Below are 55,720 nucleotides of genomic sequence, written 5' to 3' on the forward strand. Positions count from 1 at the left end.
GCGCTGGACGAGGAGGAAGAGAACCACGATGGGGACGGCCATCATGGTGGAACCGGCCATCATCGGGGCGTACTCGGTGCCGTGCTGGGTGGTGAAGTTGGACAGCCACACGGTCGCGGTCTGGTGGTTCTGGCTCATCAGCATCAGGGCGTAGAGATACTCGTTCCACGCCTGGATGAAACCGTAGACCGAGGTCGCCACCATGCCGGGGGCGAGCAGTGGGAAGACCACCCGGATGAACGCGCCGGTGCGGGTGCAGCCGTCGACCATGGCCGCCTCCTCCAGCTCCTTGGGGACGTTGACGATGAATCCGCGCAGCGTCCACACCGTGAAGGGGAGGATGAAGGTCAGGTACGTGATGATCAGGCCCGAGAGCTTGTCGTACTGACCGAGGTCGTTGAGCAGTAGGAAGACCGGGATGATCATGGCGACCAGCGGCACCATCTGGACCGCGAGGATGCCGACGATGACGATCTTGCGGCCGCGGAAGGCGAACCGGGAGATGGCGAGCGCGGCGAGCAGGCCGACCGCGATGCCGATCAGGACCACGACCAGGGAGACGGTCAGCGACCGCCCGATCGAGCCCCAGAAGTCGCCGATCTGGAGCGCCCGCTTGAAGTTGTCGAGCGTGAAGTGGGTCGGGAACAGGTGCGGATCGGGGTCGATCGCGTCCTTGGCCGGCTTGAACGCGGTGTTCAGCATCCAGTAGACCGGGAAGCCCGCGGTGACGAAGACGAGCAGGCCGAGCAGGTTCCAGCCGAGCTTGGTCTTCTTGCGGGCGGGCTTGTGGCGGGTGGCGGCGGTCGCCGCGGCCGTCGAGGCAGCCATCGTTACTCCACCTCTCCGATCTTCAGCATCTGACGCATGTAGACCGCGATCACGCCGAGCAGCAGGATCACGGTGAGCAGGGCGATCGCGGAGCCCTGGGAGTAGTCGTTGACCACGAAGGCCCTGTCGTACGAGTACGTGGTGAGCAGTTGGAACTCGGCCTCGGGGTGGCCGCCGCGCATCACGAAGACCTGCGGGAAGACGCCCATGTCCCAGATGACCGAGAGGGTCGCGAGCATCACGATGATGGGCTTGAGGATCGGCAGGGTGACGTGCCGGAACACGCCCCAGGAGCCGGCGCCGTCGAGCCGGGCGGCCTCTTCGAGTTCCTTGGGGACCTGGGTGAGGCCGGCGCTGAGGGTGATGACGACGAACGGCACCGCGCCCCAGACCACGAGCAGCATGATGACGGCGAGTCCCTGGGTGCCGTCGGCGAACCAGTTGTGACCGTGCAGGTCGACCCCGGGCAGCTGGCTGAGCAGCCAGTTCAGGACGCCGAAGTCGGTGTCGAACATCCACTTGAAGACGGTGATCGCCACGACGATGGGCATGCCCCAACTCGCCACCAGGGCAATGTTGATGAGCGTCTTGACCCAGCCGGACACCCGCTGGAGCAGCAGGGCGATCAGCATGCCGATGACCATGGTCAGGACGACCGCGGTGGCGGCGAAGAGGATGGTGCGCACGACGACGCGCCAGAACTCGGCGTCACCGAGGACGTTGGTGAAGTTGTCGAGGCCGACCGACTCGGCGGGCTTGAAGCCCCACAGCTGCGGCTGCCCGAACTTCTGGAAGGACAGGCTGATGAGGCGTACCAGCGGATAGCCGAGGACGAGCGCGAGGACGAGCAGGCAGGGGGCGAGGAGTGCCCAGGGCACCGCCGCTCCCCCGCCCGTGCCGCGCTTCTTGCCCGGCTTGCCGGGTCGACCGGATCCAGCACCCGGTAGTGGGTCGCGCCGCGCCGGCGGCACCTTGGCGGTGGTTGTCTCTGCGGCACTCATCGCGCGCTCCTGGTGATCCCTCTCTGGAACTGGCCGGGCAGGGCCCCGTCGTCGCGACGGGGCCCTGCCCAAAAGGTCACTTGCTGTTGATGACCTTGTCGATCGCGGCGTCCGCGTCCTTCGCGGCGGCCTCGACCGTCTGCTTGCCGGTGCCGATGTTCTGCAGCATGGTCTGCAGGACCTGGGCCTTCTCGATCTGGCCCCAGCCCGGCGCCATCGGGACGAACCAGCTGGACTCGGCCGCGGTGGCCGCGACGGCCGCCTTCGGGTCCGACTTCAGCGGTGCGAGGTCGGTCTTGTTGTTGGGCAGGTTGCCCTTGGCGATCAGGCCCTTCTGGCCCTGGGTGCCGGTGAGCGCGTTGATCCACTCGGCCGCGAGGCCCTGCGCCTTGGACTTGACCGGGACGGCGAGGTCGGAGCCGCCGAGGAAGACCGGCATGGCCTTGCCGGACGGGCCCGGCATCACAAAGCTCTCGATCTTGTCAGCGAGCTTGCCGACCTTGTCGTTCTCGGGCAGGGCCGCGTTGGCACCTTCCCAGGCGGGGCTGAAGACCAGGCCGGACTTGCCCTGGCCGTAGACGATCGGACGGTCGGACTCGTCCTTCGTCTTGTCGCCCTTCATGTACTTGTCGACGACGTTCTTGAACTCGGTGAGGCCCTTGACGGACTCCGGCGAGGACAGGTTGGCCTTGAAGTTGCCGCCGTCCTCCTTGGCGATGGAGCCGCCGGCGTCGTACACGAAGGACATGGCCGCGTACCAGTCGCGGGTGGGCTGGTACCAGGCGCTGAACTTGTCGCCCTGCTTGGCCTGGATCTTGTCCAGGTCGGCGGTCAGCTCGGGGTACGTCTTCGGGGTGGCGCTGATGCCCGCGTCGGCGGCGATGTCCTTGCGCCAGATCGCATTGCGGCCACCGGCGTAGTAGGGGACGCCGTAGGTCTTGCCGTCGTACGTGACGGAGGCCTTGAGGCCGTCCAGCCAGGCGGCGGAGTTGTCGAACTTCGAGGGGTCGACCTCGGCGAACGCGCCCTTGAGCGAGTAGGAGAGCATCTCGGAGTTGCCCATCTCGACCACGTCCGGCGCCTTGTCGGTGGCGAGGACGGCGTCCAGCTTGGCGTTCTTGTCCGGCCAGCCGTAGTACTCGTGATTGATCTTCAGACCCGGGTGCTTGGCGACGATGGCGTCGTCGGCCGCCTTCACCAGCTCGGGCCAGTTCTTCTGCGCGTCGACCGTCAGCCAGACGGTGAGCTCCTTGGCGTCGCTGCCCCCGGCGGCGCCGTTGTTCTTGCTGTCACTGCCGCCGCAGGCCGCGGCGCCGATCATGATGCCCGCGACGCCGATCGCCGCGATGAGCTTGCGCTTCACGCCACTCTCCTCAGGGATGACTGAAACCCCCCGCCCACCGCGATGCCACATACGACGAGTACTGCCCGTGGGGCTGGGTTCTGGTCTTTAATGGTTTAGACCAGTACCGGGAGCTTGGCCTAGACCTTTAGGGGTGTCAAGGGTCGATAAGAACGCCGAGACCGTCCGTTATCGGACCGACACCTCACCGTCCACGACTCCCCGCAACTCCAGCCCCACGGGCCCGATTCGCCCACCTGGCGCTGCCCCCGGAACGTCACCTTGGGCTTTAATGGTTTAGACCAACTTGCATACTCCCCCGCACGTCCGCCGCGCGGCGGTGTATAAGAAGGGCTGTCGATCGCGTTACCGGACCGACACCCTGACGGAGGGCGACGACCCGTGACCGGTCCGTGCCACCATGTGAGCCGCGACAGACGGAGGAGCCGGTGACGGCAGCAGCGCACCACTCGGGAAGGCAGGCCATGGCCACCGACGGGAGCGGCAGCGAGACGGAGGCGGGCGTCGGCGTCCGTACCGCCCGCGTGCCCAAGTACTACCGCCTCAAGCGCCACTTGCTGGAGATGACGGAAACCCTTCCGCCCGGCACCCCGGTGCCCCCCGAGCGCACCCTCGCCGCCGAGTTCGACACCTCCCGCACCACGGTCCGCCAGGCCCTTCAGGAGCTGGTCGTCGAGGGCCGTCTGGAGCGCATCCAGGGCAAGGGCACCTTCGTCGCCAAGCCGAAGGTCTCCCAGCCGCTGCAACTCTCCTCGTACACCGAGGACATGAGGGCCCAGGGCCTGGAGCCGACCTCGCAGCTCCTGGACATCGGCTACGTCACCGCCGACGACACCCTGGCCGGACTGCTCGACATCGCGGCGGGCGGCCGGGTGCTGCGCATCGAGCGGCTGCGCCTGGCGAGCGGCGAGCCGATGGCGATCGAGACCACCCACCTCTCCGCCAAGCGCTTCCCCGCACTGCGCCGCTCCCTGGTCAAGTACACCTCGCTCTACACCGCACTCGCCGAGGTGTACGGAGTGCACCTCGCGGAGGCCGAGGAGACCATCGAGACCTCGCTCGCCACCCCGCGCGAGGCCGGACTGCTCGGCACCGACGTGGGCCTGCCGATGCTGATGCTGTCCCGCCACTCCCTCGACGGCGACGGCGAACCGGTGGAGTGGGTGCGGTCGGTGTACCGGGGCGACCGGTACAAGTTCGTGGCGAGACTCAAGCGCCCGGCCGACTGAGGCCGCTCCTCACCTTTCACACCGCCACCTTTCGCACCTCAGGCATCCACGCCATCGTCCGCTATCCGGACGGGGGTTCCCTTGGCTGGCACTGTCCCCTAGATTTCCTGCGCATTACCGGAGTGATCCAACGCACAGGTGATCGTGAGGGGACGGAGCACCCAATGCCGGAATCGACGGAAGTGAAGAGACCGGTGATCACGCCCTTGCGCGTGGTCATCGCGCTCTGCCTGATCGCGCCCTTCGTGGCGATGCTGTGGGTGAGTTCGTACGCCAAGACCGATCCGACGCTCGGCGGCATCCCGTTCTTCTACTGGTACCAGATGCTCTGGGTGCTGATATCCACCGCGCTCACGATGATCGCGTACAAGCTCTGGCAGCACGACCAGCGCTCGCGCACCTCTGACGACAAGAAGGGGGGTGCGTCCGCGTGAAGCACGGCGTGAACGGCGTCGCCCTCGGCGTCTTCATCTTCTTCTTCCTGGCCGTCACCGTGATCGGCTTCCTGGCCGCCCGCTGGCGCAAGGCCGAGAACGAGCAGAGCCTCGACGAATGGGGCCTGGGCGGGCGGTCGTTCGGCACCTGGGTCACCTGGTTCCTGCTCGGCGGCGACCTCTATACGGCGTACACCTTCGTAGCGGTTCCCGCGGCCGTGTACGCGGCGGGCGCGGCCGGCTTCTTCGCGGTGCCCTACACGATCCTGGTCTACCCGCTGATCTTCACCTTCCTGCCGCGCCTGTGGTCGGTCTCGCACAAGCACGGCTACGTCACCACCTCGGACTTCGTGCGCGGCCGGTTCGGCTCGAAGGGCCTGTCGCTCGCGGTCGCGGTCACCGGCATCCTCGCCACCATGCCGTACATCGCGCTCCAACTGGTCGGCATCCAGGCCGTGTTGGACGTCATGGGGGTGGGCGGCGGGTCGTCCAACTGGTTCGTCAAGGACCTGCCGCTGCTCATCGCCTTCGCGGTGCTCGCGGCGTACACCTACTCCTCCGGGCTGCGCGCCCCCGCGCTGATCGCGTTCGTCAAAGACGGGCTGATCTACCTGGTCATCGCGGTGGCGATCATCTACATCCCGATCAAGCTGGGCGGCTTCGACGCCATCTTCAGCGCGGCGCAGCACAAGTTCGCGGGCCCGCCCGGCGGGAAGCCGACGGGGGCGCTCGCGCCCGGCGAGGCGAGCCAGTGGACGTACGCCACCCTCGCGCTCGGCTCGGCGCTCGCGCTCTTCATGTATCCGCACTCGATCACCGCGACGCTGTCCTCGCGCAGCCGCAACGTGATCCGCCGCAACACCACGATCCTGCCGCTGTACTCACTGATGCTGGGCCTGCTCGCGCTGCTCGGCTTCATGGCGATCGCGGCGGGCGTCAACGTCAAGAACGGCCAGCTGGCGATCCCGCAGCTGTTCGCGGACATGTTCCCGGACTGGTTCGCGGGCGTGGCCTTCGCGGCGATCGGCATCGGCGCGCTGGTCCCGGCGGCGATCATGTCCATCGCGGCGGCGAACCTGTTCACCCGCAACATCTACAAGGACTTCATCCGGCCCGACGCGACGGCCGCGCAGGAGACCCGGGTCTCCAAGCTGGTCTCGCTCCTGGTGAAGGTCGGCGCGCTGGTCTTCGTCCTGACCATGGACAAGACCGTGGCCATCAACTTCCAGCTGCTCGGCGGCATCTGGATCCTGCAGACCTTCCCGGCCCTGGTCGGCGGCCTGTTCACGCGCTGGTTCCACCGCTGGGCGCTGCTCGCGGGCTGGGCGGTCGGCATGGCGTACGGCACGCTCGCGGCGTACGGCGTCGCCTCGCCCACCCAGAAGCACTTCGGCGGCTCCTCAAAGGAGATCCCGGGCATCGGCGAGATCGGCTACATCGGCCTGACGGCCTTCGTCCTGAACGTCGTGGTCACCGTGGTCCTGACCGTCGTCCTGCGCGCGGTGAAGGCCCCGGACGGCGTGGACGAGACGTCCCCGTCGGACTACACGGCCGACGCGGGCGACCCGGGAGTGAGCACGGACCTGCCGCCCGCAACGGCGGGCGCGGCCCACTGAGTTCCCGTTGTACGACGAAGGGCCGCGGCACCTGGGCAGGTGCCGCGGCCCTTCGCTGTGGGTCGGTCAGCGCACCCAGTCCTTGAGCTGCTCGGTCTGGAGGGTAATGCCGACGGGCTCGGGCAGCTCGATGTCCCTGCCGAAGGGCAGCGTGCGCACCGCCGCGTACCGGCGGCCTTCGGGCTCGCTGTAGACGGAGATCTCACACTTGGCGCGGTCGATGAGCAGGTATACGGGGATGCCTGTCTCCGCGTAGGCGCGGGGCTTCTCGACGTGGTCCCGCCGGTGGGTATCGGAGTCCCACGAGGTCACCTCGACGACCATGAGGATCGGCTCGGGTTCGACCCAGTCACCCTGCCCGACAAAGGCATCCGGATGAGCCAGCACCGCATCGGGGATGGCCCGCCCAGTCCGGTATTCCTCCGCCTTGATCCCCTGCCCCGGGTGCAGGAAGAGGTCGTCAGGCCGGGCCTGCATGCAGATCTTGAGCAGCCACTGAATGATCCGGTTGTGGTCGCCGTCCGGCATGGCCTTGCTCCTGATTACCCCGTCGATGAATTCGAGCCGCGTTCCCTCCCTCTCGCGGGCCGCTATGCGCGCCAGAGCTTCGAATTCGTCGGGCAGCATGTGGGGCCGGTCGGACATCACGGTCATGCCTCGCTCGCCTTCCTCGACGGTACTGTCTCCGACGATAGCGGAGAGGTACGTCACAGGGATGCCGCATCGCGGCCGACACAACATGTGGGGGGTGCCGCACTCGGCGCCCCCCACATGTATGCTCGTCCTCGCTGTCGCCGCAGGGGAATCCGGTGGAAATCCGGAACTGTCCCGCAACGGTGTACTTGGTGCGGTTTGTCGCACCCTGTGAGTCCGAGGACCTGCCGACGGCGCATCCGGCTCGACCGAACCGGGTGCCGAGACGTCCGGGCCTCGCGGTTGGGCCGGTGGACGACGTGCTCAGGGCTGCCCCGACGCGCGCCTCCGCCTCCCCCGAAGGCCCCGTGCCGAGCGAGGGAGTGCCCCCACGTGACCATCGCCCCAGCGGATCCCGCTTCAGTGATCACCGAAGAACTGGCGGATGCGCCCGGGACCGCGCTGCTGCGGACCCTGACCGACCTCACCGCCGACCTCGCGGACACCGACCCCGGCCGGGTCGCCGCCGCCGCGCTCCGGGGCCGCAACGCCCGCTCGGACGAGGCGGAACTGCGGAGCCTGGCCACCGAGGCGGCCGCGGGGCTCATCTCCGAGGACCCGGCGTACTCCCGTCTCGCCGCCCGGCTCCTGACGATCACCATCGCCGAAGAGGCCGCCGGCCAGGGCGCGTTGTCGTTCGCCGCCTCGGTCGAGGTCGGCCACCGCGAGGGCCTGATCGCCGACCGCACCGCCGACTTCGTACGCACCCACACCACCCGCCTGGACGCCCTGGTCGAGGCCGCGCTCGCCGACGGCGCCGACGACCGCTTCGGCTACTTCGGCCTGCGCACCCTCTACTCCCGCTACCTGCTCCGCCACCCGATCACCCGCAAGGTCATCGAGACCCCCCAGCACTTCATGCTGCGCGTGGCGTCCGGCCTCGCCGAGGACGATTCGGTGCGCGCCCTGGACGAAGTGGCGTCCCTGTACGGCCTGATGAGCCGCCTGGACTACCTCCCGTCCTCCCCCACGCTCTTCAACTCCGGCACCCGCCACCCCCAGATGTCGTCCTGCTACCTGCTCGACTCCCCGCTGGACGAGCTGGACTCCATCTACGACCGCTACCACCAGGTCGCCCGCCTCTCCAAGCACGCCGGCGGCATCGGGCTCTCGTACTCCCGCATCCGCAGCCGCGGTTCGCTGATCCGGGGCACCAACGGGCACTCCAACGGCATCGTCCCGTTCCTCAAGACGCTGGACGCCTCGGTCGCGGCGGTCAACCAGGGCGGCCGGCGCAAGGGCGCGGCGGCGGTGTACCTGGAGACCTGGCACTCCGACATCGAGGAGTTCCTGGAGCTGCGCGACAACACCGGTGAGGACCAGCGGCGTACGCACAACCTGAACCTCGCGCACTGGATCCCCGACGAGTTCATGCGCCGCGTCGACGCGGACGGCCAGTGGTCGCTGTTCTCGCCCGCCGACGTGCCCGAGCTCGTCGACCTGTGGGGCGAGGAGTTCGACGCCGCCTACCGCAAGGCCGAGGCGGCCGGGCTCGCCCAGAAGACCATGCCCGCACGCGACCTGTACGGCCGCATGATGCGTACCCTCGCGCAGACCGGCAACGGCTGGATGACGTTCAAGGACGCCTCCAACCGCACCGCCAACCAGACGGCGGAGCCCGGCCACACGGTCCACTCCTCCAACCTGTGCACCGAGATCCTTGAGGTGACCGACGACGGCGAGACGGCCGTCTGCAACCTCGGCTCGGTCAACCTGGGTGCGTTCGTCGTCGGTGACGGCATCGACTGGGAGCGCCTGGACGAGACCGTCCGTACCGCCGTCACCTTCCTCGACCGCGTCGTGGACATCAACTTCTACCCGACCGAGCAGGCGGGCCGCTCCAACGCCAAGTGGCGCCCGGTGGGCCTGGGCGCGATGGGCCTCCAGGACGTCTTCTTCAAGCTGCGCCTGCCCTTCGACTCCCCCGAGGCGAAGGCGCTCTCCACCAAGCTCTCCGAGCGGATCATGCTGACCGCCTACGAGGCGTCCACCGACCTCGCCGAGCGGTCGGGCCCGCTGCCCGCCTGGGACAAGACCCGCACCGCGCGCGGGGTGCTGCACCCCGACCACTACGACGTCGAGCTGAACTGGCCGGAGCGCTGGGCGGCCCTGCGCGAGCGCATCGCCGCGGTCGGCATGCGCAACTCGCTGCTCCTCGCGATCGCGCCGACCGCGACCATCGCGTCCATCGCGGGCGTGTACGAGTGCATCGAGCCGCAGGTCTCCAACCTCTTCAAGCGCGAGACGCTGAGCGGTGAATTCCTCCAGGTGAACGGCTACTTGGTCGATGACCTCAAGAAGCTCGGCGTGTGGGACGCCCAGTCCCGCGAGGCGCTGCGCGAGGCCAGCGGCTCGGTGCAGGACTTCGGCTGGATCCCGGCCGACGTCCGCGCGCTGTACCGCACGGCGTGGGAGATCCCGCAGCGCGGCCTGATCGACATGGCCGCCGCGCGGACCCCGTTCCTGGACCAGTCCCAGTCGCTGAACCTGTTCCTGGAGACGCCCACCATCGGCAAGCTGTCGTCGATGTACGCGTACGCCTGGAAGCAGGGCCTGAAGACGACGTACTACCTGCGCTCCCGCCCGGCGACCCGCATCGCCCGCGCGGCCCAGGCCACCACCCCCATCCTCCCCCTGCCTTCGGCGGGGGCACCCCCAGTACAGCAGGCCGCCCCCGACGCGGACGCGATCGCCTGCTCCCTCGAAAACCCCGAGTCCTGCGAGGCGTGCCAGTAAATGACCACCGAGAACAAGAACCTCCTGGACCCGGGCTTCGAGCTCACCCTGCGCCCCATGCGTTACCCGGACTTCTACGAGCGCTACCGGGACGCGATCAAGAACACCTGGACCGTCGAGGAGGTCGACCTCCACTCCGACGTCGCCGACCTCGCGAAGCTCACGCCGGGTGAGCAGCACATGATCGGGCGCCTGGTGGCCTTCTTCGCCACCGGGGACTCGATCGTCTCGAACAACCTGGTGCTGACCCTCTACAAGCACATCAACTCCCCCGAAGCGCGGCTCTACTTGAGCCGTCAGCTCTTCGAGGAGGCCGTGCACGTCCAGTTCTATCTGACGCTGCTCGACACCTATCTGCCCGACCCGGAGGACCGCGCTGCCGCGTTCGACGCGGTCGAGGAGATCCCCTCGATCCGCGAGAAGGCGCAGTTCTGCTTCAAGTGGATCAACGAGGTCGAGAAGCTGGAACGCCTGGAGACCCAGGCCGACCGCCGCCGGTTCCTGCTCAACCTGATCTGCTTCGCGGCCTGCATCGAGGGCCTGTTCTTCTACGGCGCCTTCGCGTACGTGTACTGGTTCCGCAGCCGGGGCCTGCTGCACGGTCTGGCCACCGGCACCAACTGGGTGTTCCGCGACGAGACGATGCACATGAACTTCGCCTTCGAGGTCGTGGACACCGTCCGCAAGGAGGAGCCGGAGCTCTTCGACGATCTGCTGCAGGAGCAGGTCACCGACATGATCAAGGAAGCGGTGGAGGCGGAGCTCCAGTTCGGCCGCGACCTGTGCGGTGACGGCCTGCCCGGCATGAACACCGAGTCGATGCGCGAGTACCTGGAGTGCGTCGCCGACCAGCGCCTGACGCGCCTGGGCTTCGCGCCGGTGTACGGCTCGCAGAACCCGTTCTCGTTCATGGAGCTCCAGGGCGTCCAGGAGCTGACGAACTTCTTCGAGCGCCGCCCGTCCGCCTACCAGGTGGCGGTCGAGGGCTCGGTGGGCTTCGACGAGGACTTCTAGTCCGGTCGAAAACGGCCGAGGCCCCGCTCCCACGGGGGGAGCGGGGCCTCAAGTCGGCTACGGCGTACGTCAGTTGTTCGGGACCGTCTCGTAGCGGGCGGTGCCCTCGGCCATCTGCTTCAGGGCGTCCTTGCGGTCGCGCTTGGAGAGGCGGTCGATGTACAGGTAGCCGTACAGGTGGTCCGTCTCGTGCTGGAGGCAGCGCGCGAAGTAGCCGGTGCCGCGCACCTTGACCGGGTTGCCCTCGGCGTCCTGGCCGCTGACTTCCGCGTAGTCGGGGCGGGCCAGTTCCGCGTAGGCGGTCGGCACCGACAGGCAGCCCTCGTTGGACTCGTCCAGGATCCGCAGCTCGGCCGGGAGCTCTTCGAGGACCGGGTTGCAGACGACGCCGACGTGCCGCACCCCTTCGTCGTCCATGCAGTCGTAGACGAAGACCTTGAGGTCCACACCGATCTGGTTGGCGGCCAGGCCCACGCCCTCCGCCGCCTTCTGGCTGGCGAACATGTCGTCGATGAGCTCGGCCAGCTCGCCGTCGAACTCGGTGACGTCCTTGCACTCCTTGTGGAGCACCGGGTTGCCGACGACCGTGATCGGGCGGGCGGTGCCGCGCTCGCGGAAGGCCAGCTCGCGCGCCTCGCAGTCCTCCGTGTCCACGACGAACCCGTCGTTCTCGACCTGCTGGTCCGTCTCCTGCTGCGACATGTCCGCCGTACGCCTTCCTGAGAAACGCTGAAACCTCAGCTTCGATCCCGTACAGCCTAATCCGTCGCCGGGCGCGGCCTCAGCAGACTTCCTCCAGATCCCGCCACTCGCGGGAGTCCGGGTTGTCGGCGACCCAGCCGTCGAGCAGGCCACGGACCAGTCCGGCGGGGGCCGCGATGCCGCATTCGCGTTCGGGCACCCACAGGTCGCCGGACGTGCGGTGGCCGAGCGGGCCGGGGTGGCCGGGCTCGCTGTGGTCGTGCGGGTCGAGGTGCTCGCCGTCGCCCTCGTCGCTGGGCATCCGGGACTCGGAGCAGGCGCGGCACAGCAGGCGCACGGAGGAGGACCAGTCCTCGGCGGCGAAGCCCGCGTCGGCGGCGAGCCGCTCCAGGGCGTCCCGGTCGGCCTCGGTGGCCGCTTCGAGCAGCACCACCCAGGTGGGCACGGGCGAGGGGGCCCACAGCTCGATCTCGTCGAACACGGGGAAGGACGGGCCCGCCGCGGTCGTGCGTTCGCCATGCGGTACGCCGTCGTGCAGCACGACCTCGCCCCAGCGGCGGCCGGAGGACGGCAGCGGGATGGAGAGGACCTCCATGCGGGCCGGGTCGAGCCGGCGGCCCCAGACCACCTCGGCCTCGCCCTCCGGCGAGAGGCGCACGGCGGCACTGCCGAGCTCCATGCCGACCGGCTCACCGCTGCCGGTGGCCTCGCCCGGCACCTTCAGTCCGTACGCCTGCCAGGAGCGGCGGGCCAGCGGCCAGTCCTGGAGGGCGGTGGCCGCGATGCCGACGTTCCACCAGTCGGGGGCGCCGGTCTCCCTGTCGAGCAGGGCCACGGCGCGCAGCCCGGCGGCCCGCGCCTGCTCCCAGTCGTGCCGGAACTTGTGCAGGAGTGCCAGGTTGAACCAGGACTCGGACAACCAGGGCTCCAGGTCCGCCGCGCGCGTGAGTAGCGCCCCGGCGTCCTCGTACCTGCCGTCACCGATCAGCGTGAACGCACGGTCTGTGGCCTGCCGCCACGAGGCGGAGGGCCGGTGCCGTCCCTTGCCGAAGATCCTCACGATTCCCGCCTGCCCAGACCGGCCCCGACTAGCGGGTCGGTCTTACGGTCGCCCAGTTTTCTGGGTTCTTTCGCATCCAACCATGCCCAGCCGGAAGGCCGCTCATTACTCCTGGGTTACCCAGGTGGCACCGCGGTCAGACTGCCTCGGGCGAGGATGCGTGCCAGGGATTCCACGACCTGTGGGTGGTAGTCGCGGCCGGTGCCGAGCCGCAGCTGTTCGAGTGCGTTCAGTGAGCTGCCGGGGGCTGTGGAGCCCCCCGCGAGATCGTCGTACGCGTTGACCGCGCGGACGATCCGGGCGGGCAGCGGCTGCTCCCGCCAGGGGTCGGCCTGCCGCTCGACGATGACCGCGACGCCCGCGGGCACCCCGGTCTGTCGTACCACGGCTCCACCGAGGAGCGCGATCCGGCGCTGCTCGGTGGCGGGCAGCGCGGCGGTCGCTCCGGCGGGCACCGGGTCGAGCAGGGACAGCTGCCCGATGTCGTGCATGAGGGCCGCGTACTCCAGGACGGTCAGCTCCGGCGCGGACAGACCCAGCTCGCGTCCGACGGCCCGGCTGAGGGCTGCGACCCGGCGGGCGTGGCCGGGCTGGGTGTATCCGGCGATCTCGGTGGCGCGGGCCAGTGAGGTGATGGTCTGGCGGTACGTGGTGCGCACGGCGGCGTACCGCCGGAAGGCCAGCTGGGTGAGGAGCAGCGGCACACAGAACACCGGCAGCGCCCACAGCCCGGCGGCGGCGACCGCGAGGGCGATCACGGCTCCGGTGGCGCACACGGCGGAGCCGATCCCGAGCAGCCCGCGCAGCTCGTCGCGGAGCAGCGGCCCGAACCGGTACGGGGTGCGGGCGTGCAGCAGCAGCGCGGCCACCACGGCGTCGCACAGCGCGGTCAGCACGAGCAGCAGCAGGAGCACGAGCGCGAAGTACGGTCCGTGCCCGCACCAGTCGTCCAGCAGCCCGGAGTTGTAGAGCGGCTGGAAACAGACGGCGGCGAAGGCGACGGTCAGCACCCGCCGGGCCACCTGGTCCATGCTCGGCCCGCGCCCGACGGCCACCTGCGGTACGGAGCCGACGAGGGCCGCGGCCACCACCACGGCGACCACCTGGAGCACCCCGTGGTGGGTGGCGTGCCCGGCGTTCTCCCCGAGCAGCGCGTAGGCCAGCGCCCCCGCCGAGGCGAGCGGCGCGGGCTCCCGCTCCCCGTCCCCGGCCCCCCACCGCGCCAGCTCCCCCACGACGATGAGCCCCCCGAAGGCCATCGCGACCCCGGGCTCGACCAGCCCGCCCGAGAACGTCGCCCCGAGCGCCCAGAGGGTGAGGGTTCCGGCCACGGAATACAGGACAGCAACCAAAATCAAGCCCCTCATGGGGGTCCCTCCCTAGCCCTTAAGGCCTTGGGGGAGATTGAGGAGCGGGGGTCCGGGGGCGCTGTGCCCATCAGCGGCTCCGCCGCGGGCCCCGGTTCGGGAAGGGGCGGGGTGGGGAAGAAGCCCGCCGCAGGCGTTGGCGGCACGTTTCCTCCCGCCTCGTCCGCGGTGACCTCGACATGCCACCCGTACCGGGACAGCGCCCGCACCAGGGCATGCACCATCGCCGGATCGAACTGCGCCCCCGCGCACCGCTCCAGCTCGGCGACGGCCGCCGCGACGGGCCGGGCCCGCCGGTAGGACCGCGTCGACGTCATCGCGTCGAACGCGTCGGCCACCGCCACCACCCGCGCCGCCTCGGGGATCTGGCTGCCGGCCAGGCCGTAGGGATAGCCGCTCCCGTCCAGCCGCTCGTGGTGGTGCAGGATCGCCGCGCGCGCCTCGCCGAGGAAGCCGATGCCGCGCACCATCTCGTGCCCGTACTCGGGGTGCAGTTCGATGACCGCCCGCTCCTCGGGGGTGAGCGGCCCGTCCTTCCTGAGCACCCGGGTGGGCACCCCGAGCTTGCCCACGTCGTGCAGGATCCCGGCGAACCGGATGACCTCCAACCGCCCTTCCGCCATGCCGAGTTCGCGCGCGATCAGCTCCGAGGCCCGGCCGACCCGTTCGCTGTGGCCGCGGGTGTACCTGTCCTTGATGTCGACGGCCTGGACGAGGGCGCGGATGGTGGCCTGGTGGGCGGCGTGCTCGCGGTGGTACTGGGCGAAGACCCAGCAGGAGATGTACATGGGCAGCAGCACGAACAGCGCGGCGGGCGGCCCGAACCGGCTGCGCCAGAGCACGGCCATCATCAGCCCCGCGAGGCCGTGCACGCAGTGCGGGGCGAGTGAGCGCAGCAGCAGTCCGCGCCAGGCGGCGCGGACGGGCAGCCGTTCGGCGGTGGCCAGGATCAGTCCGTCGAGCGCGGTGAGGACCAGGCAGAACACCAGCGCGGCGGCCCCGGCGGGCAGCAGGACGTACGGGAAGTCGGGGACCGTCGCCGGGCCGCGCCCGCCGAGCGCGGCCCGCCCGCCGAGCAGCACATGGGCGCCGGCCGCCGCCGAGACCGCGATCGCGAGCTGGGCGGCCCGCCAGGCCCGGCGCACCGCGCGCGGCCGCTCCGCCACGTACGAGATGAGCGCGCCCGGCACCGCGACGAGCGCGGCGGCGGCCGGCGGGAGCAGGAAGGCGGCGGCGAGCAGCACCGGGAAGAAGGAGCCGGAGGCGATCGGCACGGCCACGCGGCCGGCAAGGACTGGGCAGCGGGCGGGCCATTCGCACAGCGCGTACAGGCCCGCGAGGAGCGCGACGGCCGCCCAGGGGGTGGGGCCGTGGAGTGCGGGCAGGGCGCAGCCGAGGGCGGTCGCAGCGACGGCCGTCAGGGCGGCGCGCGCCGCCACCGGAAGGCGCACAGGACCCACTGGTCCGGCCATCGCATCCCCTTCCCCTACAGGCTCCGGAGAATAAGCCCGCACGGGACGGCGGTCAGGCGCATGGTCGTATTGAGGTGTTTCGGGCCACCGGGATTAGCACCATCGGGTGAGCTCGGCAGATACCCGAGAGCGGCCACGGCAGTATGCCGTGGCCGCTCTCAACTTCCTTGCTGCCGCGCCCTGTTCACTCCCGGTCGAGGGTCGGCACCTCGCCGGTGACGACGTCGTGTTCGGGGACGGCCTGGCCGGACCGGATGAGATCGATCCGCCCCATCACCTTCGAGCGCAGGTCGCTCGGCACGTCGTCCGAGCCGCAGCAGCGCTTCACCAGCTTCTTCACGGCCTGTTCGAGCCCGTACTTCTCCAGGCAGGGCGAGCACTCCTCGAAGTGCACCTCGAACTTGTTGCAGTCGCTGTCGGGCATCTCGTGGTCGAGGAACTCGTAGAGATGGTCCAGGACCTCAGAGCAGTCCGTCTCGTGCGGCTCTCCGCAGCTCATGAGCCCGAGCCTTTCGCTTCGTCCGACTCGCCGGCACCGGCCGGGACGAGCCCGCGGTCCCGGGCGTAGTCCTCCAGCATTCCGCGCAGTTGGCGGCGGCCCCGGTGCAGCCGGGACATCACTGTACCGATGGGTGTACCCATGATGTCCGCGATCTCCTTGTACGCAAAGCCCTCTACGTCCGCGAGATACACGGCGATGCGGAACTCTTCCGGGATGGCCTGAAGGGCCGACTTCACGTCCGAGTCGGGCAGGTGGTCGAGCGCCTGCGACTCGGCGGAGCGCAGCCCCGTCGACATGTGCGACTCGGCGCGCGCGAGCTGCCAGTCCTCGATCTCCTCGGCGGCGCTGCGCTGGGGCTCGCGCTGCTTCTTGCGGTAGGAGTTGATGAAGGTGTTGGTGAGGATCCGATAGAGCCAAGCCTTCAGGTTCGTGCCCTCGCGGAACTGGTGGAAGGACCCGTACGCCTTGGCGTACGTCTCCTGCACCAGATCTTCCGCATCGGCCGGATTGCGCGTCATGCGCAGCGCGGCCGAGTACATCTGGTCGAGGTAGCCGAGGGCATCCCGCTCGAAGCGCGCGTTGCGCTCGGCGGTGGTCTCTTCCACGTGGCCGTCGTCGGTCCCTGTGACCGGACCCACCTCCTCGAACGGTACGGCGGGACCGAAAGCGGACCCGCTCGAATCGGAGGATAGACGACGACCCGGTCCGCCCGCCGCTCGAATAGGAGCGGTTCCGGCCGCGGAAAGCACCGTCCACTCCAGGTCAGCGGCGGCCTTGCGGCTGGGGCAGATGGTCGATCCCATGCGACGGACTCCCTCTCCACATCTGGTCTGCGTATCCCTACGTCGGCCATAACAGTGGCCCCGCGGACAACATTCCCGGCGTCAGACGGGCAGCGCGCCGAGCCATCCGCCGACCGCCGCGGTGATCACCGCGAGCGCCTCCTCCTGAGTGAGGGAGGCCCGCTTGGGGACGGCGAACCCGTGGTCTCCGAAGGGAACTTCCACCAGTTCGTACGCCCCTTCGGGGAAGGCGTCCGGCGCGGGGAACTCGGCGGGCTTCCCGAAGGGGTCGTTGCCGCCCTGCACGACGAGGGTGGGCACGCCGGCGCCGATCAGTTCCGCCGCCCGCGACTTCTCCGGCCTGCCCGGCGGGTGCAGCGGGAAGCTCAGCGCGAGGACTCCGGCCGCGCCGAGCTCCGCCGCCGTGCGGCAGGCCACCCGCGCCCCGGCGCTGCGGCCGCCCGCGACGACGGGCAGCCCCCGCTTCGCCACGGCCGGCCACAGGTCGCGCCATCCCGTGTCCAGAGTCCTGGGCGCCGGCGCCACCTTCTTGCCCGCCACCCGCCAGGGCTGCTCCACCAGGGCAACGCTCACCCCGAGCGGCGGCAGGGCCGCGGCCAGCGCCCGGAGGTCGCGGGCCTCGATGCCGCCGCCCGCGCCATGGCTCACGGCGAGCACCACGCGGGCCTTCTTCGCGGGGTGCCAGGTGATGCGCGCGTCCCCGGCGCCGGTCTGGATGATCTCGCTGTCGGTCACGGGGCCATCCTGCCGTGCGGCCCGGTACCGGAGACGTACGACATGGGCGGTCAGGCCCCGACCAGACCTCCCGTGACGTGGGCGGTCACGCCCCGGCCGACCCACCCGCGACTTGGGCGGTCACGCCCCGACCCAGCCCTCCCGGCGCTCAGAACAGCGTGCCCTCCTCCGGGCCCTCCAGTTCCTTCAGGAGCTCGGGGCCGTTGTTGCGCACGTTGCTGACCGCCGTCGACACCGGATAGGCCCGCATCAGCCCGCCCGGCGGCGGCGCCAGCAGACCGCGCAGTTCCGCCACGTCCGTACGGGCCGGGTCGAGCCAGGACGACCAGCGGTCCGGGGTGAGCATCAGCGGCATCCTCGGGTGGATGTCGGCCAGCGAGGCGGGGCCCTCGGCGGGGGCCACGCCCAGCGGGCCCGTCTCGGCCTCGGTGGTGACGACCGAGCAGGTCACCCACCAGGCCGAGGGGTGGTCGTCCGGCAGCGTGCGGTCGCGCCAGAACTCGTACACACCGGCCATCGCGAAGACCGAGCCGTCCGCCGGGGTCACGAAGTACGGCTGCTTGCGCGGCCGCTTCTTCCGCCCCTCGACCTCCAGCTCGCGCTCCCCGGCGCCGGTGACCCACTCGTAGTAGCCGTCCGCCGGGATGATGCAGCGGCGGGCCGCGAACGCCTTCTTGAACGACGGCTTCTCGTGGATGGTCTCCGAGCGCGCGTTGATCATCCGCGCCGCGCCCTCGGGCGACTTCGCCCAGGACGGCACGAGCCCCCACTTCAGCTTGCGCAGCTGACGAACCGGGCGACGGTCCTGAGCGTCCTTGAGAGGGCGCTCCAGAACCGCGTAGACCTCTTTGGTCGGGGCCACGTTCCAGTCGGGGACCAGGGTCTCCGCCGGCTCCCACTTCTCGACTTCAAAGATTCCTGCGAGATCCTCGGGCCTACGACTCGCTGCATACCTACCGCACATAGGTGCCACACTGCCACGGCGCCGATACCCCATGAGGAGCCGTCCCAGAAATGTCCGCGATGCAAGACTTCCAGCTCTTCGGCACCCAGAGCGCGCCCGGCCAGTGGCTGGTCGTCGTCACGGGCATAGCCGCGCTCGCCGTTGTCGTCCCGCACGGCCTGTGGCGGGTCTCCCGCAACGCCGTCACCATCGCCCACGAGGGCGGCCACGGTCTGGTGGCGCTGCTCACCGGGCGCCGCCTCGACGGCATCCGGCTGCACTCCGACACCAGCGGCCTCACCGTGAGCCGGGGCAAGCCGCACGGCCTCGGGATGATCCTCACGGCCGCCGCCGGCTACACCGCGCCCCCGCTGCTCGGCCTCGGCGGGGCCGCGCTGCTCGCCGCCCACCACGTCACGCTGCTGCTGTGGCTGGCCACCGCGCTGCTCCTCGCCATGCTGGTGATGATCCGCAACGCGTACGGGGTACTCACCGTCGTGCTGACCGGCGCCGCCTTCCTGCTCATATCCTGGCTGACCGGCCCCGACGTCCAGTCGGCGTTCGCGTACACGGCCGTGTGGTTCCTGCTGCTCGGCGGCGTACGCCCGGGCTTCGAGCTCCAGCGCAAGCGCCGGCGGCACAACGACGGCGACTCGGACGCGGACCAGCTCGCCCGGCTCACCCACGTACCACCGGCGCTCTGGCTCTTCCTCTTCCACGCTGTTTCTGTCTGTTCGCTGATCGGTGGTGGCCGCTGGCTGCTCGGTCTCTAGTCGACGGCCCCACTAAAGTGAGGACCATGACCGAAACGCCCGTGCACCCCGCCCTCTGGCCCGCCCCTCTCGCGAGCGGAACCGTCGACGCGACGGTCCCCGTGCCCGGATCGAAATCGGTCACCAATCGCGCACTCGTCCTGGCCGCGCTCGCCGCCGAGCCCGGCTGGCTGCGCCGCCCGCTGCGCTCCCGCGACACCCTGCTGATGGCGGAGGCCCTGCGCACCCTGGGCGTCGGCATCGAGGAGGGGGTGGGTCCGGACGGCTCGGGCGAGGCCTGGCGGGTGATCCCGGCCGGTCTGCACGGCCCGGCCACGGTCGACGTCGGCAATGCCGGTACGGTCATGCGCTTCCTGCCCCCGGTCGCGGCCCTGGCCGACGGCCCGATCCGCTTCGACGGCGACCCGCGTTCCTACGAGCGCCCGCTCGGCGGCGTGATCAACGGGCTGCGCGCGCTGGGTGCCCGGATCGACGACGACAACCGCGGCGCGCTCCCGATGACCGTGCACGGCGCGGGCGCCCTCGAAGGCGGCCGGGTCGAGATCGACGCCTCGTCCTCCTCCCAGTTCGTCTCCGCGCTGCTGCTCTCCGCGCCGCGCTTCAACCAGGGTGTGGAGGTGCGCCACATCGGGGCCACCCTGCCCTCGATGCCGCACATCCGGATGACGGTCGACATGCTGCGCTGCGTGGGCGCCCAGGTGGACGAGCCGGAGACCGGCGGCGAGCCGAACATGTGGCGGGTCTCCCCCTCCGCGCTGCTCGGCCGCGACCTGACCGTCGAGCCGGACCTCTCCAACGCCCAGCCGTTCCTCGCCGCAGCCCTCGTCACGGGCGGCACCGTGGTCGTCCCCGACTGGCCGATCCGCACCACCCAGCCCGGCGACCAACTGCGCGAGATCTTCACGGAGATGGGCGGCAGCTGCCAACTGACCGACCGCGGGCTCGTGTTCACCGGCTCCGGCAAGATCCACGGCATCGACGTGGACCTGAGCGAGGTCGGCGAGCTGACCCCCGGCATCGCGGCCGTCGCGGCGCTCGCCGACTCCCCGTCCACGCTGCGCGGCGTCGCGCACCTGCGGCTGCACGAGACGGACCGGCTTGCCGCGCTCACCAAGGAGATCAACGAGCTCGGCGGCGACGTCACGGAGACCGCGGACGGTCTGCACATCAAGCCGCGCCCGCTGCACGGCGGGGTCTTCCACACCTACGACGACCACCGGATGGCCACCGCCGGCGCGATCATCGGCCTCACCGTCAAGGGCGTACAGATCGAGAACGTGGCGACGACCGCCAAGACGCTGCCCGACTTCCCGGACATGTGGAGTTCGATGCTGGCAGGGTCCGGAAGCTGAGCGGGGCTTTACGATCATGCGCCGCTACGGCAAGAACCCGGACGAGGACGACATCCGCGTCCGCCCCAACCCCAAGGGCAACCGCCCCCGCACCAGCATCCGCCCCAAGCACGAGGACGCCGCCGAGGGCATGGTCCTCACCGTCGACCGGGGCCGCCTGACGTGTCTGGTCGGGGACCGCACCATCCACGCCATGAAGGCCCGCGAGCTGGGCCGCAAGGCCGCGGTGGTGGGCGACCGGGTCGACATCGTCGGTGATCTGTCCGGCAAGAAGGACACGCTCGCGCGGATCGTACGGATCGGCAAGCGCAGCTCGGTCCTGCGGCGCACGGCCGACGACGACGATCCCTACGAGCGCGTGGTGGTCGCCAACGCCGACCAGCTCGCCATCGTCACCGCGCTCGCCGACCCCGAGCCGCGCCCCCGCCTCATCGACCGCTGCCTGGTGGCGGCGTACGACGGCGGTCTTGAGCCGCTGCTCGTGCTGACCAAGTCGGACCTCGCCCCGGCGGACCAACTCCTCGAAATGTACGGCGCGTTGGGCGTCCCGCACGTCGTCACCTCGCGCGAGGAGCTGTACGAGGGCAACGCGGCGGACCGGGTGCGCGAGCAACTGCACGGCCGGGTCACCGCGTTCGTCGGCCACTCGGGCGTCGGCAAGACGACGCTGGTCAACGCGCTCGTCCCGGAGGCCCAGCGGCGCATCACCGGGCATGTCAACGCGGTGACCGGACGCGGCCGCCACACCACCACCTCCGCGCTCGCGCTGCCCCTGGACAGCGCGGACGGCGGCTGGGTCATCGACACTCCGGGCGTACGGTCCTTCGGGCTGCACCACGTCGACCCGTCCCGGGTGATCCTGGCCTTCCCCGACCTCGTACCGGGCACCGAGAACTGTCCACGCGCCTGCAGCCACGACGAGGCGGAGTGCGCGCTCGACCAGTGGGTGGCGGACGGCCACGCCGATCCGGCGCGGCTGTACTCGCTGCGCCGGCTGCTCGCGACGCGGGAACGGCGCGAGGGCGACTGACCTGTTTCCACGGGCGTGTCCATGACCTCCGTTGCATAATCGCACCAAGTGTTGACCATGCAGTCAGCGACGACGATGCGTTGTGGGAGGCCCTGGACATGGCGTGGCTGCTGGTCGTGGTGGCGGGAATCCTCGAAACGGGCTTCGCCGTCTGTCTGAAGCTGTCACACGGTTTCACCCGGCTGTGGCCGACGATCGCCTTCGCCGCGTTCGCGCTCGGTTCGTTCGGACTGCTGACCCTGTCCCTGAAGAAGCTGGACGTGGGCCCGGCGTACGCGGTGTGGACGGGCATCGGGGCCGCCGGGACAGCGATCTACGGCATGGTCTTCCTGGGCGATGTGGTCTCGACCCTCAAGCTGGTGTCGATCTCCCTGGTGATCGTGGGCGTGATCGGCCTGCAGATCTCGGGCTCGGCACACTGAGCGCGCCCCCGGGCACGCCTTACACAACCTCCCGTACGCGCGGGAAGTGGCAGGCCGCCACATGGTCGGCGGCGTGCGCCGTCGGCTGCGGATCCTCCGCCGCGCAGCGCTTCTGCTGCTCCGGTTCCAGGTCCGCGTACACGGGGCAGCGGCCCCGGAAGCGGCAGCCCTCGTAGCGGCGGGTGGGGCTCGGCGGGTCGCCGGCGAGCAGGATCCGGCCGCGTCGGCGCTCGCGTTCGCGGGCCGGGTCCGGCACGGGTACGGCGGAGAGCAGGGCCTGGGTGTAGGGGTGCCGGGGGCGTTCGAAGACGTCCTCGACGGTGCCGGCCTCGACGGTCCGGCCCAGGTAGACGACGCTCACCCGGTCCGCGATGTGCCGTACGACGGACAGGTCGTGCGACACGAAGAGGTAGGCGAGGCCCAGTTCGGACTTGAGGCGGCGCAGCAGGTTGAGCACCCCGGCCTGTACGGACACGTCAAGGGCTGATACGGGTTCGTCCAGGACGAGGAGCTTCGGCTCGACCGACAGGGCGCGGGCGATGCCGATGCGCTGGCGCTGGCCGCCGGAGAACTCGTGCGGGAAGCGGTCGGCGGCGGCCGGGTCGAGCCCGACCTGTTCGAGCAGCCCGGGGATCCGCCGCGCGGCGCTCGCCCGGTCGGCCCCCTGGGCGCGCAGCGGCTCGGCGATGATGTCGCCGACCGGCATCCGGGGGTCGAGGCTGGCCATCGGGTCCTGGAACACGATCTGCACCTGCCCGCGCAGCGCCCGCCGCTCGGCCTTGCCCAGCCCTGCGGACGCCTTCCCGAACAGCTCGATCCCGCCGCCCTCGGGCCGTTCGAGGCTGAGCAGCTCGAACAGCGTGGTGGACTTGCCGGATCCCGACTCCCCGACGAGCGCCAGGGTCTCCCCCGCGCGGATGGCGAGGTCCACGCCGTCGACGGCGTGCACGGTGCCGACGCGCCGTTTGAAGGCGCCGCCCTTCAGTACGGGGAAGGTCTTGACGAGGCCGTCGACCTTCAACACGGGTTCGCCTACGGCGCGTTGGGCGAGTTCGGGTATCTGCGGTACGGGGTACACATCGAGCACCCCGAGCCCCTGCTTCGCGATCTCCCCCGCCTTTACGCACGCGGCAAGGTGCCCCACCCCACCCAGGGGCTCCGCCCCCGGACCCCCGCTCCTCAAACTCCCCCAAGGCCTTAAGGGCCAGGGAGGGACCCCCATGAGGGGCTGATTTTTGTCCCGTGCGCTTTCGTCCAACCCCAGCACGGTCCGCAGCTGCGGTACCGCCTCCGTGCAGCGGTCCTCCGCCAGTGGGCATCGAGGCGCGAAGGCGCAGCCCGGAAGCGCGGCCCCCGCCGCGGGCGGTGAGCCCGGGATGGGGACGAGGGCGGACCCCGCCCGGTCAAGGCGCGGCACTGCCCCGATCAGCCCCATCGTGTAAGGCATCGCGGGCGCCGCGAACAGCGCGTCCACCGGGCCCGTCTCCACCATCCGCCCCGCGTACATCACCGCCACCCGGTCGGCCACCCCCGCGATCACTCCGAGGTCGTGGCTGACCAGGACCATCGCCGCCCCGGTCTCCCGCTGGGCCGTGCGCAGCACGTCCAACACCTGGGCCTGGATGGTCACGTCCAGTGCCGTCGTCGGCTCGTCCGCGAGCAGCACATCGGGGTCGTTGGCCATCGCCATCGCGATCATGGCCCGCTGCCGCATCCCGCCCGAGAACTCGTGCGGGAACGCCGAAGCCCGTACCGAAGGCTCGGGTATGCCGACCAGGTCGAGCAGTTCCACGGCCCGGGCCCGCGCCCGCTCCCTGGACACGTCCTGGTGCGCGCGGACCGCCTCCGCGATCTGGTCCCCGATCCGGTACACCGGGGTGAAGGCGGAGAGCGGGTCCTGGAACACCATGCCGATCCGGCTGCCGCGCACCGCCGAGAGCTCCCGGTCCGAGGCACCGACCAGCTCGGCCGGGCCCAGCCGCACCGAGCCCCGTACCGTCGCGTTCGACGGAAGCAGCCCCAGCATCGCGAGCGCCGTCGCGGACTTCCCTGACCCCGACTCGCCCACCAGGCCCAGGACTTCGCCGCGGGCCAGCGAGAAGCTGACACCGCGCACGGCCGGAGCCCCGTCGAAGTCGACCTCCAGGTCCCGCACCGTGAGGACATCGGTGCTCATCGCTCAACTCCCTTGCGCCTGCGGCGCGTTGTCGGGTCGAGCGCGTCCCGCAGCCCGTCCCCCACCAGGTTCACCGCCAGTACGAACACGATCAGCAGCCCGGCCGCGAAGAAGAACATCCAGGGGTACGTGACGGCCGCCCCCGTGCTGCTCGCGATCAGCGTGCCGAGCGAGACGTCCGGCGACTGCACGCCGAACCCGAAGTAGGACAGCGCGGTCTCGCTCATCACGGCCCCGCCGACCGCGATCGTCGCGTCGATGATGAGGAACGAGGCGAGGTTGGGGATGATGTGCCGCCAGATGATCCGGAAGGGGCCGACTCCCATGTAGACGGCGGCCCTGACGAATTCGCGCTCCTTGAGGGAGAGCGTCATCGAGCGCACCACCCGGGCCGTGATCATCCAGCCGAACACGGCGAGCAGCCCGACGAACGCGAACCAGCCGCCGCCGCGCAGCCGGGGCGAGACGATCGCGATGATCAGGAAGGACGGGAAGACGAGGAGGAGGTCGACCAGGAACATCAGGATCCGGTCCGGCCACCCTCCGAAGTACCCGGCACAGGCGCCCACCAGGGAGGCGAGCACCGTCGAGAACAGGGCCACGAGCAGGCCGATGAGCAGGGACTTCTGGAGCCCGCGCACGGTCTGCGCGAAGACGTCCTGGCCGATGCGGTTGGTGCCCCACCAGTGGTCGGCGCCCGGCGCCTCGCGCAGCGCGGTGTAGTCGATGTGGGTGTAGTCCCAGGGGCTGATCAGCGGTCCGGCGAAGGCCAGCAGGAAGAGCAGGAGCAGCAGCACCGCGCCGCTCAGGGCACCGCGGTTGCGTACGAAGCGGCGCAGCACGACGGTGGCCCGTCCGGCCGGGCGGGGGGCGGGTTCGACGCCGAGGGCGCTCTCGATGACGGCGGTCATGGTCGGCGTCCTCCTAGGCGTTGCGGATACGCGGGTCGAGCGCGGCGTGCAGCACGTCCGCGAGGAAGCCGGACAGGAGCACCGTCACGGCGGCGAACACGTTGACGGCGACGACCGAGTTGACGTCGTTCTTGCCGATGGAGGAGATGAACCACTCGCCCATCCCGTGCCAGCCGAAGATCGTCTCGGTGAAGGTGGCGCCGGTGAACAGGGCCAGGAAGCCGTAACTGAAGTACGTCGACATGGGGATGAGCGCGGTCCGCAGTCCGTGCCTGAGCAGGACGGTGCGCCGGCCGAGGCCCTTGGCGGCGGCCGTGCGCAGGTAGTCGGAGCCGAGCACATCGAGCATGGTGGAGCGCTGGTAGCGGCTGTAGCTCGCGATGGCGCCGAGCGCGATGGAGATGGTGGGAAGGAGCAGGTGGACTCCTCGGTCCTTGAACACCACCCAGAATCCCGAATTCACGCCCGGTGTGCTTTCGCCGGTGAACCGGATGGCCTCGGTGCCGGTCTTCTGGTTGAACCAGATGGCGCCGATCTTGAGCAGAACGGCCAGCAGGAACACGGGAGTTGAGAGCAGCGCGAACGACGCCAGGGTCACTGCCCGGTCGGAGAGCCGGTACTGGCGCACCGCCGTCCAGGCTCCCGCGAGCACTCCGATCACGGTTCCGGCGATCGTGCCGAGCAGCAGCAGCCGCAGGCTCACCCCGATCCGCCGCCCGAACTCGGCGCCCACCGAGGTCCCGTCGATGGTCTGCCCGAGGTCGCCGCGGAGCGCGTGCCCGGCCCAGGTGGTGAAGCGGGAGAGCAACGGGGTGTGGTCGTTGACGCCGAGGGCCGTGAGGTGGTGGTCGACGGAGGCCGCGGACAAGGGCGGTTGGCGCCCCTCGTAGTACGCGCGCGGGTCGAGGGCGTACGAGGCGAGCAGGTAGGACAGGCAGACGGCGGCGAGCAACAGCGCGGCGTAGTAGCCGAGTCGCTTCGCCAGGAAGGCAGCCACGGGTGTTGGCCTCCGCAGGGGATCGTCAGGGGATCACGGCCGCGGCAGGCTCAATCGGTGCTGTTCGTCGGCTTGTTGATCCAGCTTGGCCCTTGTTTGTTGCGGACATGCTAAGAAGGTATGGCGGCATTCCGGCACCCCTCGCCGCAACCTGTGTGATCGCCCTACCGTCGGCGCAAGCTGTGGCCTCGATCAGGCCGCCCCGATCCGGAGGAAGTATCCCGATGCGCAGATCCACCGTCATCGCCATCGCCGCGGCCCTGTCGGCCACCTTGGTGGTGTCCGGCTGCGGCTCCTCCGGCAAGGACGACAAGCCCGCGAAGAAGCAGGCGGCGCCGCAGGCCGACGGGCAGAGCATCAACGCCCGGCCGGTGAGCGACCTCAAGCAGGGCGGGTCGCTGCGGTTCGGCATCGACCAGTGGATCACGCAGTACAACATCAACCAGGTGGACGGCCAGCAGGGCGACGCGCAGGACCTGATCAAGGCCGTGATGCCGGACCTCTTCAACCCCGACGCCAAGGGCGTCCAGCACCTCAACCCGGACTTCCTCGTCTCGGCGAAGGTGGTCTCCAGCAGCCCGCAGGTGGTCGAGTACCAGCTCAACCCGAAGGCCAAGTGGTCGGATGGAACACCGCTGAGCTGGAAGGACTTCGAGGCGCAGTGGAAGGCGCTGAACGGCTCGAACCCGGCGTACGAAGCCGCCGACACCTCCGGCTACGACCAGGTGTCCAAGGTCGAGCAGGGCGCCGACGAGCACGCCGTGAAGGTCACCTTCACCAGGCCTTACGCCGACTGGCAGCGCCTCTTCGGCCCGCTGTACCCGGCCGCGTACATCGACACCCCGGAGAAGTTCAACAAGGGCTGGTCGCAGAAGGCGGTGGTCACCGCCGGCGCCTTCAGGGTCGGTACGTACGACAAGACCGGGCAGACCGTCACGCTGGTGCCGGACCCCGCCTGGTGGGGCGAGCGGCCGAAGCTGGACACGATCGTCTACCGGGTGCTCGACAGCGCCGCCAAGACCGAGGCGTACCTCAACAACGAGATCGACGAGGCCCCGGCGCTGCTGCCCGAGGACTACAAGCGCCTGGTGAAGGACCCGGCCACCGAGATCCGGCGCGGCGCCCGCTGGGACGAGGTGCACATCACCCTCAACGGCGGCCACGGCCCGCTCCAGGACGTCAAGGTGCGCAACGCCGTACAGGCGGCCATCGACCGCAAGGGCGTCAACGCCAGCTTCGCCAAGGACCTCTCCTTCCAGCTGGAGCCGCTGAACAACCACTTCTTCATGCCGAACCAGGAGGGGTACCAGGACAACTCCAGCGAGTTCGACAAGTACGACCCCGCGAAGGCCAACAAGCTTCTGGACGAGGCGGGTTGGAAGAGTCCGGGGGACGGCAGGACGCGCACCAAGGACGGCAAGGAGCTCAGCCTCGACTACACGCTGAGCTCCGGCGGGACCTCGGCCCAGGACGACCAGGCCCAGCTGGTGCAGCAGCAGCTGAGCGCGGTTGGCGTAAAGGTCAGCATCAAGAAGGTGCCGGCCAACGACTACTTCAACAAGTTCGTCAACACCGGCAACTTCGACCTCGTCAGCTTCCGCAACACCGACGCGGTCTACCAGACGCTGCTCACGCCGACCTTCCGTCAGCCGCAGGGCAAGAACCTCTTCCAGAACTTCGGCTCGGTCGGCTCGCCGGAGATCGACGCGCTGCTGACCAAGGCCGGCCAGACCACCGACAAGGCCGAGTCGGTCAAGCTCTACAACCAGGCCGACCAGGCGATCTGGAAGCTCGGCCACTCCATCGAGCTGTACCAGCGCCCGGAGATCGACGCGGTCCGCAAGGGCCTCGCCAACTACGGCGCCTTCGGCCTCGCCGCCACCGACTACGCCAAGGTCGGCTGGGTCAAGTAGCGCTCGGCGTCGGTCTGTTGGCCGGGTACGGGCCGACGGCGAGGACCCCTCAGCCTGCTGGCCGTACAGGCACGACGACCGAGGACCGCTCAGCCTGCTGTCCGGGTAAGAGCCGACGGCCAAGACCGCTCAGCCTGTCGGCCGTACGGGGACTACGGCGAGGACCGCGCGGATGTGGGCGGCCTGTCCCTCGCCCGTCGTGGCACGGGCCACGACGTAGGAGAGCCCGAGCCGCACCGCCGTCTCGCAGAACCGCCACAGCTCCCCCGGGTCCGCGCCCGGCGCCTCCTTCTCCAGCGCCGCGCACGCCCGGTCGCGTGCCGCGGCCAGCAGCTCGGCGGGGCCCGGCACCCCGGCGTCGGCGCGGCGCTGGGCGGGCACCGTGGACGCGGCGGCGGTGGTGCGGCGGGAGGGCGCCGGGAGCCGTTCGCTCCAGCAGCCCGTGAGCAGGGCCCGTACGAGAGCGCTGGAGCGGGCCGAGCCGACCGTCCACTCGGCGACGCGGACCAGGCGGTCGGTGGGGTCGGCGTGCTCGGCGAGCACTCTGTCGACGCCGCGCAGATAAACATCGGCCTCCCGGCGCACGAGCGCGCGGGCGAGACCGTCCTTGCTGCCGAACTCGTTGTAGAGCGTCTGCCGCGAGACCCCGGCGGCGGACGCCACGTCCACCATGCGCACCCCCGACCACGGCAGCCCCGCGAGCGCCGAGAGAGCGGCGTCCAGCAAGGATTCCCGCGCTGTGGGCATGGTCGCCTCCCTGGGGGCGTCCGGTGGTTCCGAGTTCAGAGTTGACGCGCTCCGGGGCACTGTCAAGAGCCGCTGCGGGCGATCACCCGGACGGTTCCGCATGGCAGGCGCTGTGGTCCGTACCGCGGACGATCGCTACGGTGGTGGCCATGCCCGACTATCACGATGATCTGCGTCTCGCCCACGTCCTCGCGGACGCCGCCGACGCGGCCACCATGGACCGGTTCAAGGCCCTCGACCTGAAGGTCGAGACCAAGCCGGACATGACGCCGGTGAGCGAGGCCGACAAGGCGGCCGAGGAGCTCATCCGGGGTCATCTGCAACGGGCCCGGCCGCGGGACGCGATCCTCGGCGAGGAGTTCGGCCTGGAGGGCACGGGTCCGCGCCGCTGGGTGGTCGACCCGATCGACGGCACCAAGAACTACGTCCGGGGCGTGCCGGTGTGGGCGACCCTGATCTCCCTGATGGAGGCGGGCGAGGGCGGCTTCCAGCCGGTGGTCGGCGTGGTCTCGGCGCCCGCGCTGAACCGGCGCTGGTGGGCGGCGAAGGGCCACGGCGCGTTCACCGGCCGCAGCCTGACCTCGGCGACCCGGCTGAAGGTCTCCAGCGTGTCGAAGCTGGCCGACGCCTCGTTCGCGTACTCCTCGCTGAGCGGCTGGGAGGAGCGGGGCAAGCTGGACGACTTCCTGGATCTGACCCGCGAGTGCTGGCGCACCCGGGCGTACGGCGACTTCTGGCCGTACATGATGGTCGCCGAGGGCTCGGTGGACTTCTGCGCGGAGCCGGAGCTCTCCATGTGGGACATGGCGGCGAACGTGATCGTGGTGCAGGAGGCCGGCGGCACGTTCACCGGCCTCGACGGCCGGCCGGGCCCGCACAGCGGCAACGCGGCGGCCTCCAACGGCCTGCTCCACGAGGAGCTGCTCGGCTACCTCGGGGACGGCGGAGGCGCGTAGCGGCGGCCCTGCCGGAACCGGGCTGCGCGGCTGGGCGGGGCCGGGCCCTGCTGCTCGGCGCGACTGAGGTGTGCGGCGTGGCCGTGGCGCGCGAGGGGCGTGAGTCGTACTTTTACGCGCCCGGAGACTTACCTCTACCACCCCCTTGTTGACGGCCGGTCCGGATGCGACTCTAGGAGTCCCCCCACTTGTGAACTTGTGAATTCATTCCTGAGCGGACCGAGGTGGCTCGCACGGGACCGGATTCACCAAGGAGGTGGCTCCATCCATGCTCGTCCGTGACGCCATGAGCACGATGGTCCTCACCATCGGACCCGCGCACACCCTCCGCCAGGCGGCCCGTCTGATGGCCGCGCGCCGGGTCGGCTCGGCCATCGTCCTCGACCCCGACACCAGCGGTCTCGGCATCCTCACCGAGCGCGACATCCTCAACTCGGTGGGTCTGGGCCAGAACCCCGACCACGAGACGGCGAGTAAGCACACCACCACCGACGTCGTCTTCGCGGCGCCGTCCTGGACCCTGCAGGAGGCCGCCGAGGCGATGACGCACGGCGGATTCCGGCATCTGATCGTGCTGGACGGCGACGGCCCGGTCGGCGTCGTCTCGGTGCGGGACATCATCCGCTGCTGGGCCCCGGCCCGGCGCGAGACCGCGATGGCCAATTGAGACACCGGCCCTGAGACACCTGCCCTGAACGCCAGAAGGCCGGCCCCCCGCAGGGAAACCGGCCTTCTGTCCATCCTCGGCAAACGATCCTGAATCAGCCGCGGAGGGCCTGGACCGCGGCTTCGAGCCGCTTGCCGAAGTCACCGTCCGCCTGGCGGAAGTTGTTGACCGCACGCTCTGCGATGTCGTCGCGCGAAACCTTGGCGATGAAGCCCGCCAGGTTGTCGATCAGACGGGCCTTCTCGTCCTCCGAGTACAGCCGGTAGAGGTTTCCGGCCTGCACGAAGTCGTTGTCCTCGGCGTGGCTGGGGGCCTCGTGGTTGCCGGTGCCACCGGTGACGGCGGACGACTGCCACAGCGGCCGGTCCGTCTGGGACGGGCCGCCGAAGCTGTTCGGCTCGTAGTTCTTCGCGCCCTTGTGGCGGCCGTCGTACAGGTAGCCGTCACGGGAGTTGGTGCGCGCCTCGGTGGCATGCGGACGGTTCACCGGCAGGTGGTCGGCGTTGATGCCGACGCGGTAGCGGTGCGCGTCGCCGTACGCGAAGAGACGGCCCTGGAGCATCTTGTCCGGGGAGGGACCGATGCCGGGCACGAAGTGCGCCGGGCTGAAGATGGACTGCTCGACCTCGGCGAAGATGTTCTCCGGGTTGCGGTTGAGCTCCAGCTTGCCGATCTCGATCGGCGGGTAGTCCGCGTGCGGCCACACCTTGGTGAGGTCGAACGGGTTGAAGCGGTAGGCCGCCGCGTCGGCCGCCGGCATGATCTGCACCTGCACGGTCCACGACGGGAAGTCGCCGCGCTCGATGGCCTCGCGCAGGTCGCGCTGATGGCTGTCGGGGTCCTCACCGGCGAGCTTGTTGGCCTCGTCCTGGGTGAGGTTCTTGATGCCCTGGTCGGTCTTGAAGTGGTACTTGACCCAGAAGACCTCGCCGGCCTCGTTGTTCCACTGGTAGGTGTGCGAGCCGTACCCGTTCATGTGGCGCAGCGTCGCCGGGATGCCGCGGTCGCCGAACAGCCAGGTCACCTGGTGCGTCGACTCGGGGCTCAGCCCCCAGAAGTCCCATACGTTGTCAGCCTCCTGGCTGCCCGTGTACGGGTCGCGCTTCTGGGTGTGGATGAAGTCGGGGAACTTGATCGCGTCCTTGATGAAGAAGACGGGCGTGTTGTTCCCGACCAGGTCGTAGTTCCCCTCCTCCGTGTAGAACTTCAGCGCGAAGCCGCGGGGGTCGCGCACGGCGTCGGCGGAGCCGAGGTTGCCAGCCACGGTGGAGAAGCGGAGGAAGGTCTCGGTCTGCTTGCCGACCTCGGAGAGGAACGCGGCACGCGTCCACTGCGAGACGTCACGGGTGAGCGTGAACGTGCCGTACGCGCCCGCGCCGCGCGCGTGGACGATGCGCTCCGGGATGCGCTCGCGGTTGAAGTGGGCGAGCTTTTCGAGGAGCGACTGGTCCTGGACCAGGACCGGACCGCCGACGCCAGCGGTCTCGCTGTTCTGGTTGTCGGCCACCGGCGCGCCGGCCTCCGTGGTGAGCGGTCCCTGCGTCACGTGCGCCTCCTGCGTCATTTCCTGCGAGTCCTGTCCCTTGGTGTTTGCCGGTCCCGATCCTACAATGGACATTGTCTAAGTCAAGTAAGGATCCAAACCCACACCTGTTCGGGACTGGGCCCCTTCCCCTGTTAGGCTGGTGTTCATGAGTGACCTGTTGGAGCGACTGCGCGGACGCGGCTGGCGCATGACCTCGCAGCGGCGCGTCGTGGCCGAGGTCCTCGACGGCGACCACGTGCACCTGACGGCCGACGAGGTGCACGCGCGCGCGGTGGAGCGACTGCCCGAGATCTCCCGGGCGACGGTGTACAACACCCTGGGCGAGCTGGTGACGCTCGGCGAGATCCTGGAGGTCTCCACGGACCGCCGCGCCAAGCGCTACGACCCGAACGCCCACCGCCCCCACCAGCACCTGGTGTGCGCCCAGTGCGGCGCGATCCGCGATGTCCACCCCCGGGGCAACCCGCTGGCCGACCTCCCCGACACCGAGCGCTTCGGCTTCACGGTCTCGGCCGTCGAGGTCACCTACCGGGGAACCTGCCCCAACTGCGCGGCGGCCTGAGCGCGAACGAACATGAAGAAGCCCCCGGCTCCTGCCGGGGGCTTCTTCGTATGCGCCTGATGCGGCCGCGCCTGATGGGACCGCGCCTGATGCGGCTGCATGTGAATGTGGCCGCATGCGAAAACGGCCGAGGCCCGGATCCCCCAAAGGATCCGGGCCTCGGCCTGCAAGTAGCGGGGACAGGATTTGAACCTGCGACCTCTGGGTTATGAGCCCAGCGAGCTACCGAGCTGCTCCACCCCGCGTCGGTGAACCTAACCTTACGGGACGGTGTGGACCAGCGCAAATCTCTTCCTGACCAGGCCCCACCAGTTCCGACCAGGGCAATCCGCCAAGCCGGGACTAAGCGGTGAGCTCCTGGTGCAGTGCCTCGCGCAGCCGCGCGGCCCGTTCGGCGACCTCCGCGGGGCCGAGCTCGACCGCCTTCGCGCACCAGCGCTGCCCCTCGGTCAGCTCGCCGTGCCGGGCGGCGAGCAGGGCGAGGCGCAGCGCGGCCCGGCCGTGTCCGGCCTGGGCGGCGCGGGTCCACCACAGGGCGGCCTCGCGCTCACGGCCCTCGCGGGCGAGCAGCAGCCCGAGGTTGAAGGCGCCGTTGCGGCTGCCCGCGTCGGCGGCCTCCCCGTACCAGCGCGCGGCCGCCTCCAGGTCGCCCCGGGCCGCCGCGAGCATGCCGACCCGGACCTGGGCCCGGCGGTGGCCCTGCTGGGCGGCCCGCTCGTACCACTCCTCGCATTCCGTCTTCTCGGCCATCGGCTCGCCCAGCGCGGGCGGACCCGGCGGCGGCTGGCGTGCGTCGAGCAGGGTGGCCAGGCGGAAGGCGGCCTCCGCGCTGCCGCCGCCGGCCGCGCACCTCAGGTGGCGCTCCGCGGCCTGCTCCTCGCCGTCCCGCAGCAGGGCGATGCCGACCTGGAGCGCCGCGTCGGTGTGCCCGGCGGCCGCGGCCCGCTCGTACCACTTCAGCGCCGTACGGTCGTCGTCGCGGCTCGCGAAGAGGATGCCGAGGTTGAAGGCGGCGTCCACGCTGCCCGCCTCGGCGGCCTTGGAGAACCAGGGCTCGGCGCCGGTCGGGTCGCCGGCCTGGAGCAGCAGGATGGCCAGCGCGTTGGCGGCCTCGCGGTGCCCGGCGTACGCAGCCCTGCGGTACCACTGCTCGGCCTGCGCCGTCCGGTTCTGGGCGGCGCAGAGCAGTCCCAGGTTGTACGCCCCGTTCACGTCCCCGGCGCTCATCGCGGCCCGGTACCAGCGCTCGGCGGTCTGCTGCTCGCCGCGCGCGGCATGCAGCGCGCCCAGCGCGTTGGCGGCGTTGCCGTCGCCGTCCTGGGCGGCGCGCAGCCACCACACGGCGGCGCTCTCCTCGTCGCCCGCGTCGCGCAGCAGGAAGCCGAGCGCGCAGGCGGCCTTCGCCTCGCCGTCCTTGGCGGAGGTCAGGTACCAGCGGCCCGCCTCCTTGAGCTCGCCGCGCTTCTCCAGGATCGCGCCGAGGTGCAGCGCGGCCCGCCGGTGGCCGCGGGCGGCGGCCTGCCGGTACCAGGGCTCGGCCTCCTCGGCCGCCCCCTCGCTCTCCGGCACCTCCGCGACAGCGATGTCACCGGGGCCCTCGCCGCCCGCCTCGCCCTCCGTGCGGCTGTCGAGGAGGCGCGCGAGGCGGTAGGCCGCCTCGCGGTGGCCCTGCTCGGCGGCGGCGCGCAGCCAGCGTTCCGCACCCACGTCGCTGCGGTGCTCCAGCAGGTCGGCGAGGGCGTACGCGCCGAGCGCGTGGCCCTGTTCGGCGGACTGGCGCAGCCAGTACTCGGCGGCGGGCTCGTCGCCGCGCTCGCGGTAGTGCCGGCCCAGCGCGTGCGCCGCGGCGGCGGATCCGGCGACTGCGGCGATGCGCCACCAGCCGGCCGCCTCGTCCGCGTAGCCGCGCTGGTGGAGCAGCACACCCAGGTTGTTGGCGGCGGCCCGGTCCCCCACCGCGGTGGCGCCGCGCAGATAGTGCTCTGCGCCGTCGAGGTCGCCGCGGCGCAGCAGCAGGGAGCCGAGGACGCTCATCGACTCGGCGTCACCGCTGTCGGCGGCACGCCGGTGCCGCGCCTCGGTCTCGGCGTCAGCGGTGTCAGCGTCCTCATCGGAGCGTGTCTGCACAAACCGCCCTGTCTCCAACAGAGTTGCCCTGTCCCCCATAAATACCATCGTCGCACCACCCGCAACCGCCGTACACCTGGTATACCGCAGCCAGTGAGGTCACTTCAGCGTTTTGTCGACATGCCCACAGAGAGACAAGCCAAACCCGTTGCGCCCAACTCCCCCCGGCTAGAGCAGTTTTCACACCGGCCGGTTCCAGCCGGCGGTAATCGGACAGCCCCGGCGCGGCCGGAGGGCGCATGCGACGAGGGCCCGGATCCTTGAAAGGATCCGGGCCCTCGTCAGTGAGTAGCGGGGACAGGATTTGAACCTGCGACCTCTGGGTTATGAGCCCAGCGAGCTACCGAGCTGCTCCACCCCGCGTCGGTAAACACAACGCTACCACGGCGCGGGGTGGCCCTCTGACCAGGTCAGCTCTTGGGTTTGGCCGCCTTCGCCTCCGCGTCGGCCGCCCGCTTCAGGGCGTCCTGGAGAGCCTTCTGGGCGTCGCCGTAAGCCTTCCAGTCGCCCGCGCCCAGCGCCTTCTGGCCGTCGTCGTACGCCTTCTGGGCGTCCTTGATGGCCTGGTCCACGGTGGCGTTCCCGGTGGCCGGGGGTGTGGTGGTGGGCGGCGTGGTCGTGGGCGGCGGTGTCGCCCCGTCCGCGCCGAAGACCGCGCTGAGCGCGTCCGCCAGGTTGTCCTTGAAGACAGTCTTGTCCCCGTAGGAGACGCCGACCTTCTTCAGGAGCGGATAGTTGGCGCTGCCGCCGCGCGCGTACACCGGCTCGATGTAGAGGAAGCCGCCGCCGAGCGGCACCGTCAGCAGGTTGCCGTAGTCGATCTCGGAGTCGGTGCCTCTCAAGTTCCGTACGAACTCGGCGACTTCGGGCAGACCGTTCAGCTTGCTCTGCACCTGCTGCGGGCCCTGCACGTTGTCGGTGACCCGGAGCAGTCTGATCTTGCCGTAGTCCTTGCTCGCGGCGTCGGCGTCGACCGCCATGAACCCGCCCAGGTTGGGGCGGCCGTTGGGCGTGAAGGTCGTCGTCAGCGAGAACTTCTTCCCCTCGGCCTCGGCGCCCGGCCTCTTCATGGACAGGTAGTACGGCGGAACCGCGCTGTTGTCCTTGTTGGTCGGGTCGTCCGGAACCTGCCAGGCGTCACTGCCGCTGTAGAACTGCGCGGGGTTGGTGACGTGGTAGCGGGTCAGCAGCTCGCGCTGGACCTTGAACATGTCCTGCGGGTACCGCAGGTGCGCGAGGAGGTCGGAGGGGATCTCGGACTTGGCCTTCACCGTGCCGGGGAACGCCTTCATCCAGGTCTTGAGGACCGGGTCGTTGTCGTCCCACTGGTACAGCGTGACCGTGCCGTCGTACGCGTCGACGGTCGCCTTCACCGAGTTGCGGATGTAGTTGACCTGGTTCTGCTGGGCCATCACCGCGCGCTGGTTGTCGGTCAGCGAGTCGGTGGTGGTCTCGCCGAGCGTGGTGCGCGAGGCGTAGGGATAGCCGTTGGTCGTCGTGTACGCGTCGACCACCCACTGGATGTGCTTGCCGACGACCGCCGGGTAGGCGTCGCCGTCGATGGTCAGCCAGGGCGCGACCGCCTCGACGCGCTCCTTCGGGGTGCGGTTGTAGAGGATCTTCGAGCCCTTGCCGATGGCCCCCGAGTAGAGGATCTGCGGCTCGTTCAGGGTGACGGCGTACGCGGCCCGGTTGAAGGGGTTGGAGAGGCTGACCCCGCCCTTGCCGGCGAAGCTCGTCGTCTCCTGGCCCTTGCCCTCGCTCTCGTAGTCGAGCTCCTTCTGGGGCCCGCCGACGATCGAGTACTGATCGGTCTTCTCGCCGTAGTAGATGCGCTGCTGGTAGTCCTTGAGCTGGCCGCTGGTGGGCAGCCCGGACTCGGTGAAGTCGGGCGCTCCGTTGACGTCCACGCTGGTGCCCTTGGCCGCGATCGCGCCGAAGCCGTGGGTGTAGGTGAAGTGGTCGTTGATCCAGTTGCGCTTGTCGATGCCCTTGAGGTTCAGCTCGCGCAGACCGATGACGGTGTCCTGCTCCTTGCCGTCCTTGTCCGTGTAGCGGTCCACGTCCAGCGTCGAGGGGAACTGGTAGTACTTCCGCTGCTGCTGGAGCTGCTGGAAGGCGGGCGAGACGACGTTGGGGTCGATGAGCCGGTAGCTGGCCGCCGAGTCGGCGTCCGAGCGCAGCTTGGGGTTGTCCTTGGCGTCGGTCGTGCCCTTGTAGTCCGTCACATCCGCGTTGTCGATGCCGTACGCCCTGCGGGTGGCATCGATGTTCTTCTGGATGTACGGGGCTTCCTTGGCCTGCTCGTTGGGCTGCACCTGGAACTTCTGCACGATCGCCGGGTACAGCCCGCCGATCAGGATCGCCGAGAGCACCATCAGGCCGAAGCCGATGACGGGCAGCTGCCAGGTGCGGCGCCACAGGGTCGCGAAGAACAGCGCGGCGCAGATGACCGCGATGCAGAACAGGATCGTCTTCGCCGGCAGGTAGGCGTTGGCGTCGACGTACCGAAGGCCCGTCCAGTTGTTGGTCGCCTTGAAGTCACTGGACTTCACCGCGAGGCCGTACCGGTCCAGCCAGTACGCCACGGCCTTCAGCAGCACGAAGACGCCGAGCAGCACCGAGAGGTGCCCGGTGGCGGCTCCGGTGGCGCGCGCGCCGGGGCTGGTGACGCGCAGACCGCCGTACAGGTAGTGCGTCAGGGCGGCGGCGATCAGCGACAGCACGGCGGCGGCGAAACCGAAGCCGAGCATGAAGCGGTACCAGGGCAGGTCGAAGGCGTAGAAGGACACGTCCAGCTTGAACTGGGGGTCCTTCTGGCCGAACGGCACCCCGTTGACCCACATCAGCCAGGTGCGCCACTGACCGGAGGCGGAGGCGCCGGCGATGAGCCCGACGACCGCGGTGATCCCGAGCAGCATCCACTTCTTGTACGGGGCGATGCCCATCCGGTAGCGGTCCAGGCTCTGCTGCTCCAGGGACATCGCACTGAGCGGCGGCCGCAAGCGGTGCGCCAGCCAGATGTTCAGGCCGACAGCGATGGCCATCAGCAGTCCGAAGACGCAGAACAGTCCGATCTTGGTCCACAGCTGGGTGGTGAAGACCGACGAGTAGTGGACCGAGCGGTACCAGAGCCAGTCGGTCCAGAACCCGGCGAACATGACGAAGGCCATGGCGAGCACGGCCAGAATGCCCAGTGTCATGAGCAGGGTCCGGACCCGGCGGGACGGCCGGCCGACTCTGATCCGTGGCCCGGACGGGCCTGAGCCGCGGTCCGGCATCTGGAAAGCCAAGGTGCGCACCTCGAAGTTCGCTGTCGTATGGGCGGGCCCCGCGATCGTAGAGCCCACTCATGCAACTTACTGAGGCTTTACTCAGTTCCCGATCGGGGGGTGAAAGAGGGCAGGATGTTGTCCATGTCCAACGTTTCCCCCTCCGGCCCCCCGATGGCCGCGAGCCCGCTCACCCGCGCGGTGCTCGAAATCGACGAGTACGCCTCCGGCCTGGGCTGGGACAAGCCGGCCCGGCTGTTCGCCCTCGTCGACACCGCGAAGCTCCGCGCCAAGGCCCCGGGCGTCGTCTCCGCCTCCGACGACGCCGCGGTCTCCGGTCTGACCCCGATCGACCAGGAGGAGATCCCGGCGAACAAGCCGCTGGACAGATTCCTCGGCACCATCGAGTGGCCCGACTCGGTGGCCGGCTGCGCGATCACGGTGGAGCGTCAGATGCTGCCGCCGTCGGCCGAGGCGTCCGTGCCCGAAGGCCTCAGCGACAAGCAGCTGGCCAAGTGGGTGGCCGCCCACCCCGACCGCCAGGAGGTGCGGATGACCGTGGCGGTGCTGCGCGGCGGAGCCCGCGAGTCCGCCATCCGACTGCGTGAGAAGGACTCCCCCACGGAGGTCCTGACCGGCCCCGACCTGGTCCCGGGCCTCGCCGAGGCGCTGGCCGCGACGTTCGCCTAACGGTGGTTCGGGGGCGCGGCCGGAGCCACTGGCGTCACTTGGCCGAGCAGTTCGGCAGTCCGGCCGCGTCCCCCGTGCGGATCTTGTCCAGGGACTGCCTGGCGTCGTGGATGCTGTCGACCTTCACCAGGGTGAGACCCGCCGGAATGTCCGCCGCGGCGGACGCGCAGTTGTCCTTGGGCGTCAGGAAGTAGCGGGCGCCCGCCTTGCGCGCGCCGATCAGCTTCATCTCGATGCCGCCGATCGGGCCGACCTTGCCGGTGTCGTCGATCGTGCCGGTGCCGGCGACGAACTTCCCGCCGGTCAGGTCCTCGGGCGTCAGCTTGTCGACAATGCCGAGCGAGAACATCAGGCCCGCGCTGGGGCCGCCGACGTCCGCGAGCTTGATGTCCACCGAGAACGGGAAGGCGTGGTCGGTCCCGGCCTGGATGCCGACGATCGCGCGGTCGCCGTCCGACGCCTTCTCGGTGGTGATGGTGAGGTTCTCGCCGCCCTCGGGCTCCTTGCCCGCCTTCTTGGCGACCTCCGCGTCCTTGGCCGGGATGATCGTGAAGACCACGTTCTGGCCGGGCTTGTGCTTGGTGACCAGGGCCGCGACATCGGCGGGCTTGGTCACCCTGGTGCCGTCGACGGCCTTGATGGCGTCACCGGCGTGCAGCTTGCCCTCGGCGGGGCTGCCCTTGACGACGGAGGAGACGATGACCCAGCTCTTCACGGGGATGGCCAGCTCGTTCAGGGCCGCGACCTTCGCGCTCTCCTGGGACTGGCTGAACTCCTCGGCGTTCTCCTGGTTGGACTGCGCGTCGGTCTTGCCGTCCGGGTAGAGCGTGTCGTGCGGGACCACCACGCTGTCGTGCGCCAGCCAGCCGTAGACCGCCGCGACGAGGTTCATCCGGTAGTCCGCACCGGTGACCCTGACCGTCGTCATGTTGAGATGCCCGGTCGTCGGGTACGTCTTGTGGCCTGCGATCTGCAGCACCGGCTCGCCGCCGGCGTCGCCGAGCGTGTTCACGGTGGGCCCGGGAGACATCTCGGAGTACGGCACTTTGATGAGCACGCCGGCGCAGAGCAGCGCGATCAGGACGAGGGTGGAGGCGAGCATCGTCGCGGTGCGGCGTGGCATGGAACGACAGTACGGGACCGATCTGTGCGCCCACCCCTGGGGCCGGTCCGTACGGGGTTGTTGGCGACCGCGTACGAGCGTGAGGCGCGCGGCGCCGGTCGGAAACGCTCAGGCGGCGTCGGATCCGGAGTGGGATTTCTCCATCGCTTCACGGAACCGGCTGTACCCGGCGAGTTCAGCTACATCGCCGGAGGTGCGATCGCGGGCGGTCCAGCTCGCCCATATCGCAGCGCCGACAGCAGCGAAAAGCGGAATCAGCAGCCACAAGAGTGCAGCCATTCCGACCTCCCGTCCCCAAATGAGCGACCGCAACTGACAGATCAGCAGACTAGTCATCCGCCGGTTCAACGCTCAGGCCAGGGGGCCGGTTACGCAAATCGGGGCGCATGCCACCCAACGGGGTTTCAGATCCGCCGAGCGGCCCAGCCGGTGCGGCAACGACGGCGCTACGCGCCGACCCGCCCTCCCGTCGCCCGACCACCGCCCCCCCCAACGACGGCGCTACGCGCCGACCCATTCCTCTGTGCCGTCCGAGAACATCTGGTGCTTCCAGATCGGGACCTCGTGCTTGAGGGCGTCGATCAGCATCCGGCAGGCCTCGAAGGCCTCCCCGCGGTGCGGGCAGGAGACCGCGACGACGACCGCGATATCACCGACCGCCAGTTCGCCCACCCGGTGGACGGCGGCCAGCGCGCGGACCGGGTAGTCGCGGACCACCTTTTCGGCGATCCGGCGCATCTCCGCCTCGGCGGAGGGGTGACAGGAGTACCCCAGCTTGTCGACGTCCGAGCCGCCGTCGTGGTCGCGCACGGTGCCGACGAAGAGCGTGGTGCCGCCTGCCGCCGAATCACCGGCGGCGGCGAAGACCTCGTCCACGGAGAGCGGGGTGTCACGGATCGCGAGGAGCCGGATCGGGTCCTGCGCCGACTGCTCACCGGGGTGGTCGGGGTACGTGCGTGCCATGCTCCCATCGTGCCGCACGGGACCGACATCCCGGAATAGCTCTTTCGCCCGGGTGCCGTGACCCTCCGTAGGAGGGTCCTACAGACCCCGGCGCTTGCGGGCCCTGCGCACCACCGCGGCGGCGCCGAGCAGCGCGACGGTCGCGCCGGCGGCCCCCGCGGCGGTGGCGTCCTTGCGGCCGAGCCGGCGGCCCGCGACAGTGTGCCGGCCCGCGGCCTCTTCGAGGAGTTCGGCGAGCACTTCCTCATTGGTCCAGCGCGGCCGCCAGCCCGCGTCGTGCAGCCGCCCGACGCTGACCACCCACGGGTGCATCGTGTACGCGAGGTCGCCCGCGGGCGACGGCGTGAGCCCGATCCGGTGCAGCCGGGCCGCCGCGCCCAGCGCCACCGCGGAGGGCAGCTCCATGCGGCGGATGCCGCTGAGCTCCTCGACCTCCTCCTGCTCCAGCCACCCGTCGCAGCCGACCGCGAACTCCCCGTCGACCTTCTCCAGGGCGGCGTACTCCAGGGCGCTGCACAGGTCCTCGACATGGCAGAACTGCCAGGTCGGACGGGACCCGGCGACCACCAGGAGGCGCGGCGACTCGAAGTACCGGGTGAGCGCGGTGTCAGTACCGCCCACCAGGACGGCGGGCCTTACCACCGTGACGTTCAGACCGGGGTGCGCGCGGGGTGCGCGCCGCCCGAGGCGCTCGATCTCCAGGAGGTCGCCGACACCGGTCGCCTCGGCGGTGGCCCGCAGCTCGGCGTCCTCGGAGAGCGGGATGTCGTTGTCGGGCAGCGCTCCGTAGACCATCGCGGAGGTGCAGAGGACCACCCGGTGGACGCCCGCGGCGGCCGCGGCGGTCAGCACCGTCTGGGTGCCGCGCACGTTGTACGCGGTACGGGCCGCCGAGTCGGTCTCCAGGTCCAGGTCGAGCGCCAGGTGCACGACGACGTCCGCGCCCCGCAGCTTCTCCGCGATCGCCGGGTCGCGGACGTCCAGGATGTGCCAGGTCGCCTCGGAGACCTCGCCCCGGCGCTCATCGATGGCGACGACCTGCTTGACCTCGTCGGACGCGGCGAGCCGCGCGGTCAGCAGGGCGCCGATCCCGGACGCGGCACCGGTCACGGCGACGACGGGACCGCGCGATGTGGAGGTTGAGAGGTTTCGCGCTGCGCGAACCTGCGGATCTGGGGAACTCACCGGGCGTCTCCAGCGGTTGTCTTCAGTACGTACGTTAATGACGCGTGCGTACCAGGTGGCGTCCATCCTGCCGCAGGCCGCGAGGCGGCGGAGCACCGAGCCCTTATCCGGTTCGGATGTCTACGCTGGTGGTGTTGTGGGGCAGCCGCCGTCGGCAGGAGCCGACGGCCTAACGAGCCGAGGAAACCCGTGAGTGACACCCCATTCGGATTCGGCCTTCCGCCGGAGGAGCCGGAGAACGGCGACGGCAAGAAGAAGGACCCTGCCGGAGGTGGCCAGGGTGCCGGCGGCCAGGGCGGCAACCCCTTCGGGTTCCCGGGCGCGGGCGGCGGGGACAATCCGTTCGCCGCGATGTTCGGTTCTATGAACCCGAACGACCTGGGCGCCGCCTTCCAGCAGCTCGGCCAGATGCTGAGCTACGAGGGCGGTCCCGTGAACTGGGACATGGCCAAGCAGATCGCCCGGCAGACGGTCGCCCAGGGCACGGCCGACGGCACCAAGGACGAGAGCATCGGCCCCGCCGAGCGCGCCGCCGTCGAGGAAGCCGTGCGCCTCGCCGACCTGTGGCTGGACGATGCGACGTCGCTGCCGTCCGGCTCCACCACCGCCGTGGCGTGGAGCCGCGCGGAGTGGGTCGAGGCCACCCAGCCGGCCTGGAAGGAACTGGTCGACCCGGTCGCCGAGCGCGTCGGCGCGGCCATGGGCGGCGTCCTGCCCGAGGAGATGCAGGCCATGGCGGGCCCGCTGATCGGCATGATGCGCTCCATGGGCGGCGCCATGTTCGGCCAGCAGATCGGGCAGGCCGTGGGTGTGCTCGCGGGCGAGGTCGTCGGCTCGACGGACATCGGGCTGCCGCTCGGCCCGGCGGGCAAGGCCGCGCTCCTTCCGCTGAACATCGAGGCCTTCGGCAAGGACCTAGGCGTCCCCAAGGACGAGATCCGGCTGTATCTGGCCCTGCGCGAGGCCGCCCACCAGCGGCTCTTCGCCCATGTGCCGTGGCTGCGCTCGCATCTGTTCGGTGCGGTCGAGGGCTATGCGCGCGGCATCAAGGTCGACACGGCGAAGCTGGAGGACGCCGTCGGCCAGCTCGACGTGTCGAACCCGGAGCAGCTGCAGGAGGCCCTCCAGCAGGGTCTGTTCCAGCCGGAGGACACCCCGGAGCAGAAGGCTGCCCTGGCCCGTCTGGAGACCGCGCTCGCGCTGGTCGAGGGCTGGGTGGACGCGGTGGTCCACGAGGCCGCCAAGCCCCGGCTGACCTCGGCGGACGCGCTGCGCGAGACGCTGCGCAGGCGCCGGGCGACCGGTGGCCCGGCCGAGCAGACCTTCGCCACGCTGATCGGTCTTGAGCTGCGTCCGCGCCGGCTGCGGGACGCCTCGCGCCTGTGGGCCTCGCTCACCGACGCGCGCGGTGTGGACGGCCGGGACGACCTGTGGGAGCACCCGGACATGCTGCCGACCGCCTCCGACCTGGACGACCCGGACGGCTTCGTGCACCGGGAGCACCTCGACTTCTCGGAGCTGGACAAGATGCTGGGCGAGGCCGCCGAGCAGCACGGCCCGTCGCTCAAGAAGGACAAGCGGGACGAGCAGGGCACGGACGAGCCGGGCACCGACAGCGACGGCAAGGGCGATTCCGACAAGTGAGCCTGCATGACGACGCGGTCCTCGTACTGAAGGCGTACGAGGGCCAGGCCGAGCTGCGCCAGGCCTACCTGGACCATCTGTCGGCGCACCCGGACACGATGTGGAAGGCCTGCGGGGCCGGTCACCTCACGGCGAGCGCGCTGGTCGTGGACCGTGAGCGGGGCCGGGTGCTGCTGACGCTGCACAAGAAGCTGAACATGTGGCTCCAGATGGGCGGGCACTGCGAGCCCGAGGACACCTCGCTCACGGCCGCCGCCCTGCGCGAGGCCCGGGAGGAGTCGGGCGTCACCGGTCTCACCCTGCTCGCGGGCGGCCCCGTACGGCTCGACAGGCACGCCATCCCGGCGCCCTGCCACTGGCACCTGGACGTCCAGTACGCGGCGCTGGCCCCGCCCGGCGCGGTCGAGGCGATCAGCGACGAGTCCCTGGACCTGCGCTGGTTCGCCTACGACGAGGTCGCGGCGGTGGCCGACGAGTCGGTCGTACGGCTGGTGGAGGCGACCCGCGCCCGGCTGTGACGGCGTTACGGGTCCGGCCCCAACCGCCTTATGGGTAAGAGGCGTTCGCTATTGCGGGCGCCCCTTACTCATGCCCCTCCTCGTGCCCGCTGGGGACACCCCCCTAGCTCCAGGCGTTGCCCTGATTCTGTGCGTGGGCGCCCTGCTGACCGATGCCGTACTGGGCCCGCAGGCCCTGGCCGATCACCGCGTTCTGCGGCGGCAGCACCTCGCTCGGCTGGACGAGGGCGAAACCCTGGCCCAGGAAGCTCAGTTCCCAGCCCTCGCCGGTGTTGCCACGGCGCCGCCAGACTCCGGTGGAGTGGGTCTGTGCCTGCATCTGCACCCGGAGCGAGGTCGACCAGGCGACGATCGCGTCCGCGTCCGCGTTCACGTACTTGTCGGGCGTGACCTGGAGCATCAGCGGCTGGCCCGAGGTCATCAGGACGACCTTGCCGGTGCCGGTGATGTTGAGCTGGTACTTGCCGGTACCGGAGATCCCGTACTGGCTGTCCACGGCGACGACTTCGTAGTGCAGCGAGGAGTCCATGGCGAGGACGTAGCCGCTGTCGACGGTCAGACCGTCCCGGTCGACGTCCACTATGTGGACGTGCTGGGCCAGGTTGGCGAGGTAGACCGTGCCCTGTCCGGACACCCGCATCAGGTCCAGGCCCTCGCCGGTGCGGGCGCGGGCGCTCTGCTGGCCGTGCGACTGGTACTCGCCGTCGAACTCCATCAGCCCCTGGTAGGCGACCATCGAGCCCTTGCGGGCCAGGAGGTCGTCGTGGCCGGTGAGCACGGCCCGCAGCAACTGCGGGTTCTGCGCGGTGTACCGCTCCTGGGACTGCTGCTCGGTGTAGCTGAAAAGCGGGCTCTGCATTGGTGTCTCCCCCTCAGCCCCGGGCCCGCAGGCGGTCCGTGCTGTCCTCACTCGGCTGTACGACGACGATGCCCTGGCCCGAGAAGGCCATCTGGAACGCCTCTCCGCTGCCCCGGCCGATCAGCGAGGACGCCTTGAAGCTGCGCTTGCCCTTCACCTTCAGGTTCGGGGACCAGGCGACCAGCGCGTCCGGGTCGACATACGTCTCGTCCTCGCCGCTGCCGCAGTCGACGACGACCGGGGTACCGCGCGAGGTCAGGGCGACCCAGCCGGTGCCGGAGATCTTCACGTTGAACAGGCCCTGGCCCGCGAACTTGGCGAGCCCCTTGACCCGTTCGACGCCCCACTGGAGGCTCGCGTCGAAGGCGAGCACATTGGTGCCGTTGACGGAGAGCGCGTCATTGTCGAGGTGGACGATCACGACGTTGGCCCCGTAGTCGGCGAGGTAGAGCAGTCCGTCGCCGGTGCACTTCATCAAGGGGGCGCCCTCGCCGGTGATCCAGTCCCGGGCCATCTGGCGCACGGCGGGCGGGTTGGGCTCGTACTGGATGAAGCCCTCGTAGGCGACCATCGAGCCGACCCGGGCGAGCAGGTCCTGGCCGGTGGCCATGGCCACCTTCAGCATGGCGCTGCCGTGGTTCTCCATCCGGGCCGCGACGGGGGTGGGGGCATAGCCCGCGAGCTGCTGGTTCATTGTTCGGGCTCCCTCAGACCTCGTACGGCTGGACGATGATGAAGTTGCCGGGGGCGCCCCGGAACTGGAGGTTGACGGACTCGCCGCTGTCTCCCGGATAGGCGTTGCGGCGCATCCTGACCTGGCTGGAGACGATCACCTGGGACGCGGCGGACCAGGCGACGATCGCGTCGCTGTCGGCGAACGTGGTCGGGGTGACCGGCAGCACCACCGGGGTGCCGTGGGTCATCACGACGATGGTGCCGGCGCCCTGGAACAGCATGGTGAACAGGGCGCCGCCGGGAATGCCGTGGCCCTCGATGCGGCGGACCTCGTACTGGAGGGACTCGTCGAAGGCCAGGACGTTCTCGGCGGAGACGCAGATGCCGTCGCCCTGGAGCTCGATGGGGTGCAGATAGGCACTGTTCTCGGCGAGGAAGACCTGACCGCGGCCGGTGCAGCGCATCAACTGCATTTCCTGGCCGGTCGTGTTGCCGACGATCCGGCCGGCGAGACCGGCCCCCTTGTAGCCGAAGTCGACCTTGCCCTGGTACATGACCATGCTGCCCTGGCGGGCGAGGACCGGCTGGCCGCCCGCGCCGAGGTCGACCCGGACCAACTGCTTGTTCTGCGAGGTCCAGCGCCGGCCGGTGGGCAGTTCCTTGTACATCTGGATGGCGCCGTGCAGGCCGCCGCCGGCCTGCGGCATGCCCTGCGGCCGGCCGTAGGGGGCGGGTTGGCCATAGGGCGCCGACTGACCGTAAGGGGCGGGAGCGCCCGGTGGCGTCAGCTGCCCCGGGACGGGGCCGGGCGGCTGGCCGAACTGGGGCTGCCGCGGCGGCTGTCCGTGCGGCTGCGCGTACGGCGCCGGGGCGGGCGGCGGCGGGATGGTGCCGGGCGGCAGGTGCATCGGCGCGGCGATGGTCGGCGCGGCGTGGATCTGCTGGCTGGGCGCGGGGGGCGGGGGCGGGGGCGATCCCTGCGACGGTGGTGCGTAGTGCTGCGGGGCGGCGGGGGCGGGGGACGGCGCCGTAAAGGAGGGGGCGGGGGCGGGCGCCGCGAAGGAAGGAGCGGGCTGCGGGGCCTGCGCCGGAGCAGCGAACTGCGGGGCGGGCGCGGCGACTTGGGGCGGCGGAGCGAAACCGGGGGCCGCGCCCTGCGACTGCTGCGGCGGCGCGGCGGGCTCCTCCTCTTCGAGGACCTCACCGCCGAAGTTCTTCAGGAGCGCTTCGAGTCCCCCGTCGAAGCCCTGGCCCACGGCGGCGAAGCGCCAGACGTCCTTCAGGTAGAAGTCGCCGAGCATGACGGCCCGTTCGGTGCTGAACTCCGCGCCGGTGAAGGAATACCGGACCACTTCCTCGCCACCGGCGACGACCCTGATGTAGCCCGGGCCGACCTGCGACATCTGTCCCGCGCCGTCGATGGTCGCGGTGAAGGAGAGCTTGCGGACACTCGGCGGGACACGGTCCAGGGTGACGCGGAACGACTCGGTGTCACCGGCCTGGGTGCCGAGCAGTTGGATCGACTCCTCGGGCGACTTCGGCTGGTTGAAGAAGACGAAGTAACGGTCGTCGGACAACCGCTCGTTCGCGTCGAGGCCGAAGCAGCTGATGTCGAAGGTCAGCCCGGGACCGCCGATCTGCACGCCTACGTACAGATCCGTCCCTGCCGTGAGATCACTGACCTTGGCCTTGTGGCCGCGCTGGAATTCCCTGGCCATGCCTACCGACCGTCCCCCATCCCGAGGTGAATGCGTCGCGCCAGGCTAACGGCTGCCTCGGACAGTCGGCGAAGCCGGTACACATTCGGTACAGAACCGCCGACTCCTACTCGTCGCGGGCGGCGGGCAGATGCGGAAGCCGGTCGGCGGCCACCACGCCTTCCAGGTAACCGCGGGCCCGTTCGGTGCGCGGATAGGCGTCGAGGAGCTGCCAGAACCGGGGGCCGTGGCCGGGCACCAGGAGGTGGGCCAGCTCGTGGACTAGCACATAGTCGACGACGTACTCCGGCATGCCCTGCAGCCGGTGCGAGAGGCGGATGCTGCCCTCGGCGGGCGTGCAGGAGCCCCAGCGGGTGTTCTGGTTGGTCACCCAGCGCACCGAGGCGGGGCGGGCCCGGCCCTCGAAGTACTGCTCGGACAAACGCTCGGCGCGCTCGGTGAGTTCCGCGTCGCCCAGCATGCGCTTGCTCTCCTGCGCGGCCAGCTTGTCGAGCATCACGCCCACCCAGCGCTGCTCCTCGGCCTCGGACATCCGGGCCGGGATCAACACGATGGTGCGGTCGCCCTCGCGGTACGCGGAGACCGTTCTGCTGCGCCGGGCGCTGCGGCGGACCTCGACCGCGCTCGTCGCCGGGCCGCGTGGCGGCAGGCGGTTCGGGCTGCGCTGCGGGCTTCCGGCACTCTGCAGGGGGTCGGCGGGCACGCCCCGACGTTACCCGCTGCCAGTGCGGGAAGTCCCGCCTCCGGGACGGTTGAGCCATGATCCATCCGCTGGGGTGCAGCATTCGAATGACTAATACCCCTCGCCTGTGGACAACTTTTCACGCCGTCCGGCGGGGCCGGGCATTCTGGCCCCATGCCGCACGACGGCCGGCGACCGAGCAGGCCTCGGGAACGTGCGGGCTCGCACCACGACGGGGGTTCGACCATGCATCCGATGCTGAAGCCGGCACTGCGCCGGGCCTGGCGGGACCGGCAGACCGTGCAGTTCGGGATCACCCCCACGCAGGCGGTGGTCGTCTCGCCGGTGGACCCCGCGACGGGCAATTTCCTGGAGTTGCTCGACGGCACACAGGGCCTGCCGTTCCTCTACGAGCGGGCGCGCGGTCTGAACATGCAGCCCGCCCAAGTGGACGAGCTGGTGCAGCGGTTGACGGCAGCGGGCGTGGTGGACGATCCGACGGCCGGCGGCCCCGCGGCCGACGCGTTACGGAACCGGACGGGCGCGCTGGAACGACTACGGCCGGATCTGGCCTCCCTCTCCCTGATCCATCCGGAGCCGGGCGGTGCGACCGGGCGGCTGGCGGCCCGCCGGGCGATGCGGGTCCAGGTGCGGGGCACCGGCCGGGTGGGCGCGACCATCGCATCGGTGCTGGCGGGCGCGGGGGTGGGCCAGGTCGATGTCCTCGACGGCGGCGTCGTACGGCCGGGCGATGTGGCACCGGGCGGGCTGCCCGAGCGGGCCGTCGGCGAGCGGCGTGCGACTGCGGCGCGCCACCTGGTGCGGCAGACGACGCCGGGCGGGCCACCGCGCCAGGGACGGGACGCGGAGCCGGCCGGGCTCTCCCTGATCGTGGTGGCCCCGCGCGAGGGACTCGATGTGTACGCACCGAACACGGCGGACGCCGAGGACTGGATCGGCGCCGGAATCCCCCATCTGTATGCGGGAGTTGTGGAGGCGACGGGAGTGGTGGGGCCGCTGGTCCTGCCGGGTGGCACCGGGTGCGCGGGGTGCCTCTCGCTCGGCCGCACCGAGCGCGATCCGGGCTGGCCGCGGCTGCTGGCGCAGTGGCGCTCGGGGCGGCAGCGCAGCGCCGTTCCGGCCTGCGACCTGGCGCTCGCCACCGCGGTGGCGGGTCTGGCGGCCGCGCATGCGCTGGCGTTCCTCGACGGCGACCTGCCCGCGAGTACGGGCAGCCGCTGGGAGGCCTCGCTGCCGCAGCTCGACTGGCGGTCCAGGCCCGTCGAGCCGCACCGCGGCTGCTTCTGCGGCGCGGCCGGGAACACTCGGGGGGAGCAGGTCTCGGGGGCTGCCGGGCCACAGGACACAATGGCCCGGTAACGCCCGCGAGGGCGCGGCTGTCTGGGATTTGGAGGGGCGCATGTCTGATCTTCCCCGGAAGGCGGTCACCCGGACCGTCAAGCTGGCCGCGCTGCCGCTCGGCTTCGCGGGCCGGGCCACCTGGGGCCTGGGCAAGCGGATCGGCGGGAAGTCCGCGGAGCTGGTCGCCCGCGAGCTCCAGCAGCGCACCGCCGAGCAGCTCTTCAAGGTCCTTGGTGAACTCAAGGGCGGTGCGATGAAGTTCGGGCAGGCGCTGTCCGTCTTCGAATCGGCGCTGCCGGAGGAGGTCGCGGGTCCCTACCGGGCCGCCCTGACCAAGCTCCAGGAGGCGGCGCCCCCGATGCCGACCCGCACGGTCCATGCCGTACTGGCGGAGCGGATCGGCGCGGACTGGCGGGAGTTGTTCCTGGAGTTCGAGGAGAAGCCGGCGGCCGCCGCCTCGATCGGGCAGGTGCACCGGGCGGTCTGGCACGACGGGCGCGAGGTGGCCGTCAAGGTGCAGTACCCGGGGGCGGGCGATGCCCTGCTGTCGGACCTGACCCAGCTCAGCCGGTTCGCGCGGCTGCTCGGGCCGCTGATTCCGGGGATGGACATCAAGCCGCTCATCTCCGAGCTGCGCGACCGGGTCTCGGAGGAGCTCGACTACGAACTGGAGGCGCGGGCCCAGCGGGAGCACGCGGCGGAGTTCGCGGGCGACGCCGATGTGGTGGTGCCCGATGTGGTGCACCAGAGCGACCAGGTTCTGGTGACCGAGTGGATCGACGGGATACCGCTGTCGGAGGTCATCAACGACGGCACCCCCGAACAGCGGGACAGGGCAGGGCAGTTGCTGACCCGGTTCCTGTTCTCGGGCCCGGCCAGGACCGGGCTGCTGCACGCGGATCCGCATCCGGGCAACTTCCGGCTGCTTCCGCCGCAGCAGGAGGGCGGGCCGTGGCGGCTCGGCGTCCTGGACTTCGGCACGGTGGACCGGCTGCCCGGCGGGCTGCCCCGGACCATCGGCGAGTCCCTGCGGATGACGCTGGAGGGCCAGGCCGAGGCGGTGTACGACCTGCTGCGCGGGGAGGGCTTCGTCAGGGAGTCCATCGACCTCGACCCGGACGCGGTCCTCGACTACCTGCTGCCGATCATCGAGCCGGCGCAGGCCGACGAGTTCACCTTCAGCCGGGGCTGGATGCGCGGGCAGGCCGCCCGGATCGCCGATCCCCGCTCCCCCGCGCACCAGTTGGGCAAGCAGCTCAACCTGCCGCCGTCGTATCTGCTGATACACCGCGTGACGCTGTCCACCATCGGGGTGCTGTGCCAGTTGGACGCGACGGTGCGGATGCGGGACGAGCTGGAGGAGTGGATGCCCGGGTTCCTGGCGGACGTACCTCAGGAGCAGGAGGCGGCCGAGGAGGCGTGAGCGGGGGCTCGGCCGCTACCACCAGGCGGCGTCGAGCCGGCCCTCGATGGCCCTGATGTTGGCGCGGGCGCAGTCGTCGCAGTAGTAGCGGCCGATGCCGTTCTCGACCGAGTAGGTCCAGGTCGGCGGTGGGACCTCGGCAGGGGCCGGGGTCCCGCAGTGAGCGCACACGATGGTTTCGGCCATCGGCCGATTCTGGTCGTCCACCTCGCGACGATACCGCCGCGCCCGGCGCTTTGCCGGACACAACGCACCGCGGGGGCCGGTCCGTTCGGACCGGCCCCCGCATCTTGTTTCCGCTTTCCCGGTCGTGCCGGCCGGACCAGGCTGTCAGTGCATGACAGCCATGGCCAGGGCACGACGGGCACGCATCGACGCGCGCTCGGCGCGCCGCTGCATGCGCCGGGCGGCGACCAGGCGCAGGGCCTGGCGCTCCGCATCGGCTTCCCGCCGGAGCTGGTGCATATGCGCACGAGCCAGGGCTTCTGGCATGAGTTGCATTTCGAGGGTCCTGTTCTGACGCGACTCGTTCGCGCCGGTGGTGGTGAAGTCTGGGGTCGCGGAGCCGGTGGGCTCGCTGGCGGACGTCGTCATCGGGGCCTGCTTCTGGGGGTCGTTCGTTCGGGGATGGTCGATGGTGCCCGGGCGGTTCATGCGGCGACCGGGTTCTTGCGCGGACGGCCACGCGGCCGCTTGCGGGCAACGACGACACCCTGGACGAAGAGCTCGCCGCCCCAGACGCCCCACGGCTCGCGCCGCTCCCTGGCACCCGCGAGGCAGGCGGCCATCAGGGGGCAGGTCTGGCAGAGCGACTTGGCGTACTCGACATCGGCCGGCGACTCGGCGAAGAAGACCTCCGGGTCGAAGGAGCGGCAGGGGACCGGTACGCCCAGGTTCTCGATGGCGTCGTCGAGCGCGGTGAGCGCGGTGAGGGGAGTCAAGGCGGGGTCCTCCGTGAGACCGGGCGGGGGAAGAGTCGGGGCGGGCGGTACGGACGGGGCGTGCGCTTCGAGTTGCACGGTGGTTTCTCTTCCTCGTCTTGTTCGGCTGTGTCGGTCCGGCCGGTCGGCCGGGTTTCGGCTGGCACCGAGGCCCCCTTCGCTCCGTCCGTCCCGTTCGGGACAAACAGAAGGGCCGCGGATCCCGGGTGGGGTTCCGCGGCCCTGAAGGCGCCTGCCTGATCTGGATCAGGCTGGATCACTCCAGGGTTCGAGCCCACGGAAGGCCCACATCGTGTGGTGCTGGTACTGCTTCGTCTGCTTCTCGGCTCCGGCACCGGTCGCCGCAAAGGCGTGGGCCTGAGCCCGTCCCTTCGCTACTGCTGCTCCCGGCGCCTGGATCGGTCGCTCATTGCGCTCATCACGCACGGGGAGGCTCGCCAGGGAGGCCGGAATGACGGCGGAGAGGCCGAGCAGACCGGCGACACCGGTGGACAGACCGGTGCCCTGGAACGAGGAGCCGAGCGTGCAGGTGGCGGCGACCGAGCGGTCCGTCACTTTGGTGCTGATGAAGCTGGTGCTGGTCTCGATGTAGCTGGCCACTGGTCTCGCCTCCTCTCGGCGTCTCGGGGACTTCGGCCCGGGGGCCTGATCCCATGCGTATTCGGATAAGTACAGCTAAGTACAGCACGGAGACCGGGCTTCGGAGAAGCTCCCGTTTCCGTGGTTAAGAACCTATGGGGATTCCTGGGGCAGGCGCAAACTATTTTTTCGACGAGTTTTCATGAGGTCTCCTCGTCGTCTCCTCCAGGCGCCTCACCTGCGCAGATGGCCAGCACATCGGTGCCGTAGCGGTCCAGCTTGCGGGCGCCGACGCCGGAGATCACCGCGAGCTCGTGGCCGGTGGACGGCACAGCCTCTGCGATGGCCATGAGCGTCTTGTCCGTGAAGACGACGTAGGGCGGCATGCCCTGGCGCTGCGCCTGGGTGGAGCGCCAGTCGCGGAGCCGCTCGTACAGCCCCTCATCCATGTCCGAGGGGCAGTCCTCGCAGCGCATCAGCTTCATCTCGCCGGCTTCGGTGAGCGTTTTCCCGCACACCCGGCACAGCACCGGGCCCCGGCGGGTGCGCTTGCGGGCGGCGGGCCCGCGCTCGATGCCGCCGGCGCCACCCCCGGCCGAGCGGGCGCCGCGGCCCGCCGAGCCCGGCCGCAGGCCGTTCAGGAAGCGGCTGGGGCGGCGGGACGCCCGGCCGCCGGGAGACCGGGAGAGCGACCAGGACAGCGCGAGGTGGACCCGGGCCCGGGTGACGCCGACGTACAGCAGCCGCCGCTCCTCCTCGATCTGCTCGTCCGTCTTGGCGTACGTGATCGGCATCATGCCCTCGGTGAGGCCGACCAGGAACACGGCGTCCCACTCCAGGCCCTTGGCCGCGTGCAGCGAGGCGAGGGTGACCCCCTCGACGGTCGGGGCGTGCTGGGCGGCGGCCCGCTCGTCCAGCTCGGCCACCAGGTCGGAAAGGCTCGCGCCCGGCTTGGCCCGCTCGTAGTCCTCGGCGAGGCGGACCAGGGCGGCGAGCGACTCCCACTTGTCGCGGACCGCGCCCGAACCCGTCGGGGGCGCGGCGGTCCAGCCCTTGGTGCCGAGGACCGCCCGCACCTGGGACGGCAGGTCGACGGCGTCGTCGAGCAGCGAGTCGTTGCCGCCGGCCCGGGCGGCGCCGCGCAGGGCGATGCCCGCCTCCCTGACCTCGGGGCGCTCGAAGAACCGCTCGGCGCCGCGCAGTTGGTAGGGCACGCCCGCGTCGGCGAGGGCCTGTTCGTAGATCTCGGACTGGGCGTTGATGCGGTAGAGCACGGCGATCCGGCCGGCCGAGACCCCGGAGGCGATCAGGTCGCGGATGCGCCGGGCGACGCCCTCGGCCTCGGCGGGCTCGTCCCCGTACTCCGTGTAGACCGGCTCGGGGCCCGCCTCGCGCTGCGAGACCAGTTCGAGCCGGTGTTCGGCGGCGCGGCCGCTCGCCTGGCCGAGCAGCCCGTTGGCGAGGTGCACCACCTGGGGGGTGGAGCGGTAGTCCCGCACCAGTTTCACCACGGTCGCGCCCGGGTGGCGGGTGCGGAAGTTCAACAGGTGGTCGGGGGTGGCGCCGGTGAAGGAGTAGATGGTCTGGCTGGCGTCGCCGACCACGCACAGGTTGTCGCGGTCGCCCAGCCACAGCTCCAGGAGGCGCTGCTGGAGGGGGCTGACGTCCTGGTACTCGTCCACCACGAAGTGCTGGTACTGACGGCGGATCTGGTCCGCGATGTCGTGCCGGTCCTGGAGCACGCCGACCGTGAGGAGCAGCACGTCCTCGAAGTCGATCACGCCGCGGTCCTGCTTGAGCTGCTCGTACATCGCGTAGACCTGGGCGATCTCGGCCGGGTCGCGGGGCGCGTCCCGGTGCAGCTTGGCGACGGCCGCCGGGTAGTCGGCGGGGACGGTCTGGGTGACCTTGGCCCACTCGATCTCGCCCGTCACATCGCGCAGCTCGTTGCGGTCGAGCCGGACCCGGCAGCGGGCGCCCGCCTCGGCGACCAGCTGGATCTTGCGCTCGACGAGCCGGGGCAGCTCGCCGCCGACCGCCTTGGGCCAGAAGTACTGGAGCTGGCGCAGGGCCGCCGAGTGGAACGTGCGGGCCTGGACGCCGCCCGCGCCGAGCTGGCGCAGCCGGCCGCGCATCTCGCCGGCCGCGCGGTTGGTGAACGTGACGGCCAGCACGCTGGACGGCTGGAGGATCCCGGCGCGCACCCCGTAGGCGATCCGGTGGGTGATCGCGCGGGTCTTGCCCGTGCCGGCGCCGGCCAGCACGCACACCGGCCCGTGCAGGGCCGTCGCGACCTCGCGCTGCTCGGGGTCGAGCCCGTCGAGCACCGCGTCGGCCGTCTCGGGGACCTGCGGGAAGAGAGTGGAGTGCGTTGCTGCTGTCACCCCGCCATGCTGCCAGGTCGGCCGGGACGGATGCGCCGCGTTGTCCACAGGGGGCGCCCGAAGTAGTACTAATGCCGGGCCGACCGCGCCGACGGCCCGCCCTGAGCGGCTACGGAACGGCCCGGCGGCCGTCCGTGGCGATTCGGTCACATGCGGGAATGGCGGTCGGGTCCCGTACGTTCCAGTCGAGGCGGAACCGCATTCGGCGGGGCGCGCACGCCAGTCAGCGATACAGAGGAGCGCGAGAGACATGCCGGGCACTGTGACGATGTACAGCACCACTTGGTGCGGCTACTGCCAGCGGCTGAAGAAGCAGATGGACCGCGAGGGCATCGCGTACAACGAGGTCAACATCGAACACGACCCGGCGTCGGCGGCGTTCGTGGAGAAGGCCAACGGCGGCAATCAGACGGTGCCGACCGTCCTCTTCCACGACGGTTCGACGCTCACCAACCCGTCGCTCGCGCAGGTCAAGCAGAAGATCGGCGTCTGACACCAGTCGGCCGACACGCGTCGGCACCGCTGTGCCGGAAGGCCCCCGTCCGTATCCCGGACGGGGGCCTTCCGTATGTGTGGAAGCCGGGTCAGTGGGTCGGCTTCGGGAGGGGCTTGCCGTACCAGAGCTCGATGAGGCGGGCCGCGATCGAGATGCCGTACGGGGGCAGGACCTCACCGGATTCGAAGGCGGCGGTCAGGTCCTCGCGGGAGAACCAGCGGGCCTCGTGGATCTCCTCGCCGTCCACGTTGATTTCGGACGAGGTGGCCCTGGCCATGAAGCCGAGCATCAGGCTGGACGGGAAGGGCCAGGGCTGGCTGGCGACGTACTCGACCGGGCCGACCGTGACACCGGCCTCCTCGAAGACCTCGCGGCGGACCGACTGCTCGATGGATTCGCCGGGCTCGACGAAGCCCGCGAGGGTGGAGAACCGGCCCTCCGGCCAGTGGACCTGGCGGCCGAGCAGCGCGCGGTCCTGGTCGTCGGTGACCAGCATGATCACCGCGGGGTCGGTGCGCGGGTAGTGCTC

General features: G+C 70.4%; 52 protein-coding genes, 2 tRNA genes and 1 riboswitch (2 of these 55 cut by a window edge). Of the genes, 19 read left to right on the forward strand and 35 right to left on the reverse strand.

Annotated features, from left to right (window positions below):
• The 3 genes from ACIBK6_RS26580 to ACIBK6_RS26590 form a co-directional block, all read right to left on the reverse strand.
• Nucleotides 1–828, reverse strand: partial view of a carbohydrate ABC transporter permease gene (locus ACIBK6_RS26580; protein ID WP_399053862.1) — the 5' portion only. 42 nt of this gene lie to the left of the window's left edge; the window shows 828 of its 870 coding nt (coding positions 1–828); it begins with the start codon at nt 826–828; the stop codon falls past the left edge of the window.
• 2 nt (nt 829–830) lie between these two features.
• Nucleotides 831–1,829, reverse strand: coding sequence for a carbohydrate ABC transporter permease (locus ACIBK6_RS26585; protein WP_399053864.1), 999 nt, complete (start codon nt 1,827–1,829; stop codon nt 831–833).
• 76 nt (nt 1,830–1,905) lie between these two features.
• Nucleotides 1,906–3,192, reverse strand: coding sequence for an extracellular solute-binding protein (locus ACIBK6_RS26590; protein ID WP_399053865.1), 1,287 nt, complete (start codon nt 3,190–3,192; stop codon nt 1,906–1,908).
• A gap of 464 nt (nt 3,193–3,656) precedes the next feature.
• On the opposite strand from ACIBK6_RS26590, the gene ACIBK6_RS26595 reads away from it, so the two are divergent.
• The 3 genes from ACIBK6_RS26595 to mctP all read left to right on the forward strand — a co-directional run bounded on the left by ACIBK6_RS26595 (nt 3,657) and on the right by mctP (nt 6,471).
• Nucleotides 3,657–4,421 carry a GntR family transcriptional regulator gene (locus ACIBK6_RS26595; RefSeq protein WP_399053988.1) on the forward strand — a complete coding sequence of 255 codons (765 nt, stop codon included), beginning with the start codon at nt 3,657–3,659 and terminating at the stop codon, nt 4,419–4,421.
• A 164-nt stretch (nt 4,422–4,585) separates the two neighbouring features.
• Nucleotides 4,586–4,855 carry a DUF3311 domain-containing protein gene (locus ACIBK6_RS26600; RefSeq protein WP_399053866.1) on the forward strand — a complete coding sequence of 90 codons (270 nt, stop codon included), beginning with the start codon at nt 4,586–4,588 and terminating at the stop codon, nt 4,853–4,855.
• Complete coding sequence (gene mctP / locus ACIBK6_RS26605) at nt 4,852–6,471, forward strand: monocarboxylate uptake permease MctP (protein ID WP_399053867.1); 1,620 nt, start codon at nt 4,852–4,854, stop codon at nt 6,469–6,471. Before ACIBK6_RS26600 ends, mctP begins: the two co-directional genes overlap by 4 nt.
• A 66-nt stretch (nt 6,472–6,537) precedes the next feature.
• On the opposite strand, the gene ACIBK6_RS26610 is transcribed toward mctP, so the two are convergent.
• Nucleotides 6,538–7,125: a Uma2 family endonuclease gene (locus tag ACIBK6_RS26610; RefSeq protein WP_399053868.1), complete on the reverse strand. Its 588-nt coding sequence runs from the start codon at nt 7,123–7,125 to the stop codon at nt 6,538–6,540.
• An 87-nt stretch (nt 7,126–7,212) separates the two neighbouring features.
• Nucleotides 7,213–7,372: riboswitch (cobalamin riboswitch) on the forward strand.
• Nucleotides 7,373–7,497: 125 nt separating this feature from the next.
• On the opposite strand from ACIBK6_RS26610, the gene ACIBK6_RS26615 reads away from it, so the two are divergent.
• Nucleotides 7,498–9,900 (forward strand): ribonucleoside-diphosphate reductase subunit alpha, encoded by a 2,403-nt coding sequence (locus ACIBK6_RS26615; protein ID WP_399053869.1) that lies wholly within the window; start codon nt 7,498–7,500, stop codon nt 9,898–9,900.
• Complete coding sequence (locus ACIBK6_RS26620) at nt 9,901–10,914, forward strand: ribonucleotide-diphosphate reductase subunit beta (protein ID WP_399053870.1); 1,014 nt, start codon at nt 9,901–9,903, stop codon at nt 10,912–10,914.
• Between the two features lie 69 nt (nt 10,915–10,983).
• Here the strand turns inward: ACIBK6_RS26620 and def are convergent, their stop codons facing one another.
• The 8 genes from def to ACIBK6_RS26660 all read right to left on the reverse strand — a co-directional run bounded on the left by def (nt 10,984) and on the right by ACIBK6_RS26660 (nt 18,519).
• A complete protein-coding gene (gene def / locus ACIBK6_RS26625) occupies nt 10,984–11,616 on the reverse strand; it encodes a peptide deformylase (protein WP_399053871.1) in 633 nt (210 codons plus the stop codon).
• 79 nt (nt 11,617–11,695) lie between these two features.
• Nucleotides 11,696–12,676: a hypothetical protein gene (locus ACIBK6_RS26630; protein ID WP_399053872.1), complete on the reverse strand. Its 981-nt coding sequence runs from the start codon at nt 12,674–12,676 to the stop codon at nt 11,696–11,698.
• A gap of 116 nt (nt 12,677–12,792) precedes the next feature.
• Nucleotides 12,793–14,043 (reverse strand): HD-GYP domain-containing protein, encoded by a 1,251-nt coding sequence (locus tag ACIBK6_RS26635; RefSeq protein WP_399053873.1) that lies wholly within the window; start codon nt 14,041–14,043, stop codon nt 12,793–12,795.
• Entirely contained in the window at nt 14,040–15,515 is a 1,476-nt protein-coding gene (locus ACIBK6_RS26640; RefSeq protein ID WP_399053874.1) for an HD-GYP domain-containing protein, read from the reverse strand. The genes ACIBK6_RS26635 and ACIBK6_RS26640 overlap by 4 nt, the downstream gene beginning before the upstream one ends.
• Nucleotides 15,516–15,699: 184 nt before the next feature.
• Nucleotides 15,700–16,014 (reverse strand): mycothiol system anti-sigma-R factor, encoded by a 315-nt coding sequence (gene rsrA / locus ACIBK6_RS26645; RefSeq protein WP_399053875.1) that lies wholly within the window; start codon nt 16,012–16,014, stop codon nt 15,700–15,702.
• Nucleotides 16,011–16,655, reverse strand: coding sequence for a sigma-70 family RNA polymerase sigma factor (locus ACIBK6_RS26650; RefSeq protein WP_053729873.1), 645 nt, complete (start codon nt 16,653–16,655; stop codon nt 16,011–16,013). The genes rsrA and ACIBK6_RS26650 overlap by 4 nt, the downstream gene beginning before the upstream one ends.
• 246 nt (nt 16,656–16,901) lie before the next feature.
• On the reverse strand, nt 16,902–17,555 hold the full coding sequence (locus ACIBK6_RS26655; RefSeq protein WP_399053876.1) for an alpha/beta family hydrolase: 654 nt from the start codon (nt 17,553–17,555) through the stop codon (nt 16,902–16,904).
• Nucleotides 17,556–17,703: 148 nt separating this feature from the next.
• The gene (locus ACIBK6_RS26660) at nt 17,704–18,519 is read right to left on the reverse strand and encodes an SOS response-associated peptidase (RefSeq protein WP_399053877.1); all 816 of its coding nucleotides are present in this window, start codon (nt 18,517–18,519) and stop codon (nt 17,704–17,706) included.
• Between the two features lie 50 nt (nt 18,520–18,569).
• Between ACIBK6_RS26660 and ACIBK6_RS26665 the strand changes: the two genes are divergently transcribed.
• The 4 genes from ACIBK6_RS26665 to ACIBK6_RS26680 all read left to right on the forward strand — a co-directional run bounded on the left by ACIBK6_RS26665 (nt 18,570) and on the right by ACIBK6_RS26680 (nt 22,075).
• On the forward strand, nt 18,570–19,271 hold the full coding sequence (locus ACIBK6_RS26665) for a M50 family metallopeptidase (protein ID WP_399053878.1): 702 nt from the start codon (nt 18,570–18,572) through the stop codon (nt 19,269–19,271).
• Between the two features lie 26 nt (nt 19,272–19,297).
• A complete protein-coding gene (gene aroA, locus ACIBK6_RS26670) occupies nt 19,298–20,623 on the forward strand; it encodes a 3-phosphoshikimate 1-carboxyvinyltransferase (RefSeq protein WP_399053879.1) in 1,326 nt (441 codons plus the stop codon).
• Between the two features lie 16 nt (nt 20,624–20,639).
• Entirely contained in the window at nt 20,640–21,653 is a 1,014-nt protein-coding gene (rsgA, locus tag ACIBK6_RS26675) for a ribosome small subunit-dependent GTPase A (protein WP_399053880.1), read from the forward strand.
• A 98-nt stretch (nt 21,654–21,751) separates the two neighbouring features.
• Nucleotides 21,752–22,075: a multidrug efflux SMR transporter gene (locus tag ACIBK6_RS26680; protein ID WP_114038981.1), complete on the forward strand. Its 324-nt coding sequence runs from the start codon at nt 21,752–21,754 to the stop codon at nt 22,073–22,075.
• 19 nt (nt 22,076–22,094) lie between these two features.
• Here the strand turns inward: ACIBK6_RS26680 and ACIBK6_RS26685 are convergent, their stop codons facing one another.
• Genes ACIBK6_RS26685 through ACIBK6_RS26695 form a run of 3 tightly spaced genes read right to left on the reverse strand, consistent with a single transcriptional unit; the run spans nt 22,095 to nt 26,159 of the window.
• Nucleotides 22,095–24,251 carry a dipeptide ABC transporter ATP-binding protein gene (locus ACIBK6_RS26685; protein ID WP_399053881.1) on the reverse strand — a complete coding sequence of 719 codons (2,157 nt, stop codon included), beginning with the start codon at nt 24,249–24,251 and terminating at the stop codon, nt 22,095–22,097.
• Complete coding sequence (locus tag ACIBK6_RS26690) at nt 24,248–25,162, reverse strand: ABC transporter permease (protein WP_399053882.1); 915 nt, start codon at nt 25,160–25,162, stop codon at nt 24,248–24,250. The genes ACIBK6_RS26685 and ACIBK6_RS26690 overlap by 4 nt, the downstream gene beginning before the upstream one ends.
• A gap of 13 nt (nt 25,163–25,175) precedes the next feature.
• Nucleotides 25,176–26,159, reverse strand: coding sequence for an ABC transporter permease (locus tag ACIBK6_RS26695; RefSeq protein ID WP_399053883.1), 984 nt, complete (start codon nt 26,157–26,159; stop codon nt 25,176–25,178).
• A gap of 224 nt (nt 26,160–26,383) precedes the next feature.
• On the opposite strand from ACIBK6_RS26695, the gene ACIBK6_RS26700 reads away from it, so the two are divergent.
• Nucleotides 26,384–28,072: an ABC transporter family substrate-binding protein gene (locus tag ACIBK6_RS26700; protein ID WP_399053884.1), complete on the forward strand. Its 1,689-nt coding sequence runs from the start codon at nt 26,384–26,386 to the stop codon at nt 28,070–28,072.
• A 129-nt stretch (nt 28,073–28,201) separates the two neighbouring features.
• Here the strand turns inward: ACIBK6_RS26700 and ACIBK6_RS26705 are convergent, their stop codons facing one another.
• Nucleotides 28,202–28,819 (reverse strand): TetR/AcrR family transcriptional regulator, encoded by a 618-nt coding sequence (locus ACIBK6_RS26705; RefSeq protein WP_399053885.1) that lies wholly within the window; start codon nt 28,817–28,819, stop codon nt 28,202–28,204.
• A gap of 149 nt (nt 28,820–28,968) precedes the next feature.
• On the opposite strand from ACIBK6_RS26705, the gene hisN reads away from it, so the two are divergent.
• Both hisN and ACIBK6_RS26715 read left to right on the forward strand, forming a co-directional pair.
• The gene (gene hisN, locus ACIBK6_RS26710; protein WP_399053886.1) at nt 28,969–29,775 is read left to right on the forward strand and encodes a histidinol-phosphatase; all 807 of its coding nucleotides are present in this window, start codon (nt 28,969–28,971) and stop codon (nt 29,773–29,775) included.
• A 268-nt stretch (nt 29,776–30,043) separates the two neighbouring features.
• A complete protein-coding gene (locus tag ACIBK6_RS26715; protein WP_399053887.1) occupies nt 30,044–30,442 on the forward strand; it encodes a cyclic nucleotide-binding/CBS domain-containing protein in 399 nt (132 codons plus the stop codon).
• Between the two features lie 94 nt (nt 30,443–30,536).
• On the opposite strand, the gene ACIBK6_RS26720 is transcribed toward ACIBK6_RS26715, so the two are convergent.
• Nucleotides 30,537–32,006 carry a catalase gene (locus ACIBK6_RS26720; protein WP_399053888.1) on the reverse strand — a complete coding sequence of 490 codons (1,470 nt, stop codon included), beginning with the start codon at nt 32,004–32,006 and terminating at the stop codon, nt 30,537–30,539.
• 127 nt (nt 32,007–32,133) lie between these two features.
• Between ACIBK6_RS26720 and ACIBK6_RS26725 the strand changes: the two genes are divergently transcribed.
• Nucleotides 32,134–32,550 carry a Fur family transcriptional regulator gene (locus ACIBK6_RS26725; RefSeq protein WP_399053889.1) on the forward strand — a complete coding sequence of 139 codons (417 nt, stop codon included), beginning with the start codon at nt 32,134–32,136 and terminating at the stop codon, nt 32,548–32,550.
• A 171-nt stretch (nt 32,551–32,721) separates the two neighbouring features.
• On the opposite strand, the gene ACIBK6_RS26730 is transcribed toward ACIBK6_RS26725, so the two are convergent.
• From ACIBK6_RS26730 to ACIBK6_RS26745, 4 genes are all read right to left on the reverse strand, one after another.
• A tRNA-Met gene (locus tag ACIBK6_RS26730) sits at nt 32,722–32,795 on the reverse strand.
• A gap of 97 nt (nt 32,796–32,892) precedes the next feature.
• Entirely contained in the window at nt 32,893–34,725 is a 1,833-nt protein-coding gene (locus ACIBK6_RS26735) for a sel1 repeat family protein (protein WP_399053890.1), read from the reverse strand.
• A gap of 241 nt (nt 34,726–34,966) precedes the next feature.
• Nucleotides 34,967–35,040 (reverse strand) — tRNA-Met (locus ACIBK6_RS26740).
• A gap of 47 nt (nt 35,041–35,087) precedes the next feature.
• Nucleotides 35,088–37,958 carry a UPF0182 family protein gene (locus tag ACIBK6_RS26745; RefSeq protein WP_399053989.1) on the reverse strand — a complete coding sequence of 957 codons (2,871 nt, stop codon included), beginning with the start codon at nt 37,956–37,958 and terminating at the stop codon, nt 35,088–35,090.
• Between the two features lie 135 nt (nt 37,959–38,093).
• Between ACIBK6_RS26745 and ACIBK6_RS26750 the strand changes: the two genes are divergently transcribed.
• Complete coding sequence (locus ACIBK6_RS26750; RefSeq protein ID WP_399053892.1) at nt 38,094–38,639, forward strand: PPA1309 family protein; 546 nt, start codon at nt 38,094–38,096, stop codon at nt 38,637–38,639.
• Between the two features lie 34 nt (nt 38,640–38,673).
• Here the strand turns inward: ACIBK6_RS26750 and ACIBK6_RS26755 are convergent, their stop codons facing one another.
• The 4 genes from ACIBK6_RS26755 to ACIBK6_RS26770 form a co-directional block, all read right to left on the reverse strand.
• Entirely contained in the window at nt 38,674–39,762 is a 1,089-nt protein-coding gene (locus ACIBK6_RS26755; protein WP_399053893.1) for a PDZ domain-containing protein, read from the reverse strand.
• A gap of 108 nt (nt 39,763–39,870) precedes the next feature.
• Nucleotides 39,871–40,041 carry a hypothetical protein gene (locus ACIBK6_RS26760; RefSeq protein ID WP_399053895.1) on the reverse strand — a complete coding sequence of 57 codons (171 nt, stop codon included), beginning with the start codon at nt 40,039–40,041 and terminating at the stop codon, nt 39,871–39,873.
• 222 nt (nt 40,042–40,263) lie between these two features.
• Nucleotides 40,264–40,725 carry a molybdenum cofactor biosynthesis protein MoaE gene (locus tag ACIBK6_RS26765; RefSeq protein ID WP_399053896.1) on the reverse strand — a complete coding sequence of 154 codons (462 nt, stop codon included), beginning with the start codon at nt 40,723–40,725 and terminating at the stop codon, nt 40,264–40,266.
• 78 nt (nt 40,726–40,803) lie between these two features.
• Nucleotides 40,804–41,910: an SDR family oxidoreductase gene (locus ACIBK6_RS26770; RefSeq protein ID WP_399053897.1), complete on the reverse strand. Its 1,107-nt coding sequence runs from the start codon at nt 41,908–41,910 to the stop codon at nt 40,804–40,806.
• A gap of 189 nt (nt 41,911–42,099) precedes the next feature.
• Between ACIBK6_RS26770 and ACIBK6_RS26775 the strand changes: the two genes are divergently transcribed.
• The gene (locus ACIBK6_RS26775) at nt 42,100–43,554 is read left to right on the forward strand and encodes a zinc-dependent metalloprotease (protein WP_399053898.1); all 1,455 of its coding nucleotides are present in this window, start codon (nt 42,100–42,102) and stop codon (nt 43,552–43,554) included.
• Complete coding sequence (locus ACIBK6_RS26780) at nt 43,551–44,072, forward strand: NUDIX hydrolase (RefSeq protein WP_399053899.1); 522 nt, start codon at nt 43,551–43,553, stop codon at nt 44,070–44,072. Before ACIBK6_RS26775 ends, ACIBK6_RS26780 begins: the two co-directional genes overlap by 4 nt.
• A gap of 103 nt (nt 44,073–44,175) precedes the next feature.
• Here the strand turns inward: ACIBK6_RS26780 and ACIBK6_RS26785 are convergent, their stop codons facing one another.
• From ACIBK6_RS26785 to ACIBK6_RS26800, 4 genes are all read right to left on the reverse strand, one after another.
• On the reverse strand, nt 44,176–44,931 hold the full coding sequence (locus ACIBK6_RS26785) for an AIM24 family protein (protein ID WP_399053900.1): 756 nt from the start codon (nt 44,929–44,931) through the stop codon (nt 44,176–44,178).
• A 13-nt stretch (nt 44,932–44,944) separates the two neighbouring features.
• A complete protein-coding gene (locus tag ACIBK6_RS26790) occupies nt 44,945–45,625 on the reverse strand; it encodes an AIM24 family protein (protein WP_399053901.1) in 681 nt (226 codons plus the stop codon).
• A 13-nt stretch (nt 45,626–45,638) separates the two neighbouring features.
• Nucleotides 45,639–47,324: a TerD family protein gene (locus ACIBK6_RS26795; protein ID WP_399053902.1), complete on the reverse strand. Its 1,686-nt coding sequence runs from the start codon at nt 47,322–47,324 to the stop codon at nt 45,639–45,641.
• Between the two features lie 106 nt (nt 47,325–47,430).
• A complete protein-coding gene (locus tag ACIBK6_RS26800) occupies nt 47,431–48,027 on the reverse strand; it encodes a SprT-like domain-containing protein (RefSeq protein WP_399053904.1) in 597 nt (198 codons plus the stop codon).
• Between the two features lie 225 nt (nt 48,028–48,252).
• Between ACIBK6_RS26800 and ACIBK6_RS26805 the strand changes: the two genes are divergently transcribed.
• On the forward strand, nt 48,253–49,386 hold the full coding sequence (locus ACIBK6_RS26805) for a ThiF family adenylyltransferase (protein WP_399053906.1): 1,134 nt from the start codon (nt 48,253–48,255) through the stop codon (nt 49,384–49,386).
• A 40-nt stretch (nt 49,387–49,426) separates the two neighbouring features.
• Nucleotides 49,427–50,791 (forward strand): ABC1 kinase family protein, encoded by a 1,365-nt coding sequence (locus ACIBK6_RS26810; RefSeq protein WP_399053907.1) that lies wholly within the window; start codon nt 49,427–49,429, stop codon nt 50,789–50,791.
• Nucleotides 50,792–50,806: 15 nt separating this feature from the next.
• On the opposite strand, the gene ACIBK6_RS26815 is transcribed toward ACIBK6_RS26810, so the two are convergent.
• From ACIBK6_RS26815 to ACIBK6_RS26835, 5 genes are all read right to left on the reverse strand, one after another.
• Nucleotides 50,807–50,977, reverse strand: a complete 171-nt coding sequence (locus ACIBK6_RS26815) for a hypothetical protein (protein ID WP_399053909.1) — start codon at nt 50,975–50,977, stop codon at nt 50,807–50,809.
• A 144-nt stretch (nt 50,978–51,121) separates the two neighbouring features.
• Nucleotides 51,122–51,445 (reverse strand): hypothetical protein, encoded by a 324-nt coding sequence (locus ACIBK6_RS26820; protein ID WP_399053910.1) that lies wholly within the window; start codon nt 51,443–51,445, stop codon nt 51,122–51,124.
• A complete protein-coding gene (locus ACIBK6_RS26825; RefSeq protein WP_399053911.1) occupies nt 51,442–51,810 on the reverse strand; it encodes a WhiB family transcriptional regulator in 369 nt (122 codons plus the stop codon). The genes ACIBK6_RS26820 and ACIBK6_RS26825 overlap by 4 nt, the downstream gene beginning before the upstream one ends.
• A gap of 168 nt (nt 51,811–51,978) precedes the next feature.
• On the reverse strand, nt 51,979–52,332 hold the full coding sequence (locus ACIBK6_RS26830; RefSeq protein ID WP_399053912.1) for a hypothetical protein: 354 nt from the start codon (nt 52,330–52,332) through the stop codon (nt 51,979–51,981).
• A 179-nt stretch (nt 52,333–52,511) separates the two neighbouring features.
• Nucleotides 52,512–54,695, reverse strand: coding sequence for an ATP-dependent DNA helicase UvrD2 (locus tag ACIBK6_RS26835; protein ID WP_399053914.1), 2,184 nt, complete (start codon nt 54,693–54,695; stop codon nt 52,512–52,514).
• A gap of 250 nt (nt 54,696–54,945) precedes the next feature.
• Between ACIBK6_RS26835 and ACIBK6_RS26840 the strand changes: the two genes are divergently transcribed.
• Complete coding sequence (locus ACIBK6_RS26840) at nt 54,946–55,188, forward strand: mycoredoxin (protein WP_399053915.1); 243 nt, start codon at nt 54,946–54,948, stop codon at nt 55,186–55,188.
• Between the two features lie 91 nt (nt 55,189–55,279).
• Here ACIBK6_RS26840 and nudC read toward each other — a convergent pair whose 3' ends face one another.
• Nucleotides 55,280–55,720 carry the end of an NAD(+) diphosphatase gene (nudC, locus tag ACIBK6_RS26845; RefSeq protein WP_399053916.1) on the reverse strand. The gene runs 522 nt beyond the window's last position, so the window shows 441 of its 963 coding nt (coding positions 523–963); its start codon lies off the right edge, out of view; it ends in the stop codon at nt 55,280–55,282.

The sequence above is a fragment of the Streptomyces sp. NPDC050485 genome (assembly GCF_044458185.1).
Lineage (GTDB): Bacteria > Actinomycetota > Actinomycetes > Streptomycetales > Streptomycetaceae > Streptomyces.

Excerpts from the sequence above, each read along its gene's own strand:
- ACIBK6_RS26585 (WP_399053864.1), bottom strand. The coding sequence starts at position 1,829 with ATGAGTGCCGCAGAGACAACCACCGCCAAGGTGCCGCCGGCGCGGCGC.
- ACIBK6_RS26595 (WP_399053988.1), top strand. The coding sequence starts at position 3,657 with ATGGCCACCGACGGGAGCGGCAGCGAGACGGAGGCGGGCGTCGGCGTC.
- ACIBK6_RS26600 (WP_399053866.1), top strand. The coding sequence starts at position 4,586 with ATGCCGGAATCGACGGAAGTGAAGAGACCGGTGATCACGCCCTTGCGC.
- ACIBK6_RS26610 (WP_399053868.1), bottom strand. The coding sequence starts at position 7,125 with ATGACCGTGATGTCCGACCGGCCCCACATGCTGCCCGACGAATTCGAA.
- ACIBK6_RS26620 (WP_399053870.1), top strand. The coding sequence starts at position 9,901 with ATGACCACCGAGAACAAGAACCTCCTGGACCCGGGCTTCGAGCTCACC.
- def (WP_399053871.1), bottom strand. The coding sequence starts at position 11,616 with ATGTCGCAGCAGGAGACGGACCAGCAGGTCGAGAACGACGGGTTCGTC.
- ACIBK6_RS26635 (WP_399053873.1), bottom strand. The coding sequence starts at position 14,043 with ATGAGGGGCTTGATTTTGGTTGCTGTCCTGTATTCCGTGGCCGGAACC.
- ACIBK6_RS26640 (WP_399053874.1), bottom strand. The coding sequence starts at position 15,515 with ATGGCCGGACCAGTGGGTCCTGTGCGCCTTCCGGTGGCGGCGCGCGCC.
- rsrA (WP_399053875.1), bottom strand. The coding sequence starts at position 16,014 with ATGAGCTGCGGAGAGCCGCACGAGACGGACTGCTCTGAGGTCCTGGAC.
- ACIBK6_RS26660 (WP_399053877.1), bottom strand. The coding sequence starts at position 18,519 with ATGTGCGGTAGGTATGCAGCGAGTCGTAGGCCCGAGGATCTCGCAGGA.
- ACIBK6_RS26665 (WP_399053878.1), top strand. The coding sequence starts at position 18,570 with ATGTCCGCGATGCAAGACTTCCAGCTCTTCGGCACCCAGAGCGCGCCC.
- aroA (WP_399053879.1), top strand. The coding sequence starts at position 19,298 with ATGACCGAAACGCCCGTGCACCCCGCCCTCTGGCCCGCCCCTCTCGCG.
- rsgA (WP_399053880.1), top strand. The coding sequence starts at position 20,640 with ATGCGCCGCTACGGCAAGAACCCGGACGAGGACGACATCCGCGTCCGC.
- ACIBK6_RS26680 (WP_114038981.1), top strand. The coding sequence starts at position 21,752 with ATGGCGTGGCTGCTGGTCGTGGTGGCGGGAATCCTCGAAACGGGCTTC.
- ACIBK6_RS26685 (WP_399053881.1), bottom strand. The coding sequence starts at position 24,251 with ATGAGCACCGATGTCCTCACGGTGCGGGACCTGGAGGTCGACTTCGAC.
- ACIBK6_RS26690 (WP_399053882.1), bottom strand. The coding sequence starts at position 25,162 with ATGACCGCCGTCATCGAGAGCGCCCTCGGCGTCGAACCCGCCCCCCGC.
- ACIBK6_RS26700 (WP_399053884.1), top strand. The coding sequence starts at position 26,384 with ATGCGCAGATCCACCGTCATCGCCATCGCCGCGGCCCTGTCGGCCACC.
- ACIBK6_RS26705 (WP_399053885.1), bottom strand. The coding sequence starts at position 28,819 with ATGCCCACAGCGCGGGAATCCTTGCTGGACGCCGCTCTCTCGGCGCTC.
- hisN (WP_399053886.1), top strand. The coding sequence starts at position 28,969 with ATGCCCGACTATCACGATGATCTGCGTCTCGCCCACGTCCTCGCGGAC.
- ACIBK6_RS26715 (WP_399053887.1), top strand. The coding sequence starts at position 30,044 with ATGCTCGTCCGTGACGCCATGAGCACGATGGTCCTCACCATCGGACCC.
- ACIBK6_RS26720 (WP_399053888.1), bottom strand. The coding sequence starts at position 32,006 with ATGACGCAGGAGGCGCACGTGACGCAGGGACCGCTCACCACGGAGGCC.
- ACIBK6_RS26725 (WP_399053889.1), top strand. The coding sequence starts at position 32,134 with ATGAGTGACCTGTTGGAGCGACTGCGCGGACGCGGCTGGCGCATGACC.
- ACIBK6_RS26735 (WP_399053890.1), bottom strand. The coding sequence starts at position 34,725 with ATGGTATTTATGGGGGACAGGGCAACTCTGTTGGAGACAGGGCGGTTT.
- ACIBK6_RS26745 (WP_399053989.1), bottom strand. The coding sequence starts at position 37,958 with ATGCCGGACCGCGGCTCAGGCCCGTCCGGGCCACGGATCAGAGTCGGC.
- ACIBK6_RS26750 (WP_399053892.1), top strand. The coding sequence starts at position 38,094 with ATGTCCAACGTTTCCCCCTCCGGCCCCCCGATGGCCGCGAGCCCGCTC.
- ACIBK6_RS26755 (WP_399053893.1), bottom strand. The coding sequence starts at position 39,762 with ATGCCACGCCGCACCGCGACGATGCTCGCCTCCACCCTCGTCCTGATC.
- ACIBK6_RS26760 (WP_399053895.1), bottom strand. The coding sequence starts at position 40,041 with ATGGCTGCACTCTTGTGGCTGCTGATTCCGCTTTTCGCTGCTGTCGGC.
- ACIBK6_RS26765 (WP_399053896.1), bottom strand. The coding sequence starts at position 40,725 with ATGGCACGCACGTACCCCGACCACCCCGGTGAGCAGTCGGCGCAGGAC.
- ACIBK6_RS26785 (WP_399053900.1), bottom strand. The coding sequence starts at position 44,931 with ATGCAGAGCCCGCTTTTCAGCTACACCGAGCAGCAGTCCCAGGAGCGG.
- ACIBK6_RS26790 (WP_399053901.1), bottom strand. The coding sequence starts at position 45,625 with ATGAACCAGCAGCTCGCGGGCTATGCCCCCACCCCCGTCGCGGCCCGG.
- ACIBK6_RS26795 (WP_399053902.1), bottom strand. The coding sequence starts at position 47,324 with ATGGCCAGGGAATTCCAGCGCGGCCACAAGGCCAAGGTCAGTGATCTC.
- ACIBK6_RS26805 (WP_399053906.1), top strand. The coding sequence starts at position 48,253 with ATGCATCCGATGCTGAAGCCGGCACTGCGCCGGGCCTGGCGGGACCGG.
- ACIBK6_RS26810 (WP_399053907.1), top strand. The coding sequence starts at position 49,427 with ATGTCTGATCTTCCCCGGAAGGCGGTCACCCGGACCGTCAAGCTGGCC.
- ACIBK6_RS26815 (WP_399053909.1), bottom strand. The coding sequence starts at position 50,977 with ATGGCCGAAACCATCGTGTGCGCTCACTGCGGGACCCCGGCCCCTGCC.
- ACIBK6_RS26820 (WP_399053910.1), bottom strand. The coding sequence starts at position 51,445 with ATGAACCGCCCGGGCACCATCGACCATCCCCGAACGAACGACCCCCAG.
- ACIBK6_RS26840 (WP_399053915.1), top strand. The coding sequence starts at position 54,946 with ATGCCGGGCACTGTGACGATGTACAGCACCACTTGGTGCGGCTACTGC.